This is a genomic window from Cobetia sp. 14N.309.X.WAT.E.A4, from assembly GCF_030397495.1.
Classification (GTDB): Bacteria; Pseudomonadota; Gammaproteobacteria; order Pseudomonadales; family Halomonadaceae; genus Cobetia; species Cobetia marina.
On sequence record NZ_JAPNXT010000001.1, the window covers coordinates 1 to 57671 of the forward strand.

General features: G+C 63.4%; 47 protein-coding genes and 2 tRNA genes. 24 read left to right on the forward strand and 25 right to left on the reverse strand.

Going from position 1 to position 57671, the window contains the following annotated elements; translation table 11 throughout:
- Window positions 1-408: 408 nt before the first annotated feature.
- Complete coding sequence (locus OW493_RS00005) at window positions 409-2508, reverse strand: carboxy terminal-processing peptidase (RefSeq protein WP_077371465.1); 2100 nt, start codon at window positions 2506-2508, stop codon at window positions 409-411.
- 294 nt (window positions 2509-2802) lie between these two features.
- Here OW493_RS00005 and OW493_RS00010 point away from each other — a divergent pair, with 294 nt between their 5' ends.
- Window positions 2803-4131, forward strand: a complete 1329-nt coding sequence (locus OW493_RS00010; RefSeq protein ID WP_077371469.1) for a M18 family aminopeptidase — start codon at window positions 2803-2805, stop codon at window positions 4129-4131.
- A gap of 247 nt (window positions 4132-4378) precedes the next feature.
- Here the strand turns inward: OW493_RS00010 and OW493_RS00015 are convergent.
- Together OW493_RS00015 and OW493_RS00020 are read right to left on the reverse strand one after the other, a co-directional pair.
- Window positions 4379-4455: transfer RNA gene (locus OW493_RS00015), tRNA-Met, on the reverse strand.
- An 81-nt stretch (window positions 4456-4536) separates the two neighbouring features.
- Window positions 4537-5871, reverse strand: coding sequence for a D-amino acid dehydrogenase (locus OW493_RS00020; RefSeq protein WP_289862619.1), 1335 nt, complete (start codon window positions 5869-5871; stop codon window positions 4537-4539).
- A 153-nt stretch (window positions 5872-6024) separates the two neighbouring features.
- Here OW493_RS00020 and OW493_RS00025 point away from each other — a divergent pair, with 153 nt between their 5' ends.
- Window positions 6025-6984, forward strand: coding sequence for a LysR substrate-binding domain-containing protein (locus OW493_RS00025; protein ID WP_289862622.1), 960 nt, complete (start codon window positions 6025-6027; stop codon window positions 6982-6984).
- A gap of 104 nt (window positions 6985-7088) precedes the next feature.
- On the opposite strand, the gene ychF is transcribed toward OW493_RS00025, so the two are convergent.
- The 8 genes from ychF to OW493_RS00065 all read right to left on the reverse strand — a co-directional run bounded on the left by ychF (window position 7089) and on the right by OW493_RS00065 (window position 14641).
- Complete coding sequence (ychF, locus tag OW493_RS00030) at window positions 7089-8180, reverse strand: redox-regulated ATPase YchF (RefSeq protein ID WP_077371478.1); 1092 nt, start codon at window positions 8178-8180, stop codon at window positions 7089-7091.
- 298 nt (window positions 8181-8478) lie between these two features.
- Complete coding sequence (gene pth, locus OW493_RS00035) at window positions 8479-9063, reverse strand: aminoacyl-tRNA hydrolase (protein ID WP_084209246.1); 585 nt, start codon at window positions 9061-9063, stop codon at window positions 8479-8481.
- A gap of 31 nt (window positions 9064-9094) precedes the next feature.
- The gene (locus OW493_RS00040; RefSeq protein WP_077371484.1) at window positions 9095-9727 is read right to left on the reverse strand and encodes a 50S ribosomal protein L25/general stress protein Ctc; all 633 of its coding nucleotides are present in this window, start codon (window positions 9725-9727) and stop codon (window positions 9095-9097) included.
- Window positions 9728-9906: 179 nt separating this feature from the next.
- Window positions 9907-10848, reverse strand: a complete 942-nt coding sequence (locus tag OW493_RS00045; protein ID WP_169477176.1) for a ribose-phosphate pyrophosphokinase — start codon at window positions 10846-10848, stop codon at window positions 9907-9909.
- A 72-nt stretch (window positions 10849-10920) separates the two neighbouring features.
- Window positions 10921-10995: transfer RNA gene (locus OW493_RS00050), tRNA-Gln, on the reverse strand.
- A gap of 29 nt (window positions 10996-11024) precedes the next feature.
- Window positions 11025-11903 carry a 4-(cytidine 5'-diphospho)-2-C-methyl-D-erythritol kinase gene (gene ispE / locus OW493_RS00055; RefSeq protein ID WP_103751362.1) on the reverse strand — a complete coding sequence of 293 codons (879 nt, stop codon included), beginning with the start codon at window positions 11901-11903 and terminating at the stop codon, window positions 11025-11027.
- 68 nt (window positions 11904-11971) lie between these two features.
- Window positions 11972-12646, reverse strand: coding sequence for a lipoprotein insertase outer membrane protein LolB (gene lolB / locus OW493_RS00060; protein WP_077371490.1), 675 nt, complete (start codon window positions 12644-12646; stop codon window positions 11972-11974).
- Window positions 12647-12757: 111 nt separating this feature from the next.
- The gene (locus tag OW493_RS00065) at window positions 12758-14641 is read right to left on the reverse strand and encodes a tetratricopeptide repeat protein (RefSeq protein ID WP_289862641.1); all 1884 of its coding nucleotides are present in this window, start codon (window positions 14639-14641) and stop codon (window positions 12758-12760) included.
- A gap of 529 nt (window positions 14642-15170) precedes the next feature.
- Here OW493_RS00065 and hemA point away from each other — a divergent pair.
- From hemA to OW493_RS00125, 12 genes are all read left to right on the forward strand, one after another.
- Window positions 15171-16442: a glutamyl-tRNA reductase gene (gene hemA, locus OW493_RS00070; RefSeq protein WP_084209244.1), complete on the forward strand. Its 1272-nt coding sequence runs from the start codon at window positions 15171-15173 to the stop codon at window positions 16440-16442.
- Window positions 16439-17524 carry a peptide chain release factor 1 gene (gene prfA, locus OW493_RS00075; RefSeq protein WP_077371499.1) on the forward strand — a complete coding sequence of 362 codons (1086 nt, stop codon included), beginning with the start codon at window positions 16439-16441 and terminating at the stop codon, window positions 17522-17524. Before hemA ends, prfA begins: the two co-directional genes overlap by 4 nt.
- 1 nt (window position 17525) lies before the next feature.
- Window positions 17526-18374, forward strand: coding sequence for a peptide chain release factor N(5)-glutamine methyltransferase (gene prmC, locus OW493_RS00080; protein WP_077371502.1), 849 nt, complete (start codon window positions 17526-17528; stop codon window positions 18372-18374).
- Between the two features lie 260 nt (window positions 18375-18634).
- Window positions 18635-19135 (forward strand): Lrp/AsnC ligand binding domain-containing protein, encoded by a 501-nt coding sequence (locus OW493_RS00085; protein WP_077371505.1) that lies wholly within the window; start codon window positions 18635-18637, stop codon window positions 19133-19135.
- 112 nt (window positions 19136-19247) lie between these two features.
- A complete protein-coding gene (gene moeB / locus OW493_RS00090; RefSeq protein WP_176492871.1) occupies window positions 19248-20000 on the forward strand; it encodes a molybdopterin-synthase adenylyltransferase MoeB in 753 nt (250 codons plus the stop codon).
- Window positions 20001-20296: 296 nt separating this feature from the next.
- A complete protein-coding gene (locus tag OW493_RS00095; protein WP_289862656.1) occupies window positions 20297-21682 on the forward strand; it encodes an FAD-binding oxidoreductase in 1386 nt (461 codons plus the stop codon).
- 99 nt (window positions 21683-21781) lie between these two features.
- Window positions 21782-22951, forward strand: a complete 1170-nt coding sequence (locus OW493_RS00100; protein ID WP_240704187.1) for an ABC transporter ATP-binding protein — start codon at window positions 21782-21784, stop codon at window positions 22949-22951.
- 2 nt (window positions 22952-22953) lie between these two features.
- On the forward strand, window positions 22954-23877 hold the full coding sequence (locus OW493_RS00105; protein WP_077371517.1) for an ABC transporter permease: 924 nt from the start codon (window positions 22954-22956) through the stop codon (window positions 23875-23877).
- Entirely contained in the window at window positions 23874-24674 is an 801-nt protein-coding gene (locus OW493_RS00110; protein WP_176492873.1) for an ABC transporter permease, read from the forward strand. The genes OW493_RS00105 and OW493_RS00110 overlap by 4 nt, the downstream gene beginning before the upstream one ends.
- Window positions 24675-24780: 106 nt before the next feature.
- Window positions 24781-25845 carry a spermidine/putrescine ABC transporter substrate-binding protein gene (locus OW493_RS00115; protein WP_077371523.1) on the forward strand — a complete coding sequence of 355 codons (1065 nt, stop codon included), beginning with the start codon at window positions 24781-24783 and terminating at the stop codon, window positions 25843-25845.
- Between the two features lie 73 nt (window positions 25846-25918).
- Window positions 25919-27316, forward strand: coding sequence for a glutamine synthetase family protein (locus OW493_RS00120; RefSeq protein WP_077371526.1), 1398 nt, complete (start codon window positions 25919-25921; stop codon window positions 27314-27316).
- 193 nt (window positions 27317-27509) lie between these two features.
- Complete coding sequence (locus tag OW493_RS00125) at window positions 27510-28802, forward strand: FAD-binding oxidoreductase (protein ID WP_289862671.1); 1293 nt, start codon at window positions 27510-27512, stop codon at window positions 28800-28802.
- 83 nt (window positions 28803-28885) lie between these two features.
- Here OW493_RS00125 and OW493_RS00130 read toward each other — a convergent pair whose 3' ends face one another.
- Window positions 28886-30262 carry a glutamine synthetase family protein gene (locus tag OW493_RS00130; protein WP_077371532.1) on the reverse strand — a complete coding sequence of 459 codons (1377 nt, stop codon included), beginning with the start codon at window positions 30260-30262 and terminating at the stop codon, window positions 28886-28888.
- A 257-nt stretch (window positions 30263-30519) separates the two neighbouring features.
- Between OW493_RS00130 and OW493_RS00135 the strand changes: the two genes are divergently transcribed.
- Both OW493_RS00135 and OW493_RS00140 read left to right on the forward strand, forming a co-directional pair.
- Window positions 30520-31305 (forward strand): gamma-glutamyl-gamma-aminobutyrate hydrolase family protein, encoded by a 786-nt coding sequence (locus OW493_RS00135; RefSeq protein ID WP_289862675.1) that lies wholly within the window; start codon window positions 30520-30522, stop codon window positions 31303-31305.
- A 122-nt stretch (window positions 31306-31427) separates the two neighbouring features.
- Entirely contained in the window at window positions 31428-32924 is a 1497-nt protein-coding gene (locus tag OW493_RS00140) for an aldehyde dehydrogenase (protein ID WP_289862678.1), read from the forward strand.
- 168 nt (window positions 32925-33092) lie between these two features.
- Here the strand turns inward: OW493_RS00140 and OW493_RS00145 are convergent, their stop codons facing one another.
- From OW493_RS00145 to gatC, 4 genes are all read right to left on the reverse strand, one after another.
- On the reverse strand, window positions 33093-33644 hold the full coding sequence (locus tag OW493_RS00145; RefSeq protein ID WP_084209232.1) for a cupin domain-containing protein: 552 nt from the start codon (window positions 33642-33644) through the stop codon (window positions 33093-33095).
- 126 nt (window positions 33645-33770) lie between these two features.
- Entirely contained in the window at window positions 33771-35225 is a 1455-nt protein-coding gene (gene gatB, locus OW493_RS00150) for an Asp-tRNA(Asn)/Glu-tRNA(Gln) amidotransferase subunit GatB (RefSeq protein WP_289862683.1), read from the reverse strand.
- Complete coding sequence (gene gatA, locus OW493_RS00155) at window positions 35225-36703, reverse strand: Asp-tRNA(Asn)/Glu-tRNA(Gln) amidotransferase subunit GatA (protein ID WP_077371547.1); 1479 nt, start codon at window positions 36701-36703, stop codon at window positions 35225-35227. The genes gatB and gatA overlap by 1 nt, the downstream gene beginning before the upstream one ends.
- A gap of 133 nt (window positions 36704-36836) precedes the next feature.
- Window positions 36837-37124 carry an Asp-tRNA(Asn)/Glu-tRNA(Gln) amidotransferase subunit GatC gene (gene gatC, locus OW493_RS00160; protein ID WP_077371550.1) on the reverse strand — a complete coding sequence of 96 codons (288 nt, stop codon included), beginning with the start codon at window positions 37122-37124 and terminating at the stop codon, window positions 36837-36839.
- A gap of 242 nt (window positions 37125-37366) precedes the next feature.
- On the opposite strand from gatC, the gene OW493_RS00165 reads away from it, so the two are divergent.
- The 7 genes from OW493_RS00165 (at window position 37367) to tldD (ending at window position 48201) form a co-directional block, all read left to right on the forward strand.
- Window positions 37367-38404 (forward strand): rod shape-determining protein, encoded by a 1038-nt coding sequence (locus tag OW493_RS00165; protein WP_043332576.1) that lies wholly within the window; start codon window positions 37367-37369, stop codon window positions 38402-38404.
- Between the two features lie 64 nt (window positions 38405-38468).
- Window positions 38469-39434: a rod shape-determining protein MreC gene (gene mreC, locus OW493_RS00170; RefSeq protein WP_255304420.1), complete on the forward strand. Its 966-nt coding sequence runs from the start codon at window positions 38469-38471 to the stop codon at window positions 39432-39434.
- Window positions 39434-39916: a rod shape-determining protein MreD gene (mreD, locus tag OW493_RS00175; protein WP_077371553.1), complete on the forward strand. Its 483-nt coding sequence runs from the start codon at window positions 39434-39436 to the stop codon at window positions 39914-39916. The genes mreC and mreD overlap by 1 nt, the downstream gene beginning before the upstream one ends.
- 87 nt (window positions 39917-40003) lie before the next feature.
- Window positions 40004-40684 carry a Maf family protein gene (locus tag OW493_RS00180; protein ID WP_176492876.1) on the forward strand — a complete coding sequence of 227 codons (681 nt, stop codon included), beginning with the start codon at window positions 40004-40006 and terminating at the stop codon, window positions 40682-40684.
- Window positions 40685-40823: 139 nt separating this feature from the next.
- The gene (rng, locus tag OW493_RS00185) at window positions 40824-42287 is read left to right on the forward strand and encodes a ribonuclease G (protein ID WP_077371558.1); all 1464 of its coding nucleotides are present in this window, start codon (window positions 40824-40826) and stop codon (window positions 42285-42287) included.
- A 341-nt stretch (window positions 42288-42628) separates the two neighbouring features.
- On the forward strand, window positions 42629-46744 hold the full coding sequence (locus OW493_RS00190) for an AsmA-like C-terminal region-containing protein (protein WP_289862708.1): 4116 nt from the start codon (window positions 42629-42631) through the stop codon (window positions 46742-46744).
- Entirely contained in the window at window positions 46741-48201 is a 1461-nt protein-coding gene (gene tldD / locus OW493_RS00195; RefSeq protein ID WP_176502835.1) for a metalloprotease TldD, read from the forward strand. The genes OW493_RS00190 and tldD overlap by 4 nt, the downstream gene beginning before the upstream one ends.
- A gap of 88 nt (window positions 48202-48289) precedes the next feature.
- Here tldD and yjgA read toward each other — a convergent pair whose 3' ends face one another.
- Window positions 48290-48793 (reverse strand): ribosome biogenesis factor YjgA, encoded by a 504-nt coding sequence (gene yjgA, locus OW493_RS00200; RefSeq protein ID WP_077371567.1) that lies wholly within the window; start codon window positions 48791-48793, stop codon window positions 48290-48292.
- A 76-nt stretch (window positions 48794-48869) separates the two neighbouring features.
- Between yjgA and pmbA the strand changes: the two genes are divergently transcribed.
- Window positions 48870-50240 carry a metalloprotease PmbA gene (pmbA, locus tag OW493_RS00205; RefSeq protein ID WP_289862719.1) on the forward strand — a complete coding sequence of 457 codons (1371 nt, stop codon included), beginning with the start codon at window positions 48870-48872 and terminating at the stop codon, window positions 50238-50240.
- Between the two features lie 107 nt (window positions 50241-50347).
- On the opposite strand, the gene mgtE is transcribed toward pmbA, so the two are convergent.
- The 8 genes from mgtE to lptA all read right to left on the reverse strand — a co-directional run bounded on the left by mgtE (window position 50348) and on the right by lptA (window position 57664).
- The gene (gene mgtE / locus OW493_RS00210) at window positions 50348-51703 is read right to left on the reverse strand and encodes a magnesium transporter (protein ID WP_077371573.1); all 1356 of its coding nucleotides are present in this window, start codon (window positions 51701-51703) and stop codon (window positions 50348-50350) included.
- 164 nt (window positions 51704-51867) lie between these two features.
- On the reverse strand, window positions 51868-52137 hold the full coding sequence (locus tag OW493_RS00215; protein WP_077371575.1) for an HPr family phosphocarrier protein: 270 nt from the start codon (window positions 52135-52137) through the stop codon (window positions 51868-51870).
- Window positions 52124-53038 (reverse strand): RNase adapter RapZ, encoded by a 915-nt coding sequence (gene rapZ / locus OW493_RS00220; RefSeq protein ID WP_289862724.1) that lies wholly within the window; start codon window positions 53036-53038, stop codon window positions 52124-52126. The genes OW493_RS00215 and rapZ overlap by 14 nt, the downstream gene beginning before the upstream one ends.
- Before the next feature lie 96 nt (window positions 53039-53134).
- Window positions 53135-53605, reverse strand: a complete 471-nt coding sequence (locus tag OW493_RS00225; protein ID WP_084209227.1) for a PTS sugar transporter subunit IIA — start codon at window positions 53603-53605, stop codon at window positions 53135-53137.
- Window positions 53606-53614: 9 nt separating this feature from the next.
- Window positions 53615-53923: a ribosome-associated translation inhibitor RaiA gene (raiA, locus tag OW493_RS00230; RefSeq protein WP_043332555.1), complete on the reverse strand. Its 309-nt coding sequence runs from the start codon at window positions 53921-53923 to the stop codon at window positions 53615-53617.
- Window positions 53924-54521: 598 nt separating this feature from the next.
- Complete coding sequence (locus OW493_RS00235) at window positions 54522-55970, reverse strand: RNA polymerase factor sigma-54 (RefSeq protein ID WP_077371583.1); 1449 nt, start codon at window positions 55968-55970, stop codon at window positions 54522-54524.
- 372 nt (window positions 55971-56342) lie between these two features.
- Window positions 56343-57089 carry an LPS export ABC transporter ATP-binding protein gene (gene lptB / locus OW493_RS00240; RefSeq protein WP_289862731.1) on the reverse strand — a complete coding sequence of 249 codons (747 nt, stop codon included), beginning with the start codon at window positions 57087-57089 and terminating at the stop codon, window positions 56343-56345.
- Entirely contained in the window at window positions 57086-57664 is a 579-nt protein-coding gene (gene lptA / locus OW493_RS00245) for a lipopolysaccharide transport periplasmic protein LptA (RefSeq protein ID WP_289862734.1), read from the reverse strand. Before lptA ends, lptB begins: the two co-directional genes overlap by 4 nt.
- Window positions 57665-57671 lie beyond the last annotated feature (7 nt).

Genomic DNA, 57671 nt, shown 5'->3' on the forward strand with positions numbered 1-57671 from the left:
GCAAATGACTGTTAATCATTGGGTCACAGGTTCGAGTCCTGTTCGAGGAGCCAATATCACATCCCGTATCTCCCCCTCTTGTCAGTCGATCGTTCGAGATCCCGCCTGCCTCTCGTCAGAATGACGTGATTCTGCGCTGATGATGTCTCACTCCTGCAGCCTTCGCTGCCGCCTTTCTGTGTCTGCCTGCTTTCCTGTGTCCGCCCGCTTCCTTGCTCGTCTGTCTTTGCTGGCGCCTGTTTCTCCCGAGGGCCGTCTCGCCCGGGGCGTGGCGCATGGCGTGAATGTCGCCCGTGCGTGTCGGTGACGCCTGCACTAGGCATGAAAAAGCCCCTGCACTCGGATCTGACATGAGGGCAGGGGCCTTGCAATCGCGATGTGCCGGCGCGTCAGCGACGACGAGAGAGTTCAGCGATCGCCATTTAGATGGGCGTAATCGAGCAGGATCTCGGCGCTTTCCTGGAGCTGAGCCTGATCGATGGGATCCTCGGCTGGCTCGTCGGTGCTGTCCTGCGTCTCGATCTCCTGCTGCAGGTCACTTTCTGCCGATGCGATGTGATCGCTGGCGGCATCAAGTTCGGCGAAGCTCGACAGTGGCTCCATGCCCAGTGCTCGGCGGCGCTTGTTTTCCAGTGCCAGTTGCTCGGCTTCTTGGGCATCCATCTCGCGCTTGCGCTGCTCACGATTGAGGCTGATGCTGGTCTGCTGGGCGCGCAGTGCCTTTGACAGCGCGACTTCGCTCTGCAGGTAGACGAAGTTGGGCTCCTGTTCGACACGGCTCTCGTGGCGGGCACGCAGGGCTGCCAGGTAGCGAGCCGGTTCCCCATAGCGACGATACTTCACCGGGCGAACCTGGTCCCATGGCAGGGCGTAGTCGAGGCTCGATTCGCCGATTTCCTTCGGGTCGATGATGCTGGGGAAGGCGATGTCCGGCTTGACGCCCTTGTTCTGGGTGGAGTCACCTGAGATGCGATAGAACTTGGCGCGGGTCAGCTTGATTTCACCTTGTGTCAGCGAGGAGATCGTCTGCACGGTGCCCTTGCCGAAGGTCTGGCTGCCAATGACCGGGCCGCGGCCATAATCCTGGATGGCGCCGGCAAAGATCTCGGAGGCCGAGGCCGAAAGGCGGTTGACCAGGACGGCCAGCGGACCATCGTAGTGGGTGCCGGCATCGGTATCGCCATACAGACTGATGCGTCCGCGGGCATCACGTACCTGCACGGTGGGGCCGCGGTCGATGAACAGGCCGATCATCGAATTGGCCTCCTGCAGGGCGCCGCCGCCATTGTTACGCAGATCCAGAATGATGCCTTCCACCTGCTTGGCCTTCAGCTCATCGATGAGGCGCGCCACGTCACGTGTGGTGCTGCGATAGTCATCTTCGCCGGCCTGCCAGGCATCGAAGTCGACATAGAAGGCAGGGACGTGAATCACGCCGATCCTGTGCACGCCATCATTGCGCTTGACGTCGACGACCTTGGCGTTGGCAGCCTGGTCTTCCAGCTTGACGGTGTCGCGGGTGATGTCCACTTCCCGTGTCTTGGTGACATCCAGGGACTGGGCCGGGATGACTTCAAGGCGCACGACGGAGCCCTTGGGGCCACGGATCAGGTCCACGACATCGTCAAGGCGCATGCCGACCACGTTGGTCCATTCGCCATCCCCCTGACCAACGGCCACGATGCGGTCCGCCGGCTTGAGCTCCCCGTCCTTCTCGGCCGGGCCGCCCGGTACCAGGCTTGAGACCTTGACGTACTCGCCTTCGGATTGAAGCAGGGCGCCGATGCCATCGAGTGACAGCTTCATCTGGATATCGAAGGATTCGCCCTGGCGTGGGGAGAAGTATTCGCTGTGCGGATCGATGCTGCCGGTGACGGCGTGCATGATCAGGGTCAGGATGTCTTCGTCGTTGGTCTGCTCGATGCGCTTGAGCTGGTTGGCATAGCGCTCGCTGAGCGTCTTGGCGATGTCCTCGTCGCTCTTGTCGGACAGCGACATCGACAGCCAGGCGTTCTTGAGTCGCTTGCGCCACAGCTCATCAAGCTCCTGCTCGCTGTCGGCCCAGGGGCTTTCCGCACGATCGAGTGCGAGTCGATCATCGCGGGTGAAATCGAAGCTCGGCTTGCCGTCCAGCGTCTTCACCAGCCATTCGAGGCGTGAGGTGAGGCGCTGCTGGTAGCGGGCATGCAGGGCGTAGAGGCGCTCGAGATCACCGTCGAGCATGGCGTCATCGAAGTCGTGGCGAAGATCACTGAACTCGGTGATATCCGAGTCCAGCAGATAGGCTTTCTGGGGGTCGAGTGTCTTGAGATATTGCGTGAATGCCTGGGTAGCCCATTGGTCATCCAGCGTGACATCTTCGTAATGCCCGTAACGCAATGATTCGGCAACTTCGCGAGCAGCCTGTGCATCGGCGTCAGTAGGGGTGACCGCGGCGCTGGCGGGGCCGGCCATGGCGAGACACAAGGCAAGGCATGCCGTGCGCCGGACGTTTGCAAACAGGCTCATCAATGAAGCACTCCCGATTCATGTACACTCTGCTCCCTGAGCGACCTCTCCGCGGAGAGGTCGAGCGGGCATTGTAGCAGCCTCCCGCGTCCGCGACAGTTGCCTGTCGTTGATCGGCGGGGCTTGCGGTATGGCGTGTCAGCGCTGCCTGGCGTGATCGGTCCTGCGGGACCTGCGCGGCTGACGAGAGCTGGCGGGTCGATCACCACCGCAAGGGAGGAGTCGTTTCGCTCTATCCATCATGTTTCTTCTTATACAGTGCCTTGCATTCATCTTCGAGGACTTGACGCTATCATGACTTACGCGATTGCGGATTCCCGCGTTCCAGCACTGCTTGAATTCCTGAATGTCTCTCCGACTCCCTGGCATGCCACGGCGACCATGGCGGCTCGCCTGGAGCGCGAAGGCTATCGCCGACTCGAGGAGACCGAAAGCTGGAAGTTGTCGCCCGGTGAACGGGCTTTCGTGACGCGCAATGATTCCTCGCTGATCGCCTTTCAGCTTCCTCGGGGTAATACGCAGCTCGAGGCAATACGGATGATCGGCGCGCACACGGATTCTCCTTGCCTGCGCCTGAAGCCCAATCCAGCCCAGCTCAGTCAGGGCTGGTTGACCCTGGGGATCGAAACCTACGGTGGCGTGCTGCTGAATACCTGGTTCGATCGCGATCTCGGGCTTGCAGGCCGTGTTCAGGTGCGTCACCAGGATGGCCGTCGCGAGAGTCTGCTGCTGACGGTGATGCGGCCGGTGGCCTGTGTTCCGAGCCTGGCGATTCACCTGGATCGTGACGTCAACAATGGGCGCGCCATCAATGCCCAGACGCAGATGTCCGCCGTGGTCATGCAGCTGGGCGAGGAGGCTGGCACCCCGGCTGAGGCCTTCCATGCGCTGTTGATCGAGCTGCTGGAAGAGCAGCACGGCGTGCGTGTCGCGGAGGTCATCGACTTCGAACTCGGGCTGCATGATCTGCAGCCGGCGGCCCAGGCCGGGCTCAAGGGCGAGCTGGTCGCCAGTGCACGCCTGGATAATCTGCTGTCCTGCTTCGTCGGCCTGGAAGCGTTGCTGGGGGCCGATGGCAGCCAGGGCGCGCTGTTCGTCGCCACGGATCACGAGGAAGTCGGCAGTGCCAGCGCCTGCGGTGCCCAGGGGCCTTTCCTGGCGGATGTGCTCAAGCGCATCAATCACTATGTGGGCTTGGACAACGAAGAAGGTTATCAGTGCCTCGTGCAGCGCTCCTTGATGATCTCCTGTGACAATGCGCATGCCGTCCACCCCAACTTCCCGGACAAGCATGATGCGGGTCATGGCCCGAAACTGAATGCGGGGCCGGTGATCAAGGTCAACGCCAATCAGCGTTATGCCACCAACAGCACCACGGCGGGTCTGTTCCGTGAGCTGTGCCGGGAGCAGGAGGTGCCGGTTCAGACGTTCGTCAGCCGTGCCGACATGGGTTGCGGCAGCACCATCGGGCCGATCACCGCCAGTGAAGTGGGGGTGCCGACCTTGGATGTCGGGCTGCCGCAGTGGGGCATGCACTCGATTCGTGAGACGTCCGGCAGTGCCGATGTGGCGATGCTGATCAAGGTGCTGGTGGCATTCTGCAATCGCGAGCGTCTGGACTGAGCAGAGCTGGACTGACAAGCACGGTGAAACATTGAAAAATTGAAACATTGAAAGAGGCGGCCTGCGGGCTGCCTCTTTCGGTTCCGGTTCCGGTTCCGGTTCCGGTTTCGGTTTCGGTCCCGGTTTCGGTTTCGGTGTCGATTGTCGGCGGGAGTCACGAGCATGAGCGCAGGCGATGCGAGGGAATGTGAATCCGACGCAACAAAAAAGGCCTGACTGCAAGCAGTCAGGCCTTTCGAATCTTGGTTGGTGGCTACACCCTGATTTGAACAGGGGACCCCATCATTATGAGTGATGTGCTCTAACCAGCTGAGCTATGTAGCCGTCCAACGGAGGCGAATATTACGGATTATCCGTGATGTTGTCAACGCATCAGCCTGAAAAAGTGGCAGGGAATTCATCAGGCTAGCAGCCGAGCTGCTCTGCGAGGTGGTCGGGGAGGGTATCGAGGAGCGTGCCGGGACGGGTCTCGTGCGAGATGGCGCGTGCGATGAGGTCGCCACTGGCGCAGGCCAGCGTGAAGCCCAGGCTGCCATGTCCGACGTTCAGCCACAGGTTGTCCGGTCTGCCCGCTTGCTGGGGGCGGCCTAGGATCGGAGGGCCCTTCGGCGTGCTGGGGCGCAGCCCGGCCCACGGAGTGGCTTGCGAGAAATCGCCGGCGTCGGGGAAGGTCTCACTAGCCAGCTGACGCAGGGCGGCAATGCGCTTCTCGTCCAGCGCAGGATGGAAGCTGTCAGATTCGCGGTGGCCGATATCCACCATGGCCGCGACGCGCAGCTGTCGGGACTTGCGTGTATCCAGATCGGCGTAGACCACCTTGCGCGCGGCATCCGTCACGCTGATGCGCGGGGCCGCTGTCTTTGGGGTGTCAGCTGGCAGTGGCAGCGTGAGGCTGTAGCCCTTGAGCGGTTGCAGAGATAGGCGGATGCCCAGCGGGCGGACCAGTTCGGTGGCGTGATTGCCGGCCGCGATGATCAGCGTATCGACGGCGTGGCGTTCGCGGCGGCCATCGGCGCGGGTGAGTTCGAGGTGCGCGATGCGCCCGTCGTGCGCGCTCAGTGGAGCGACGCGGGTGCTGGCGAGGCGTGTATAGCGACCAGAGGCCTGCAGCTTGCGCTCCAGCGCCTGACAGAAGGCATGGCAATCCGCCGTCTCGTCCGAGGCGCTGAAGATTCCGCCCGACAGATGAGGCTGCTGGTGAATAAGTGAGGGCTCCAGTGCGATGCATTGACGTGCATCGAGCACCTGTTGGTCCTGAGGTGCGACGCGTGCGGCGGCGGCCTTGTCGAGCGCTGCGGAGTCGCGATGGATCACCAGCTTGCCGCGTTGCTGCCAGGCGAACTCCTCGAGTGCATCCTGAACTCGCCACTGCGTCATGATCTGTTGGCTGTGCAGTGCCAGGGCGAGCATCTGCGCTGCGCTTGCTCGATGCGTGCGCTGATTGCAGGCGGCCAGAAACTGCGTCATCCAGCGCCATTGCGAGGGGGCAAGCCGCGGGCGCAGCCGCAGCGGTGCCTCATTGCCTGCCAGCAACCACTTGATGGCCTGGAGGGGCACGCCGCTATCGGCCAGTGGCGCCACATAGCGGTAGCTCAACTGGCCGCCATTGGCGTGGCTGGTCTCGCGGGCGACCTCGGCATGGGCATCGATCAGGGTCACGCAGTGTCCCGCTCGGACCAGTGCATGAGCGCTGCTCAGGCCGATCACGCCGCCTCCGATGATGGTCACATGACGTTGCATGGCAGGCTCCTGACGGTATGGGGGAGGCAGATGAGCATGCCTGTCCCGGGGCCGAGCGGCGAATGAAAGATCCTCGCTACGTCATAACCCTCGGTTATGGGGTAGGCTGTCGGCTGGACGTTGAGACAACACGACAGAATGTGGAGATCTTGCATGCGGCTCAGGGATCTGGAGGTCTTTCATGCGGTGTTGCAGGCCGGCAGCGTGACCGGCGCCGCTCGGCTGTTGCATGTTTCCCAGCCGGCCGCGAGCAAGGCGTTGCAGCAGGTGGAGCGGCAGTGGGGGATCGCGCTGTTCACCCGTAGCGCCGGACAGCTGGTGCCCACGGAGGAGGCGCGCAAGCTGGAGGCGGCAAGCCAGGGGATGCTGGGGCAGCTGGATGACGTCAAGCGGCTGGTCGAAGGCTTGCGCTCAGGTGAGGCGCAGTCTCTCAAGGTGGTGGCGACGCCGGCGATCGCCCAGCAGCTGTTGCCGCAGGCGCTGGGGCAATGGCGCCGGCGACATGCTCGAGTCAATTGCGAGCTGGCCACCCAGCACACCCGCGAGATCATCGATGCCCTGCTGCTGCATGAAGTCGATATCGCCTTCACCTTGAGTGCGCCGACGCATCCGGCACTGATGACTCGCGCACTGGCCCGCATGCCCCTGAAGGTATTGGCGCCCGCAGGGTACTGGGCACAGGAATGTCAGCAGGTACCGATGACGGTGGCGGAGCTTGCCGGTCAGCGTCTGATCGCGCTGGGGGCGCATGATCCGCTGGCGCGACGTCTCGATGGCCTGCTGGCGAGCGAGGTGCCGTCACCGCCTGAATCAGGCATCTCGCAAGCACCGTCATCCCCTCGCATCGTGACGCGCGTACAGACCTATCCGCTGGCAGCGGCACTGGTGCAGGCAGGGGAGGGGCTGGCCGTGGTCGATGCCTTGACGGCGCATACCGCCTGTCGGGAGCGTGGCCTGGACACGCGGACATTGCCCCAGGCCGGCGAGCTGATGCTGAGTGCCGTGTGGCGTCGAGAGGCGGGGAGGGGGCGTCTGGCGCAGTCACTGGCGGACCAGTTGGCGACGCTGGCGACGCAATGGCTGCAGGGCTGTGCTCTTGATGATGGGGCATGACCCATGATGCAGAACGCCCCTGACCTCGTGGGAGATCAGGGGCGTTCCCTGCAGCATCAGGCGCTTTCAGGCTGGCTCACCAGGTACTGACTGCGCCCGAGGCCTCAGACATTGAAGCGGTAGTGCACCACGTCGCCATCCTTGAGGATGTAGTCCTTGCCTTCCAGGCGCCACTTGCCGGCATCCTTGGCGCCTTGCTCGCCCTTGTAGGCGATGAAGTCGTCATAGGAGATGACTTCGGCGCGGATGAAGCCCTTCTGGAAGTCGGTGTGGATGACGCCAGCGCCTTCCGGAGCGGTAGCGCCGATCTTGACGGTCCAGGCACGCACTTCCTTCACGCCAGCGGTGAAGTAGGTCTGCAGGCCCAGCAGTTCATAACCGGCGCGGATCACGCGATCCAGGCCCGGCTCTTCCATGCCCAGCTCGTCGAGGAACATCTCGCGCTCCTCTTCCTCCAGCTCGGCGATCTCGGCTTCGATCTTGTTGCACACCGGCACCACGCTGGCACCTTCATTGGCGGCGATGCCACGCACGATGTCGAGGTAGGGGTTGTTCTCGAAGCCTTCCTCGCTGACGTTGGCGATGTACATGGTCGGCTTGAGGGTCAGGAAGCCGAAGCCACGCAGGATCTTGAGGTCGTCATCGCTGAGACCGAAGCTGCGCAGCGGCTGGCCTTCGGCCAGGTGCGGCTGGATACGCTCCAGCACCGCCTTGGTGGCGATGGCTTCCTTGTCGCCGCCCTTGGCGACACGGGCCAGGCGCTGGATGCTGCGCTCGACGCTGTCGAGGTCGGCCAGGGCCAGCTCGATGTTGATGGTCTCGATATCGGCGGCCGGGTCAACGTGATTGGCGACGTGGATGACGTTGTCATCCTCGAAGCAGCGCACCACGTGGGCAATGGCATCGGTCTCGCGGATGTTGGCCAGGAACTTGTTGCCCAGGCCTTCGCCCTTGGAGGCGCCGGCGACCAGACCTGCGATGTCGACGAATTCCATGGTGGTCGGAATCACCTTCTCCGGCTTGACGATCTCGGCCAGCGCATTCAGGCGAGGGTCAGGCATCGGCACGATACCGGTGTTCGGCTCGATGGTGCAGAAGGGGAAGTTCTCGGCGTCAATGCCCGACTTGGTCAGTGCATTGAAGAGAGTGGACTTGCCGACGTTCGGCAGGCCGACGATGCCGCAATTGAAACCCATGGCGCTAGATCCTGGTGTGACGTGTCGAATGGGGCGTGGCACTGATGACCGTCTCGACCGGCAGGCCCGGAGTGCGAGGGCACGGGCCATGCGAGGAGACGAGGGGACAGGCACGGTGTGAAGTCAGGCGGGAAGTGTAAGGCCTCATGCCGCCGAGGTCATCCATTGGGCGCATGTCGCGCGACAAATGATGCCTTTTGCTGCTGATCGCGTGGCGAGACGCGCGCGCACAAGCGAGGTGATGCGCTGAGCGAATCACCGAAATTCGGAGAGGAGTGATGCCGGGTGATGCAGAGGTTCAGTGCTTGAAGGAGTGCAGGCGATTCATGGCCCGTGCCCATTCGCCGCTGAGGGCATCCGGGAGGGTCATGACCACTTCGTCGATGGCGTCATCGATGGCCAGGCGTTCAGCCTTGCCGGGACGCCCGAGCACGAAGTTGGTCACCAGCTTGGCATTGCCGGGGTGGCCGATGCCGATGCGGGCACGATGGAACGACTTGTCGTTGCCCAGTGCGCTGATGATGTCGCGAAGCCCGTTGTGCCCCCCGTGGCCGCCACCCTGCTTGTAGCGGGCGGTGCCGGGGTCGATGTCCAGTTCGTCGTGGGCGACGAGCAGTTCATCCGGGGCGAGCTTGTAGAAGTTGCACAATGCGGCCACGGCCTGACCGCTGCGATTCATGAACGTCGATGGGAACAGCAGATGCAGATCCTGACCGGCGAAGATGATCTTCGCGTACTGGCCATGGAACTTGCGTTCCGGACGCAACGTGGTGTGACCGTGGCGCGCAAGAGCGTCAAGGAGCCAGACGCCGGCGTTGTGACGGGTGTCTTCGTATTCGCTCCCCGGATTACCGAGGCCGATGATCGCTTTCACTCGTGACATGCGTGTCTGGCTCCCTGATCAGAAGGCTGCGTTATTCTGCAGCGGCTTCTTCGCCTTCAGCAGTATCTTCTGCGTCAGCAGAGATGTTCGGACGAGTGACGTTGACCACAGCGGTGTCGTGATCGGCACCGTGAGACAGGGCAACGGACTCGGCGCCTTCCGGCAGAGCGATGTCGGACAGGTGCAGGGTGTGGCCAACTTCCAGCTTGGACACGTCCAGCTCCAGGTATTCCGGCAGGGCTTCCGGCAGGCAGCTGATTTCGACGTCAGTTGCCAGGATGTGCAGGACGCCGTCCTGATCCTTGACGCCGACACAGGCTTCCTGACCAGTGATGTGCAGCGGCACGTTCATGGTCAGTTTGTGGGTCGGGTCGATGCGCAGGAAGTCGATGTGAGTCAGCAGCGGCTTGAACGGGTGACGCTGCAGGTCACGGATGACGACTTTCTCGGCCTTGCCAGCAACATTCAGGGTGATGATGGAGGAGTAGAACGCCTCATCGTCAACCGCCTTGTACAGGCTCGGCTTGTCGACCATGACCGGAGTCGGGGCCTTGTCGGCGCCGTAGACGATTCCCGGCACGAAGTCGTTCGTACGACGCAGGCGGCGGCTCGCACCTTTCCCCAGGTCTTCACGAACTTCAGCATTCAGTTTGAACAGTTTCATTTTGCAGATACCTCAAGGGTCTAATGAGAATCCGGCAGCCCCCGCGACCAGAGCGCTACCGGATCCATGAGGCCGGCCCGGAGATTTCCGGGCCGGCCGCTTGTCGGCAGATGACGGATCATCTGCCGGTGTCAGTGCCTCTTCCCCGAGCAGCGGCGAGCAGGGCCCGCCGACAGGACTCAGTGGAACATGGCGCTGACGGATTCTTCATTGCTGACGCGACGGATCGCCTCGGCGATCAGGCCAGCGACTGTCAGCTGGCGGATCTTGCCGGAACGACGTGCGGTGTCGGACAGCGGGATGGTGTCGGCCACCACCACTTCGTCGAGGACGGAGTTGGTGATGTTGTCGACCGCCGGGCCGGACAGGATCGCGTGGGACGCATAGGCCACGACGCGGTTGGCGCCATGATCCTTGAGTGCCTCGCCCGCCTTGCACAGGGTGCCGGCGGTGTCGATCATGTCATCGACCAGCACGCAGGTGCGGTCCTTGATATCACCGATGATGTTCATCACCTGGGCCTGGTTGGCCTGGGGACGACGCTTGTCGATGATGGCCAGCTCGCAGTTGAGCTGCTTGGCGATGGCACGGGCACGTACCACGCCGCCCACATCCGGGGAGACGACGATCAGGTTGTCATAGTTCTGACGTTCGATGTCGTCGAGCAGGATCGGTGAGCCGTAGACGTTGTCCACCGGCACATCGAAGAAGCCCTGGATCTGGTCGGCATGCAGGTCCATGGTCATGACGCGATTCACGCCAGCCTTGACCATCATGTCCGCGACCACCTTTGCCGAGATCGGCACGCGAGCGGAGCGCACGCGGCGATCCTGACGGGCATAGCCGAAGTACGGCACGACCGCCGTGATGCGCGCCGCTGACGCACGACGCAACGCATCCACCATCAGGATCAGCTCCATCAGGTTGTCGTTGGTCGGTGCGCAGGTGGACTGCATGATGAAGACGTCCTTGCCGCGGACGTTTTCGTTGATTTCTACCGCAATCTCGCCATCGCTGAACTGACCGACGGTTGCGTGGCCCAGGCGGGTATCGAGGGCTTCAGCTACCTTGCGGGCGAGAGCGGGATTGGCATTCCCCGCGAATACCATCAGTTTTGACACGCGCAGCCACCTTTGGAGTCTTGTGGGATCTCGGGAGTGGAGAATTCCGGGTTGACCGGGAACGGCCAGGATTGGCTGGGGTACCAGGATTCGAACCTGGGAATGTCGGTACCAGAAACCGGTGCCTTACCACTTGGCGATACCCCAGCAACGTTCACTTCAACCAGTTGCTGTGCTCAGGCCGAAGCCAGAGCGGCATGAAGAGGGGAGAGATTGCAACCACGTGCCATGAAGGCGTGCCACGTCGGGCGCTCGGAGTCGAGTCGGCCCAGCACCTTGCTGGCCTGTCGTGCGTCATCGAACGCACAGAACACACAGGCGCCGGTGCCCGTCAGTCTGGCGGTGCCGAACTGGTCCAGCCAGTCCAGGGCGTCGGCGACTGCCGGGTACAAAGTGCGCACCACGACTTCGCAGTCGTTGCGGCCCCCCTGCAGTGCGCGCGCCATACTAATCGCGGGACTGGAACGTGTCAATTGCGGGTGGCCAAACACGGCGGGGGTCGCGACCTCGATGCCCGGGTGGATCACCACGAACCACGGGGTGTCTAGCGGGGCAGGTTCCAGTCGCTCACCGATGCCTTCGGCCCAGGCCGAAAAGCCGCGAACGAAGACCGGTACATCGGCCCCCAGAGCCAGTCCGAGCTCGGCCAGGGTGTCCAGGTCGAGCTCAAGTTTCCAGAGGTGGTCCAGCGCCAGCAGCGTGGTGGCCGCATCACTGCTGCCACCGCCCAGGCCACCGCCCATCGGCAGCACCTTCTTCAGCCGGATATCGACACCGGGCAAGTCATTCGAGCTCGCGACCTGGCCGCGTGCGACGGCCGCTTCTCTCAGCAGGCGAGCGGCACGCATGATCAGGTTGGACTCCGCGGGCACGCCTTCGATGGCCGGGGCGAGGTGAATGGCAGCGTCATCACGCAGCGTGAAGTCCAGTCGGTCACCGTGATCCAGAAACTGGAACAGTGTCTGCAGTTCATGATAGCCATCGGCGCGCTGACCGGTGATATGCAGCATGCGGTTGAGCTTGGCCGGTGCCGGCAGAGAAAGTGTCGCGGTCATCGTGTCCGTCATGGATGAGCTGGCCGGAATGCTGGCCGTGGAGAAAGAAGAGAGCGTCGGGGGCACGCTTAGAGTGCCTGCCACTGATTGACGATCAGGGTGGCGGTCAGATCGCCGTAGTAGAGTTTCATCTTGCGCGGCAGCCACAGTCCTTCGGCGCGGGTCCAATCCTGATAGTCCACCTCCCAGCCATCCTGATAAAGGGTATCGGGGAAGCCGAGGGCGTCACTCTTCAGGTCGTGCTCGCCCTTGGCTGCCACTCCGCGGACCCAGTCATCCAGTGCCCCCAGTGGCAAGGACCAGCCCAGCTGCGAGAGCATCAGGCTTTCGGCGTCCGGTGCCTGGAAGTCGCCGTCGGACGAGGAGAGGCGCACGCCCTCGGCATCACGCACCAGGGTCGTGCGGCCAGCACCCAGTGGGCCGGTGATCAGCATGTGGTAGTCATCGCCCTCCTGCTGCCAGTCAAGATTGGCGCTGTGACCTTCCTCCGGCGTGCGAATGCCGACCTTGCCTGCCAGTTGCCAGTGCGTGAGCGAATCGATCCTGTCGCTCTGCTGCTGCCAGTCACCTTCATTGCGGGTCAGGTCACCGGCGTTGTCGCTGGCCATCTGACTGGCACAGCCGCTCAGGCCCAATGTCATGGCCAGCAGGACTGGCCCCACCAGACGGCGCAACATGGCGAGGGAAAGGTGGCGTGTCCGGGGAGAGGAGAATGATGATAGGGGGAAAGAAGAGGAGGTCATGACGCGAAAGCCTTCCGGATGGCGGAATGAGAGTCGATGGGCAACCGATGGCGCCATCGGCGAGTCAGGATAATGGACTCGCCGATGGACAGAAAGTGCCGGGCTGTCCTGTCAGGGCGCATCCACGACCGGTCGCAGAGCCGGGATGCGCTGGAACAGGGCTTCCAGCTCGCTGGCCTCCTCGAAACGCTCACTGAGCTCGATGGCCAGGCTGCGTGCTTCATCCTGCTGCTCGAGTGACCACAGCACCTCGATGAGGTGTGCGCCTATCTCGGCATCCTGTTGCTGGGCCCAGGCCGCTTCCAGCGGGGGCAATGCCTGGGCGGCATCCCCGGTGAGGAAATACCCCCAGCCGAGGCTGTCGAGGATGGCAGGGTCATTCGGCTTCAGTGCATGGGCGCGCTGAACCAGTTCGAGCGCTTCGGCGCGGCGGTCCGCATCCTCTACCAGCAGGGTGTAGCCCAGAGCGTTGTAGGCGCTGGCATTCTCGGGCTCCAGTGCAATGACCTGACGCAGGTCCTGCTCCATCTCCTCGAGACGCCCGTCATCGAGACGACGAATGCCGCGCAGGAACAGCAGGCTGGCCAGTTCGTTCTCCGTCACGGCAGCGCTTTCGCCGTCACCTTCGCTGCGTGCCCTGGTGAGTGTCTTCTGGCGAGCCTTGATGCTGCCGTCGAGCAGCTCGTCGGCGGCGGCGTAGTGTTCCTGGGCATCCAGCAGGTCGATCTCGAAGCTGAGCAATGTCATGGCGTGACGCGGATGACGCAGGCGCTCGACGGCAAGGAACTGGCGTGCCTCCTCGCTGCGATCATGCTCCACCAGCAGCTGCGCGGCGCGCGCGCGACTTGAGACGTAGCGCTCCCCATCCGGTACCTGTCGGTAATAGAGGATGGCGTTGTCGATCTCGCCGCTGGCCTCTGCCGCCAGCCCGAGCAGGGCATAGGCGGCATCCGGGACCGGCGTGTCATCAAGCAACGGCAGCAACAGACGACGAGCATCCTCGGGAGAGTCGGCGTCCAGATAGAGGCTGGCCAGTGCCAGACGCAGGCGCGGTGCGTTGGCATGGCGGCTGACAAGGTCATCAATGCGCAGGCGCGCGGCCTCGATGTCACCACCGGCAAGCTCGGTCTGGGCGGCGCTCAAGATCAAGCGACTGTCATTCGGGGCGATGGCCAGGCCACGCTCGGCCGCCTGACGTGAGGCGCTCAGGCGGCCTGCGTCGCGCTCTATCTCGCTGCGAGCCAGCCACACTTCGGCCAGTTCGGGGAACTCGCCTTCCATCGCCATCAGGCGCCTGCGAGCGTCGGACTCATTTCCAAGCGCCGCTTCATAGAGCGCGGCGGCAATTTGCGGACCCGGTTGCGCGGGATATTGCGCGACATGCTCCAGCAGCCGTGACAGCAGTGATTCCAGATCCGCACCGGCATCGATGGACTGCTCCGCCAAGGTGGTCACGTTGCCGGTGCCGCCGGCGGTCTCTACCGCGAGGCGCTGCTCGAGCGCCGTCATCCAGTCGCCGCGCTCCACGGCCAGGCGGGCGCGGATGATGCCCGGCTCGGTCGCGGAATCATCCAGTTGTTGCCAGCGCTGGGCGGCACGCTCCAGCAGGGCAGGATTGTCGGCGTAGCGAGCGGCCAGCACGGCGCGCCGGGCCAGTTCCGGATCATCGAAGCGGCGGCTGGCGGCCAGATACCCATCGGCGGCGCTGGGGTAGTCGCCACGCTGGCCGGCAAGCTCCGCGCCCAGCAGCTGATTGAGGCTGTTGGCATCCAGGCCACTGGTGATGGGTGGGGCGGTATCCAGCGGGTCCGGCTGAGAGGCGAAGGGAGCCTGCGTAGCCGGCGACTGGCAGCCGGCCAGACCCAGCAGCACACTGGCCAGCAGGCAGCGTGTCCAGCGGCTGTCGGCCAGCCGTGCCGTGCCCGTCAGGCGCTCGGAAGGGCTCGCGTGGGCCACCCCGCGAGGGGAGTGTTCAGCGGCAGTCGATACGTGCATGCAACCTCGCAGTCAGCGGTGGAAGGATCTCGGCCAGTCGGCACGTTCCGGCCGGAGTCGCGCCCACGCCGTCATGAAACCCGTAAAAGGTGGCCTGGCAGCGTGTGCCTGCTGGAAATTCCGGCCCGACCTGCGCTCGGCCTCAGCAGCACACCCTGGGGATATTGATCGCTCCAGCATAACGGCTGAAGGCGGACGGGGATAGCATCGACGGTGCCTGTCATGGAGGCAAGGGCAGCGCCTGTCCGCTCGGCGTTTTCCTGAATCAACATGGCGGACGGGAGGTGATAGCATCAGACTGCCAAGCCCATGGAAATTCCTCATCGCTGGCCGCGCCCTGCAGGCTCGCGTGATGTAGGCGCTGTGATAGAATGAGCACGCTAATTTTACGATTTCAGCCGCTTTGACAAACGAGATCTGCAAGCAGGTGGCCAGGTGCCGGCCCCTTCATTGCGGAGGTTTTCCAAGCGACAGCCGCCTGTCCTCGATGCGAGCCCTGCCGGCCAGACCCTGACGACTGACTGACTCCATGACCCTTCTTGCCCTTGGCATCAATCATCGCACCGCCGCCGTCGATGTCCGCGAGCGCGTTGCCTTCACGCCGACACAGCTCGAGGCTGCGCTGGCCGAGCTGAAGCGTCTGCCGGAAGTTTCCGAGGCGGCGGTGCTCTCGACCTGCAATCGCACGGAACTCTACTGTGTGACCGAGGACGGTGCGCGCTCGGTTCTCGCATGGTTGAGCCGATACCATGGCCTGCCGGCTGAAGAGCTTGAGCGCTGCAGCTATCAACATCTCGGTGAGGAGGCGGTCCGCCACCTGATTCGCGTGGCGGTCGGCCTGGACTCCATGGTGCTGGGCGAGCCGCAGATTCTCGGTCAGCTCAAGGATGCCTATCAGTTCGCCCGCGGTACCGTCGGTCTCGGGGGGGAACTGGAGCAGCTCTTCCAGCATATCTTCCAGGTCGCCAAGCAGGTGCGTACCGAGACGGGAATCGGTGAGAACCCCGTCTCGGTGGCCTATGCCGCGGTCAGCATGGCGAGTCATATCTTCGATGACTTCTCGCGAGCCAATGCACTGCTCATCGGGGCGGGAGACACCATCGAGCTGGTGGCGCGCCACCTCAAGGAAGCGGGCATCGCCAACCTGTGCATCGCCAACCGTACCGTGTCGCGCGCCCAGTCGCTGGCCGATGAGCTGGGCGGGACCGCCATCGGCTTGGAAGGCATTCCGCATGCCCTCGAGAATGCCGATATCGTGATAGCCTCCACCGCCGCTCAGCTGCCGATCCTCGGCAAGGGCATGGTGGAGCGTGCGCTCAAGAAACGCCGTTACAAGCCGGTCTTCATGGTCGATATCGCCGTGCCGCGCGATATCGAGCCGCAGGTCGGGGACCTCGATGATGTCTTCCTTTATACCGTGGATGATCTGCAGGAAGTCATCGAGGAGAACCGTCGTCATCGCCAGCTGGCGGCTGCCCAGGCCGAAGAGCTGATCCGGCAGGGTGTCAGTGCCTGGCAGCACCGCAAGCGTGTGCGCAGTGGCGGAGAAGTCATCAAGCGTTATCGTAGCCACGGCGAGCAACTGCGTGCAGAGTGCGAGGCACAGGCGCTGGCCGAGCTTGATCAGGGCCGTGACCCGCAGGAAGTCGTGGCGCAACTGGCCCGTCAGTTGGCCAACCGCTTCATGCATCACCCGACCCTGGCGCTGCGTCAGGCGTCAGGCGACGATCGACAGGATATTCTTCAGACGGCGCAGGAGCTGCTGCTCGCGCCGGTTGATTCATCACAGGACCCTTCATGAAAGACAGCCTCATCACCAAGCTCGACACCTTCCATGACCGCTTCGAGGAGATCTCCGCCTTGCTGTCGGAGCCTGAAGTGATCGGGGATCAGGCCCGCTTCCGTGACCTGTCGCGGGAGTATGCCGAGCTTGAGCCATTGATCGAGGCATGGCAGCGCCATCGCGCCTTGAAGGAAGATCGCGAGGCCGCCCTCGGCATGTGCGATGACAGCGACGCCGAGATGCGCGAGATGGCACGTGAGGAAGTCCGCGAGAGCGATGCGGCGCTTGACGTGCTGGAGGCAGAGATCACCCAGCTGTTGATCCCGCGGGACCCGGATGATGGGGCCAACGTCTTCCTTGAAGTGCGTGCCGGCACCGGCGGTGACGAGGCGGCGCTGTTCGCGGGGGACCTGTTCAAGATGTATTCCCGCTACGCCGAGCTCAAGGGCTGGAAGGTCGAGACCGTCAGCGCAAGCCACGGTGAGCATGGTGGCTTCAAGGAAGTCATCGCCCGCGTCAAGGGCGAGGGGGTCTACTCGCGCCTCAAGTTCGAATCCGGTGCGCACCGCGTGCAGCGCGTGCCTGCCACGGAATCCCAGGGCCGCATCCATACGTCCGCCTGTACCGTGGCGGTGATGCCTGAGGCCGATGAGGTCGGGGACATCGACATCAATCCGGCCGACCTGCGAGTGGATACCTACCGCAGTTCCGGGGCCGGGGGGCAGCACGTCAACACCACCGATTCGGCGATTCGCATCACCCACCTGCCCACCGGTGTGGTCGTGGAGTGCCAGGACGAGCGCAGTCAGCACAAGAACCGTGCGCGCGCCATGTCGTTGCTGGCAGCGCGACTCAAGCAGGCCGCGGTGGACAGCCAGGCACAGGCGACTTCCGATGCCCGTCGCAAGCTGGTGGGCTCCGGTGATCGCTCCGAGCGCATCCGCACCTACAACTTCCCCCAGGGACGTCTGACCGATCACCGCATCAATCTGACGCTCTACAAGCTCAATGAAGTGATCGCCGGTCAGCTGGACGAGGTGATCGAGCCGCTGGTCGTCGAATATCAGGCAGACCAGCTGACGGCACTGCAGGAGCAATGAGGTGAGAATCGATGTCACGTTGGCAGCCGCGGCTGCCCGTCTGAGTGAGTCGGGCAGCGAGTCTCCGCGTCTGGATGCCGAGCTGCTGCTGGGAGAGGTGATGGGGCGCGATCGCACCTGGTTCTATACCTGGGGGGATCGCGATCTCGAGTCGGAAGCGGGCGCCGAGGGCGTGGCTCGCTTCGAGGCGCTGCTGGCACGCCGAGCCGAAGGACACCCCGTCGCCCACCTGCTTGGCCGCCGTGAGTTCTATGGCCTGATGCTGCGCTGCTCTCCTGCCACCTTGATTCCGCGCCCGGATACCGAAGTGATGGTGGAGTGCGCGCTGGAGCTGGCCGAGGCGCCCGAAGGCACGCTGCTGGATCTCGGCACCGGCACCGGCGCCATCGCGCTGGCCTTCGCTCGTCATCGTCCGCAGTGGCAGGTGCTGGGGGTCGATCTCATCGAGGAGGCCGTGCAGCTTGCGCGTGACAATGCCGAGCATCTCGCGATTCCCAACGTCGAATTCCGGCGCAGTGACTGGTTCTCCGCCGTTCCCGAGACCGGCTTTGCGCTGGTGACCGCCAATCCGCCTTACCTGGCCGATGATGACCCGCACCTGGCACTGGGTGACGTGCGTTTCGAGCCGCGCTCGGCACTGGTGGCGCGCCAGCAGGGGCTGGCAGACTTCCTGCATCTGATCGAGGCCGCGCCTCGCCATCTGGCCGCGGGCGGTCATCTCATGCTCGAGCATGGCCTGGCCCAGGGCAAGGAAGTGCGCGAGGCGCTGCGCGCCGGTGGTTTTCTGGAAGTGGAAACGCTGGAAGACCTCGGTGGGCGAGAGCGCATCACGCTGGGGCGCATTGGCTGACGCCTCTCCGGCGGGCGGGAATGCAGGCCGGCCCGGACTTGCCAGAGGAAACCCCTGCTTTCAGTGGAGCCTGCGTGGAATCCTCGTCGCAGGCCTGCCTGTGCGGGCGTATCTCCTGTCGGGCGGGTATGGTAGTAATAAGCGATGCATGACTGGAAAGGTCGCCTGATTACCCCCGCGTTCTCGGGTTGCCTGACTGCACGAAAGACAGGAGTAAGGATGATCCTGCTGCAAGTCACCCTGCTGGGAAAACTATTATAATGAAAGCGAAATCACGTTCTCTGGACCGCATTGACCTCAAGATCCTGCGCTGCCTGCAAGAAAATGCGCGCATTTCCTATGTCGACCTCGCCTCCGAGGTGGGACTCTCCACCACTCCCTGTCTGGAGCGAGTCAAACGCCTCGAGCGTGCCGGCATCATCCGTGGCTACAAGGCCGTGCTGGACCCCAAGGCGCTCAAGGCCAATCTGCTGGTCTTCGTCGAGATCAGCCTCGAGACCCAGTCACCCTCCGTCTTCGATGAATTCCGCCGTGCCGTCTCCAAGCTGCCGCAGATCCAGGAGTGTCATCTGGTCTCGGGGCAGTTCGATTACATCCTCAAGTGCCGGATTCCGGAAATGTCCGCCTATCGGCAGTTGCTCGGGGATGTGGTGCTGACGCTGCCCGGGGTCAAGGAATCCAAGAGCTATGTGGTGATGGAAGAGGTCAAGGAGCAGTTCTCGCTGCATGTGCCGGACATCGAGGATCTCGACGCCAAGTGACGAGCCCCTGATGCCAGCGGCAGGGCTCAGGGTTTAGAGCTCAGAACTCAGGCCCAGGCCCGGCGGCCGGCCAAAGCACTCACTTCATTCACAGACAGACGGCTCACCTTCCATGCAAGATTCGCAACTGCTGCGCTATTCGCGTCAGATATTGCTCCCTCAGGTCGATATCGCGGGTCAGCAACGATTGCTGGCCGCGCGGGTGCTGGTGATCGGGGCTGGCGGTCTGGGGTGCCCGGCGGCGCTCTATCTGGCGGCAGCCGGTGTCGGCACGCTGGTGCTGGCCGATGATGACCATGTCGAGCTCTCCAATCTGCAACGTCAGATCGCCCACGGAGAGGCGGACATCGACCAGCCCAAGGCGCGCTCGCTCGCCAGCTCGGTGTCGGCGATCAATCCCGACACCGAGGTGATCGCCCTGTCCGAACGCCTTCAGGGCGAGGCGCTGGCCGAGCAGGTCGCCGCCGCGGACGTGGTGCTCGATTGTACTGACCGTTTCAGTTCGCGCTTCCCGATCAACGCCGCCTGCGTGGCGGCAGGCACGCCGCTGGTGTCGGGTGCCGCGATTCGTTTCTCCGGTCAGTTGGCGGTATTTGATCGCCGTGAGGCAGATGCGCCGTGTTACGGCTGCCTGTATTCGCCGGAAGAGCAGGGCGATGAAGAGCTGACCTGTGCCGAGAGCGGGGTCATCGCGCCGTTGGTCGGCATCATCGGGGCCTTCCAGGCGCTGGAAGCGCTCAAGCTGATCAGTGGTGCCGGGCATGTGCATCGAGGGCTCGCCACCTTCGATGGCCTGACCGGTGAGTGGCGACGCATGGGGCTCAAGCGTGACCCCGCCTGTCCGGTATGTCGTCGCTCGACATGACATGAGTGGATCACTCCCCGAGCACCCTTCACGCCAATGCGTGGAGGGTCTGTCACCAAGCCCCGCAGCCTCTCAGGCTGCGGGGCTTTTGCTTTTCTGATCTCAAAAGTCTGACGCTGATGACCTCAGGGGCGTGCGCCATTGTGGGGCGTCAAAAGGGGGGCAAGGCGGTACGTGTTGAAAATTTATACCTCGCGGGGCAATCAATATGCAGTATTTGCCGGTGACGTGTGGTAAATAACGCAAATATTCCCCGGGTCGGTGAATAAACTCAACAGTGGCGGGTAAGGAGGGGCATGGTCGGCTGCAGATCAGGCGCGACAGACGAGCCGCGGCGAGACCGCCAGGAAGCGCAGCGTGGGCGTGATGACATCCGCTCCTACTACCGGGCCAGTCAGCGTGTGACGCTTGCGCCCTGTCCACCGTTGGCCGGGGAACGGCGCGCTGATGTCTGCGTGATCGGCGGCGGTATCACCGGCTGCTCAGCGGCTCTGCATCTCGCTGAGCGTGGCTATTCGGTCATCCTGCTGGAGGCGCGCGGCATCGGCTTCGGGGCTTCGGGACGCAGTGGCGGCCAGATCCTGCCGGGACTTGGCACCGACATCGCCACGGTCGAGAAGGCTCTCGGCCGTCAGCAGGCGCATGCCATCTGGGAGATGAGTCGCGAGTCGGTTCGTCTCACCACCGCACTGATCGAGAAGCACCGGATCCCCTGTGATTATACCCGCGGCTATCTTCATGCTGCCGTCAAGCCGCGACATGTGCGCGAATTGCAGGAATTTCAGGCGCGCATGGCACGCGATCATGACTACCATGCATTGCAGTGGTTGCAGGGGGATGCCCTACGAGCGCGAGTCGTCACCGATGCCTATCCCGGGGCTCTGCATGATGGAGAGGGTGGCCATCTGCATCCGCTGAATTACACCCTCGGGCTTGCGCGTGCTGCTCAGCGGGCAGGGGGCACGATCTGTGAACAGAGTCCTGTGCTCAAGCTCGAGCATGGCCGAAGTGGCAGTGGCATCGTCGCCAATGGCTCCGGTGGGCAGGCAGGGCGTGCGCGTGTGCATACCGCGCAGGGCAGCGTGAGTGCCGAGTTCGTGGTGGTGGCGACCAACGCCTATCTCGATGGCCTGGTCCCGCGGCTGGATGAGCGCATCATGCGCGTCGCCAATTATATCGTGGCCACCGAACCGCTCAGTGAAGCACAGGTCGCGCAGGTGTTGCCGGGCAATGATGCCCTTTCCGATGCCAACTTCGTGCTCGACTACTACCGTCTCTCTGCTGACAGGCGCCTGCTCTACGGGGGGGAGGTGAGCTATACCGGACGAGAGCCGCGCCACCTCAAGACGCGCATGGACGGCAAGATTCGCCGTCTGTTTCCGGCGCTTGACGGGGTGGGGATCGATTACCGCTGGGGCGGTGACGTGGCCATCACCATGAATCGGGCACCGGACTTCGGGCGTCTTGCCCCGAATGTCTATTACGCCCAGGGGTACTCGGGACATGGCATGTCGCTTGCAGGGCTGGCGGGCAAATTGATCGCCGAGACGATTGCCGGCCAGGCGGAACGTTTCGATGTCTTTGCCGCCATGCCCCACCGCGCCTTCCCGGGTGGACACTGGTTGCGAACTCCTCTGCTGGTCCTGGCGACCAGCTTCTACACGCTGCGTGATCGGCTCTAGGCCGAAGCCATGATGAAGGTGCTGCACATTTGACATCGTTGATCATCCCGACAGCCCATGAGCGGGACACGACTGGTGAGTAATCGCAAGGGAGGCGCGATGAGCGCAGTGGACAGCAACGAGGGTATGGCGCCTGAGCGAGACACGAGAGAGTCGTCGGAGGCTGGCCAGCCCCGGTTCCAGTGCCGTGCCGCGTCATCCATTCAGCTCAAGGGGCTGCACAAGCGCTTCGGCAACGAGGTGGCGGCGCTTGATGGTGTGGATCTCGCCATTCAGCCCGGCGAGTTCTTCACGCTATTGGGGCCTTCCGGGTGTGGCAAGACGACGCTTCTGCGCATTCTGGCGGGGCTGGAGGCATTGGATGAGGGGCAGGTGGTGATCGGCGGGCGCGATGTCACCGACGTGCCGCCGCATCAGCGCAGCGTCAATACGGTCTTCCAGTCCTATGCGTTGTTCCCGCATCTGAGCGTGCGCGACAACCTCGCCTTCGGTCTGCGCATGCAGGGCATGCCGAGTGGCGAGCGCGAGGCAAAGGTCGCCGAGATGGCCGAGTTCATCAAGCTGGGGAGTCTGGTCGATCGCCGGGTCGACCAGCTCTCAGGTGGTCAGCGCCAACGTATCGCGCTGGCGCGGGCGCTGGTCTGCGAGCCGGATGTGCTGCTGCTGGATGAACCGCTGTCGGCGCTGGATGCCGGGCTGCGCAGTCAGATCCAGATCGAGCTGCTGCGTCTGCAGAAGCGCCTTGGCATGACCTTCGTGTTCGTCACCCATGATCAGCAGGAAGCGATGGTGATGTCGGACCGCATCGCGGTGCTCGACAGCGGCAGTATCCAGCAGGTGGGGACGCCGCGCGAGATCTATGAATGCCCGGTCAATGCCTTCGTGGCGCGTTTCATGGGGCATGCCAATCTGTTCGAGATCACGGCTCGCGATGACAGCCGCGATGACGCCGTCCGGCTGACCACGCCGCTGGGCATGCTGACGGCGCAGGCACCGGGCAGCGGCGGGTTGCTGCTGCTGCGCCCCGAGACGCTGGATCTGCGGCGGCGTCCCGCCAGCGAATTCGAACGCTACGACGTGCTGGAAAATCATCTGCCGGGCCGAGTACAGGAGCGACTGTACCGCGGTAGCCATGCCGAATATCGCGTGGAGGTGGCGGGTGTCACCTTGCAGGTGGTGGTCAACAATCGGGGCGGCCAGTTGCCGGACGTGGGAGACCACGTCGATGTGGTGGTGGCCGCGCAAGACCTGATCACGCTGGAGGCATGACGATGGCCTATCACGGGAGCTTGCCCACGGCACGCAGTCGCGCGGTGGTGGCCGAGTCACGCCACCTGCTGTTGACGGTCGCCCCCGGCGCGCTGTGGATCATCATCTTCCTGGTGCTGCCCAGTCTCTATCTGATGAGCGTGGCCTTCATGAGCAATGGCCCCTATGGCTTGCCGGAGATGCCCTTGTCGCTGACCTCGTTTACGCAGCTGGCGGGTCAGGGCTTTCTCGGCTGGAGCCCGGGCAATCTCATGACGCTGGGGCGTTCGCTGTGGCAGACCGTGCTTTCCACCGTGCTGGTGGTGTTGGTGGCGTATCCGATCGCCTATCACATCTCGCAGGCAGACCAGCGCTGGCGGCCGATCATGCTGCTGGCGGTAGTCGTGCCGTCCTGGACCAATCAGGTCATCCGCACCTTTGGCTGGATGAACCTGCTGGCGCCGGGCACGCCGTTGGCGGAGCTGGCCGAGGCCATGGGCATGATCGCGCCCAACATGGGGCTCTATCCGTCCAATTTCGCGGTCACGCTGGGGCTGGTCTACAACTTCCTGCCCTTCATGGTGCTGCCGCTGTATGCCGCTTTCGAGAAGCTCAATCTCTCGCTGGTGGAAGCGGCGCAGGATCTCTACGCCTCGCCGCTCAAGGCCTTCTGGCATGCGGTATTCCCCCAGACGTTGCCGGGGCTGCTGGCGGGGGTGGTGCTGGTGGCGATCCCGGCGTTCGGCATGTACGTGATTCCGGAGCTGCTCGGCGGTGGCAAGGGCATGATGCTGGGCAATCTGGTCGCCAATCAGTTCTCCGGCAGTGCCAACTGGCCGCTGGGGGCGGCGGGGGCGATCCTGATGTTGATCGCGACCTTCATCGGACTCTATGCCATGCGTCGCATCGGCAGGCGCCTGGGTGGCGGTGAAGAGGTGGTGATATGACGCGCGGCGGACTTCACAAGGGATTGCGGGGCTTCTGGTGGCTGACGCTCGGTTTTCTGTATCTGCCGCTGATCGTGGTGATGCTGTTCTCCTTCAATGCCTCCAACAGTGCCGCCAGCTTCACCGGCGTGTCACTGCGCTGGTATCGGCGTCTGCTGGGCAATGACGCGATTCTGTCGGCGCTGGGCAATTCGCTGTGGCTGGCGGTGGTCTCGTCACTGCTGGCGCTGATGATCGGCACGCTGATCGGCTATGGAATGTATCGCCATCGTCACCGCAAGCTGGGGTGGCTGATCGTGTTGATCTATCTGCCCATCGTGTTGCCGGACATCGTGTTCGGGATCTCGGAAATGACCTTCTTCGTCAAGATCAATGAGTTGACCGGGCTGCTGTCACCGGGGCTGGGCACCATGATCATCGCGCATGTCACCTTCCAGATTCCCTTCGTGGCGCTGATCGTCTATTCACGCTTCGTCGGTCTGGATCCGACATTGTTCGAGGCGGCCAAGGACCTCTATGCCACGCCGCGCCAGCGCGTGCAGTTCTTCATGTTGCCGACCCTGAAGCCGGCGTTGATCTCGGGCTTCCTGCTGTCCTTTACGCTGTCGCTGGATGACTTCGTGATCAGCTTCTTCACGTCAGGTCCGGAGAGCGCCACCTTGCCGATCTACATATGGAGCGCGATACGCAAGGGCGTGACACCGGAGATCAATGCCATCGCCACCCTGATGATGGCGGTGGTCGCCCTGGCGGCGATCGTGAGTCTTGCGCTGTCACGCCGGCGCAGCGCTTCATGATTTCGCTGGAGGGTCACTCGTCGTACCCCGCCCCTGACCAGGCAGGCATGCCGGTATTGGGGGCGGGCATTCACCACCTCTCTCATCGACTGAACGGAGCATCACAATGACAACTCACACGCTGCGTCTCGCGGTCGCCATCGGCAGTCTGCTGCTGGCAGGCGCCGCCCAGGCTGAAGACAGGAAGCTGTATCTCTTCAACTGGACCCAGTACATGGACCCGGAGATCATCACCGCCTTTGAAGAGGCCTTCGATGTCGAGGTGGTCGAGAATTATTACAACTCCCTGCCGGAAATGCTGGCCAAGCTGAATGCCGGCGGGGTGTCCCAATACGACATCATCGTGCCGTCCAATTACTACGTGCCGCGCCTGATCAACACTGGTCTGGTCCAGAAGATCGACAAGGCGAAAGTGCCCAACCTGGCCAATGTCGATGCGCAGTTCAAGGACCCGAGCTTTGACCCGGGAGCCAACTACACCGTCCCGTATCAGTGGGGAGTCACCGGGCTGGTCTACAACGCCAGCACGTTCAAGGATGCCCCCAAGAGCTGGTCACTGCTGTTTGATCCCGCCGTCAATGCCTCATATCCGTTCAGCCTGATGGGCGATGGCCAGGTCAGCATGGGGGCGGCCTGTGCCTATCTCGGTCATGGCTATGACTGTACCGGCATGGATGCCTGGCGTGAGGCGGCCAGATTGCTGATCGAGACCAAGCATCGCGACAACTTCAGCGGCTTCTCCGATGGCACGCCGGCCCTGCAACAGCTGGCACGCAAGGTCACGCATGGTGCGCTGTCCTACAACGGCGACTATCTGTTCTATCTGGACGAGAATCCGGAGTCCTTCGCCGATATCAAGTACATGATTCCGGATGAAGGTGCCGAGAAGTGGGTCGATTCGATGATGATTCCCGCCAAGGCGCCGCACCCTGAGCTGGCACACGCCTTCATCAACTTCCTTCTGGACGCCAAGGTCGGCGCGCAGTTGTCCAACTACAACTACTACGCCAGCCCCAATGCCGCCGCCAGGCCGTATCTGGATGAGGTGCTGACCCAGCCACCGATCCAGCCCTCCGAGGACGACATGGCGCGTCTGCATTTCTCGCCGAGTCTCTCCGGTGAGCAGTTGCAGATCTTCCAGCAGTTATGGTCGGAAGTGCAGGCCCGTTGAGTCGGCGTCTCGTCGATCGCGGGCATCTCGTCATTGACCGCAGGCGCTGCCTGCGGTGTTCAAGGAAGGTGTTATGAGTGTCAATCACGTGGGTCACGAGCAGCCGGGTCATGAAGATGATGACGCGATCCTGCAGGAATGGTTCGCCGCTCACGGTATCACCGAGGTGGAATGTCTGGTCACGGATCTGACCGGCATTCTCAAGGGCAAGATCATGCCTGCGCGCAAGTACCTCAATGGCGGGCGGCCACGCCTGCCGGATTCGCTGTTCATCCAGACCGTCACGGGAGGCTATCCGGATGATGAAGACAGCCGCTTCTGGAACCCGGCCGAACAGGACATGCAGCTGATTCCGGACGTGAACGCGCTCTATCTGGTGCCGTGGGCGGAAGACCCCACCGCACAGGTCATCCACGATTGCTATTACCTGAATGGTGAGCCGGTCGAGCTGTCGCCACGCTATGTGCTCAAACGGATACTGGCATTGTATGCCGAACAGGGCTGGCAGCCGGTGGTGGCGCCGGAGGCCGAGTTCTATCTGGTCAAGACCAATACCGACTCCGATTATCCGCTGGAACCGCCCATCGGCCGCAGCGGTCGGCAGGAGAGCAGCCGTCAGTCCTTCTCCATCGATGCGGTCAATGAATTCGATCCACTGTTCGAGGAGATGTATGACTACTGCGAGGCGATGGGGCTGGATCTCGACACCCTGATCCATGAAGAGGGAGCGGGGCAGATGGAGGTCAATTTCGAGCATGGGGATGCTCTTTCTCTCGCCGACCAGGTGGTGATGTTCAAGCGCACCCTGCGGGAGACGGCGCTGCGACATGGCATGTACGGGACCTTCATGGCCAAGCCGATGGCCTATCAGCCGGGCAGTTCGATGCATATTCACCAGAGCCTGGTGGATGTCGAGTCAGGCAATAACCTGTTTGCCGATGCGTCGGGTCAGCCGAGCACGCTGTTCCGTCACTTCATCGGGGGCCTGCAGACCTATCTGCCCGCCGCGATGCCGTTCTTCGCCCCCAACGTCAATTCCTATCGGCGTCTGATGCGCAATGACACCAGTGGCTCCGCACCCATCAATGTCGAGTGGGGCCTGGACAACCGCACCGTGGGCCTGCGGGTGCCGGTGTCGGACGCGGCAGGTACGCGGGTCGAGAATCGTCTGGCGGGCGCCGATGCCAATCCCTATCTGGTGATGGCGGCTTCGCTGGCGTGTGGTTATCTGGGAATGATGGAGCGGATCGAGCCGCGCCCTCCGGTGGTCGGCTCGGCCTGGGAGGGCGGCAATACCCTGCCGGACGATATCGGCCCGGCACTCGATGCTCTGCATGCCTGTACGCCGTTGGCCAACATCCTCGGCGAGCGCTTCGTGAAGAGTTATCTGGCCGTCAAGCGTGCCGAGCATGGGGAATACTTCCAGGTCATCAGCTCCTGGGAGCGTGAGCACCTGCTGCTGCGTGTCTAGACCCCCTGCGGTACGCCAACGGATACCGGGAGGCCACGATATCCGCCGTGGCCTCCCGAGGTTCAGGGGAAGAGGCGGGCGGAAGAAGGGTCGTCGTCAGTGAGGGGCATGACGCGTCAGTCCGGCGCTCATGGTGTGTATCTGCAAGATGTCTTGTTCGCAGGTTGATCTGGTCTACCACAAGGATGCTGTCATGAGTGCCACTACCCCCCTGGAGCCTGCCGCCTCCTGGTATGCCGCTTCCGCCAATGCCGCCCCCGAGCGCCCGCCGTTGTCCGGTGAGGTCAGCTGCGATGTCTGCGTGGTCGGCGCTGGCTTCACGGGAATCTCGGCGGCACTGCACCTGGCCGAGCAGGGGCTCAAGGTGATGGTGCTGGAGGCCGCCTGCGTGGGGTATGGGGCCTCGGGTCGCAATGGCGGGCAGATCGTCAACAGTTACAGTCGCGACATGGACGTGATCGAGGCGCGCTTCGGCGCACGGACGGCGAAGGCATTGGGCGACATGGCCTTTGAGGGCAATCGCATCATTCGGGATCGCATCGCTGACTATGCCATCGACTGCGATCTGCGCGACGGCAACCTCTTTGCCGCCTGCAACGCTCGTCAGCTCAAGGGGCTCAAGGAGCACAAGGCCCTCTGGGAGCGCTATGGCAATACCAGTCTCGAATTGCTGGAAGGGGATGCCTACCAGCGCGAAGTGAGCGCCGAAGGGTATACGGGCGCCCTGGTCGACCACTCCGGCGGCCATCTCCACCCGCTCAATCTGGTGCTGGGCGAGGCCGCGGCCTTCGAGTCCCTCGGCGGGGTGATCTTCGAACATAGCCCGTTGGTGAGTCTCGAGCATGGCAGTCCGGTCGTGCTCAGGACGGCCGCTGGCGCCATCCGGGCCGAGCGTGTGGTGATGGCGGGCAATGCCTATCTTCACGGTGTGCTGCCGGAGCTCGAGGGCAAGTCGATGCCCTGCGGCACGCAGATCATCGCCACCGAGCCGTTGGCGGATGACGTGGCGCACGGGCTGCTGCCCAATGGCATGGCGGTGGAGGACTGCAACTATCTGCTGGATTACTACCGCCTGACCCGCGACAACCGTCTTCTCTTCGGGGGCGGTGTCAACTACGGCGGTGAAGACCCCGCCGATATCGAGGCTCTGATTCGGCCCAAGCTGCTCAAGGTCTTCCCGCAGCTGGCCAGCGTCAGGATCGACTATGCCTGGAGCGGAACCTTCCTGATGACGCTCAATCGACTGCCGCAGTTCGGCGTGCTCAATGACAATGTCTATTACGCCCAGGGGTATTCCGGGCATGGCGTGACCTGCAGTCACCTCGCCGGACGACTGATCAGCGAGGTGATGAGGGGGCGTGAGGGTCGCTTCGATGCCTTCGCGAACCTGCCGCATCTGCCGTTCCCCGGGGGACGACTGTTGCGAGTGCCGCTGTCTGCCGTGGGAGCCTGGTACTACCAGACGCGCGACAGGCTCGGCCTCTGATGCACCCGAAGCGGGAGGGCAGGGCCGGCAAGCGCGCTCCGGCCGTAATTCCCACTGCGCAAGCGTGTCCGGGGTGAGGCGCCTCAGATGCTGCGCAGGTACCAGTCGTATTCCAGACGGCTGATGATCTGCATCGCGGCCTCGCGCTCCGCCCGGCGACCGGCAATGAAGACATTCAGGAAGCGCTCGCTGAAAGCGGCCGTGAGGGGGGCGCTTTCCTCCAGCAGCGTCAGGGCCTCGGGCCAGCTGTTGGTCAGGCTGGGCTCGAACTGATCATAGGCATTGCCGGTCACCGGCTCACCCGGGGAGATCCGATGGGTGATGCCATGGATGATGGAGGCCAGCAGCGTCGCCAGCAGCAGGTAGGGATTGACGTCAGCCCCGGCGACCCGATGCTCCAGCCGACGCGCCTCATTGGGGCCGGAGGGAATGCGGATGGCGACCGAGCGGTTGTCGAATCCCCAGGTGGGCGCCATCGGTACGTACAGGCCCTGCTGGAAACGGCGGTAGGAATTCAGGTTGGGGGCAAACAGCGCCATGGAGGCGGGCATGAGTTCCAGCAGGCCGCCGATGGCGTGACGCAGGGTCTCGGTGCCCAGAGGATTCTCGCCGGGGTCTGCGAAGACATTGTGTCCATCGCGGTCCACCAGGCTCAGGTGCGCATGCATGCCATTGCCGGCTTCATCACCGTACGGCTTGGCCATGAAGGTCGCGTCGAAGCCATGACGCAGGGCGACACCCTTGATCAGGCGTTTGAGCAGGACGGCGCTGTCACAGGCCTTCATGACGTCGTCGAGATGAATCAGGTTGATCTCGAACTGACCCGGGGCGCACTCCTTGAGCGCGGTATCCAGCGGCAGCTGTTGGATGCGTGCGGCATCCTGGATCTCTTCCAGAAAGTCGGCATATTCATCCAGCTCTCCGATGGAGTAGAGCTGGCTTTCCGTGGCGCGCTCACCCGTGAGCGGAGAGCAGGGCGGCTGCACCATGCCCAGGTCATCGCGCTCACGATCCACGAGATAGAACTCCAGTTCCAGCGCGACGACGGCGGTCAGCCCCATCCCGGCCAGAATATCGACCTGTTTCTGCAGCTGATTGCGGGGGTCCGCGAAGAAGGGGCCGTCCCTGTCATCGCGCATGTTCATCAACAGCTGGCCTTGCTTGCCGCCGCGCAGCCAGGGGGCTGGCATCAAGGTGCCGGGGATCGGGCGGCAGACCTGATCCCCATCCCCGGTCTCCAGGCCCAAACCGGTCTCTTCGATGGTGTTGCCGGCGATATCGATCGCGAAGACGGAGCCTGGCAGGTTGATGCCCTGCTCGTAGGCCTTTTCCAGATTCTCGCGCGGGATACGCTTGCCGCGCTGGATGCCGCTGATATCACTGATCAGCAGGTCGATGCTCTCGATTTCCGGATGGCGGTCCAGAAACTCTCTGGCCTCATCGACGTGAAGGCTGTTCATGGGGGGTCCTGTGAGCGGGTAGTGGCACATCATATATCGCTACGCCATCCCGTGTTGTCAAATAATTCACAGCGCTTACCCGTTGCACCCTCGAGGCAGTATCATCGGCTGAGGCGCTTCCTTTCGATCTCTATCCCGTGGTTTCCCCTTGCTTGAGATTGCCTTCGTGCCTGATTGGCAAGGATGTCAGTTCAATCGATGTTGAATAAAACATACCAAATGACCGGGGTGCATGAGCGGCCCCTGAAGGAGAACCCATGACGTCTCGCCCTCTGGTGGGTGTGATCGCCTGCCGTCGCACGATTGAAGGCCATCCGGCGCACATGGTGACTGACAAGTACGTCAGTGCCCTGCGCGAATTCGGACTGGAGCCACTGGTGATCCCGGTATGGGAAGACGTCATGGCTGACTCGGCCAGAGCGCTGCTGGCGCGACTGGATGGGTTGCTGCTGACGGGCAGCTATTCCAACGTGCACCCGGCGCGGTATGGCGAGGCCATCGCGCCGGAGAATACCTATGAAGACACGGCACGAGATGCGTCAGCCATGGCTTGGGTACCGCTGGCGCTCGAGTTGCAACTGCCGTTGCTGGGTATCTGTCGCGGCTTTCAGGAGCTGAACGTCGCCTTTGGTGGCAGCCTGCATCAGGCGGTGCAGAACGTGCCCGGCTTGAGGGATCATCGTGAGCCCGAGGGCGATCTCGACGTGCAGTTCGCCCCCTCCCATGGCATCAGCATCCTGCCGGGCGGGCGGCTGGCCGAGTTGTACGCCGCGCCTGAGGCGCGGGTCAATTCCGTGCATCAGCAGGGGATCGCGCGGCTGGGCGAGGGGCTGCGTGTCGAAGCGGTCGCTCCGGATGGTCTGGTGGAGGCGATCTCGATCATCGCAGCGGGAGCCTTCACGCTGGCGGTGCAATGGCATCCCGAATGGAAGCCACGTCAGCACCCGCTGTATCAGGCGATTCTGGAAGGATTTGCCGCGGCCTGTCGGGACAGGTCCGGGCAAGCATCATCCGTTCAGGAGACACCTCGTCAGCCGTCGTGAAGATGACGACGAAGCCGCGTCCCGCGCGCCTGCAGACGCTGCAGGATGAAACGGCGCTGGCTGCCTCTCCTGCGTTCTCGTGTGACCTGCCCCCCCTCTTACCTGACTTCGGAATCCTGATCATGAGCCGTCCCCGGACATTGACCGATTGGCAGGCGCTCGCCGCCCGTCTGACGCCGCAACTGCAAGGCAATGCCTTCATCAACGATGACTTCGTGCCGGCGGTCAGCGGCGAGACCTTCGAGTGCCTCAATCCGGCCACTGGGGAACGATTGGCGAAGGTGGCCAGCTGTGACGGCGCCGATGCCGAGATCGCCGTCCGGCATGCGCGTGCCGCCTTCAAGAGGGGTGTCTGGTCGCGCATGGCGCCTGTCGAGCGCAAGGGCGTGCTGCTCAGGCTGGCGGACCTGATGGAGAGACACCAGGATGAGCTGGCGCTGCTGGATACCCTCGACATGGGCAAGCCGATCACCAGCGCGCTGGATGATGTGGCGGGAGCGATCGGCTCGATCCGCCATCAGGCCGAGTCCATCGACAAGCTGTACGGCGAGGTCGCGCCGACCGGCGAGCAGGTGCTGGGGCTGGTGCTGCGCGAGCCGCTGGGGGTGGTGGCCTCCATCGTGCCGTGGAACTTCCCGCTGATGATGACGGCCTGGAAGATCGCGCCGGCGCTGGCCGCGGGCAACAGTGTCATCCTCAAGCCGTCGGAGAAGTCACCACTGTCAGCGCTGCGTCTGGCGGCACTCGCACGTGAGGCAGGCATCCCGAGTGGCGTCTTCCAGGTGTTGCCGGGCTTCGGGCATACCGTCGGGCGTGCGCTGGCCCTGTCGATGGACGTCGAGTGTCTGGCCTTCACCGGTTCCACCGCCGTCGGCAAGCAGCTGATGCAGTATGCCGGACAGTCGAACCTGAAGCGTGTCTTCCTGGAGTGCGGTGGCAAGAGCCCCAACATCGTGTTCGCCGATTGCGCGGATCTGGATCGCGTGGCGGAGAGTGCCGCTGCCGCCATCTTCTACAACCAGGGCGAGGTCTGCATCGCCGGTTCCCGCCTGCTGGTGGAAAACTCGATCCGCGACGTCTTCGTCGCCAAGGTGGTGGCGGCTGCCAATCGCATGCAGCCGGGCGACCCGCTGGACCCGACAAGCTTCATGGGGGCGATGGTCGACAGCACCCAGCATGAGCGCGTGATGGGCTACATCCGCAAGGGGATCGAGGAGGGGGCGGTGCTGCGTGCCGGCGGCGAAGACGTTGCCGGGCCGGGGCTGTTCATCCGTCCGGTGGTCTTCGATGGCGTCACGCCCGAGATGGTGATCGGCCGTGAGGAAATCTTCGGGCCGGTGCTGTCGGTCTTCGGTTTCGAGACCGAAGAGGAGGCGCTGGCGCTGGCCAATGACAGTGATTTCGGACTGGCGGCGGGGCTCTGGAGCCAGGACATCGGCCGCATCATGCGCATGACCCATCGTCTCGAATCCGGCCAGGTCTTCGTCAACAACTGGGCGGGGGGCGATCAGAGCATGCCCTTCGGCGGCGTGAAACAGTCCGGCAACGGGCGCGACAAGTCCCATCACTCGCTGGCGGAATACACCCAGCTCAAGAGTGTCTGGATCGCGCTGGACTGAGCTAGGCTGAACTGGGCTGGGCTGGGCTGGGCTGAACTGAACTGAACTGAAACCGGGCCGAACCGGGCTGTCACGCGTTGGCGGAAACACCGTGCAGCACGAAAAGAGGCCACGCGATCGCGTGGCCTCTTTTCTGTTGTCATCTGCCGCAAGTGTTTGCCGCAAGGTCTAGAACATGCGTGCCGGCGTCGCACAGCTGACCAGACGGCACTCGACTTCGCCGATGTTGCGAAAGCGATGCGGCACATTGGTATCGAAGTAGTAGGCTTCACCGGCTTTCAATACCCGGGTGTCGCTGCCGATGGTGATCTCGATCTCGCCTTCGATGACCACCCCGGCTTCCTCTCCCTGATGGGTGATCATCTCGCGGCCGGTGTCACTGACAGGCGGGTAGGTCTCGATCATGAACGACAGATTGCGATCCTGACGCTTGGCCCCGACCAGTTTGAAGACCACCTCTCCGCTGCCCACGTTCGTCAGCTCCTCTTCGCCATAGAACACCTTGGCGGTGTTCTCGAGTTCCATGGTGAAGAAATCACCGATGCTCATGGGAATGGCGGCGAGAATCTTGGACAGTGAGCTGACCGAGGGGCTGACCTTGCCCTGTTCGATCAGTGACAGGCTCGAATGGGTCACCCCACAGCGCTTGGCCAGCTCGCGTTGCGAGATGCCCCGCAGCGTACGCAGCGCCCGCAGGCGCGCACCGACATCATCTGCCATCAGAACTTCCTTCGCGAAGCGACGATTGACTGGAAATGCCTTGAGTCCTTGAGCGACAACGGCCAGCCTCGGGATGTCCGTGACTGGCCGTTGCATGCAGCGACAGGATGACTCAGAGGCGCAGGATCAGCTGAGGCTGTCCAGCTTTTCCTTGAGCACCTTGTTGACCTGTTGCGGGTTGGCGGTGCCGCGTGAGGCCTTCATCACCTGACCGACGAAGAAGCCGATCATCTTGCCACGCTTGTCCGGTTCGGCTTCCTGATACTGGGTCACCTGAGCCGGATTGTCGGCGATCACCTGGTCGACCACTGCCTCGATGGCACCGGTGTCCGTGACCTGCTTGAGGCCACGTGACTCGATGACCTCGTCGGCGCTCTCGCCTTCGCCATCCCACAGCGCGGCGAACACCTGCTTGGCGGCCTTGCCGTTGATGGTCTCATCGACGATACGCTTGATCAGGCCCCCCAGCTGGGCTGCCGAGACCGGGCTCACGGTGATGTCGAGATTTTCCTTGTTGAGACGCCCTGACAGTTCGCCCTGCACCCAGTTGGCGGCTTGCTTGGCGTCGCCGCAGACATCCTTCACTTCCTCGAAGAAGTCGGCCATCTCACGGCTGGCGGACAGCACGCTGGCATCATAGGCGGACAGCCCCAGTTCGCCCTCGAAGCGTGCGCGCTTCTCGGCCGGCAGCTCCGGCAGAGTCTGGCGCAGGTGTTCGATGTAGGCGTCGTCGACTTCCACCGGCAGCAGGTCCGGGCACGGGAAGTAGCGGTAGTCGTTGGCTTCTTCCTTGGTGCGCATGCTGCGCGTCTCGTCGGCATCCGGATCATACAGGCGGGTTTCCTGCACGACCTTGCCGCCGTCCTCGATCAGCTCGATCTGACGCTCCACCTCGAAGTGGATGGCGCGCTCGATGAAGCGGAAGGAGTTGACGTTCTTGATCTCCGCGCGGGTGCCGAAGGCTTCCTGCCCCTTGGGGCGCACCGAGACGTTGACGTCGCAACGCAGGGAACCTTCGGCCATGTTGCCGTCGGAGATGCCGAGATACGTCACGATGGCGTGGATCGCCTTGACGTAGGCCACCGCTTCCTTGGCGGAGCGCATGTCCGGCTCGGAGACGATTTCCAGCAGCGGTGTGCCGGCACGGTTCAGGTCGATGCCGGTCATGCCCTGGAAGTCTTCGTGCAGTGACTTGCCGGCGTCTTCCTCGAGATGGGCATGGTGGATGCGGATCGACTTGCGCGTGCCATCCTCGAGCAGGATCTCGAGTTCACCCGGCCCGACGATGGGCTGATCCATCTGGCTGGTCTGGTAGCCTTTGGGCAGATCCGGGTAGAAGTAGTTCTTGCGCTCGAACACCGAACGGCCGGCCACGGCGGCATTGACGGCGAGGCCGAAGCGCACGGCCATGGCCACGGCCTGCTCGTTGAGCACCGGCAGGGTGCCCGGCAGGCCGAGGTCGACGGCGCTGGCCTGGGTGTTGGGCTCGGCACCGTAGGTGGTGGACGAGCCGGAGAAGATCTTTGACTGGGTGGCGAGCTGAGCGTGAACCTCAAGCCCGATTACGACTTCCCATTGCATCAGGCTTGCTCCTGTCCGAATTCCGGGCGCTGGCGGTGCCAGTCGGTGATTTGCTGGAACTGGTGCGCGACGCCCAGCAGGGTCTGCTCACCGAAGTGCGGGCCGAGAATCTGCAGACCCACCGGGCGCTTGCCAGCCAGACCGGCCGGCACGCTGATGCCCGGAATGCCCGCCAGGTTGATGGCGATGGTGTAGAGATCCTGCAGGTACATGGACAGCGGGTCCTTGTGCGCGCCGAGATCGAACGCCGGGGTCGGTGCCGCCGGCCCCATCAGCACATCGACCTGGTCGAAGGCATCGAGGAAGTCCTGACGGATCAGGCGACGCACCTTCTGGGCCTTGATGTAGTAGGCATCGAAGAAGCCTTCGGACAGGGTGTGCGTGCCGATCAGGATACGGCGCTTCACCTCGTCGCCGAAGCCTTCCTCGCGAGTGCGCTTGTAGAGGTCTTCCAGGTCCTGCGGGTCCGCGCAGCGGTGGCCGAAACGCACGCCGTCGTAACGCGACAGGTTGGAGGAGGCCTCGGCCGGTGCGATCACGTAGTAGGTCGGGATGGCCAGGTGGGTATGCGGCAGGGAGATTTCCTGCACGCTGGCACCGGCATCCTCGAAGACCTTGATCGCGGCACGCACGGAGGCTTCGACCTCCGCTGACAGGCCGTCGCCGAAATATTCCTTCGGCAGGCCGATCTTCAGGCCCTTGAGGTCATAGTCCAGGCCTTCGACGTAGTCCGGCACGCCACGTACCACGCTGGTGGAGTCACGCGGGTCGGCGCCGGCGATCACGTTCATCAGGCGCGCGCAGTCCTCGGCGGAGCGTGCCATCGGGCCACCCTGATCGAGACTGGAGGCGTAGGCGATCATGCCGTAGCGGGAGACGCGGCCGTAGGTCGGCTTGAGGCCGGTGATGCCACAGAAGGCAGCCGGCTGGCGGATGGAGCCACCGGTATCGGTGCCCAGTGCCGCCGGGGCGAGGCCTGCGGCGACGGCAGCGGCGCTGCCGCCGGAGCTGCCACCCGGGACGGCGGACAGGTCCCACGGGTTCTTGACCGGACCGTAGTAACTGTTCTCGTTCGAGGAGCCCATCGCGAACTCATCGAGGTTGGTCTTGCCCAGCATCACCACGCCTTCCGCCTTGAGCTTCTCGATCACGGTGGCGTCGTAGGGGGAGATGAAGTTGTCGAGCATCTTCGAGCCGCAGCTGGTGCGCACACCCTCGGTGCAGAAGATGTCCTTGATGGCCATCGGCACGCCGGTCAGCGGCGCGGCATTGCCGGCGGCACGCCTGGCGTCCGCGGCATCGGCCTCGCGCAGCGCCTCTTCACGGCACAGGGTGATGTAGCTGTTGAGCTCGCCGTCAAGGCGTTCGATACGGGCCAGGAAGGCTTCCGTCAGCTCGCGACTGGTGTACTCGCCGGCCTCGAGGCCTTGCGCCAGCTCACTGAGCGTCTTGTCATGTAGTGCAATGGACGATGACATGTTCGATTCCATCTGTGCACACGATGCAAAGGGCATCGCACGCGGAAATTCCGGGGGCGGACGGGGCGTGCCGCGTGGCGTGGTATCAGGTCTGGCGGTCTCTCACCTCACGTGAGGGATCGGCCAGGCGTGATCACTCGACGACGCGCGGTACCAGATACAGCCCCTGTTCTGTGGCCGGAGCCACCTGCTGAAAACGCTCGCGCTGATTTGACTCGGTGACTTCGTCGGCACGCAGGCGTTGCGTGGCTTCCAGCGGGTGCGCCAGGGGAGCGACGCCGTCGGTGTCGACCTGTTGCAGCTGGTCGACCATGGCGAGAATCCGATCAAGATCCGCGACATAGGCTTCGGCATCCTGCGAGGCAAGACCCAGGCGTGCGAGGTGAGCGGCACGCAGCACATCTGAATGTTCAAGGGCCATGGAAGTTTCCCTGTCTTGGCTTCGTGAGGCTTGAGGTAACGGCGAGTGCAGTCTGCTCGGTGACCTGGCGTTGGCCAGCGGTGAGGCAACTGCTCGCCCGTTGCGCTGTCACAGTGTGATTCGGCGTGAAATGTACCACATCTGCGGCGCGCTGGCAGGCGTGTCAGCTTGCCGCCATGGGGTGGCAATGGTACCGTTCGCGTCTGCACAGGGTTCCGGTCTGGACTAGGTGATCAACTTCCATGTTTAAACGTTTACGTGGGCTGTTCTCGAGCGATCTGTCGATCGATCTGGGTACCGCCAACACGCTCATTTATGTGCGCGGTCGCGGTATCGTGCTCGACGAGCCCTCCGTCGTTGCCATTCGCCAATCCGGGAATGCCCGCAGCGTCGCGGCTGTCGGTGCCGATGCCAAGCGCATGCTGGGGCGTACCCCCGGCAATATCACGGCCATCCGCCCGATGAAGGACGGCGTCATCGCCGACTTCACCGTCACCGAACAGATGCTCCAGCATTTCATCCGCAAGGTGCATCAGAGCACCTTCCTGACGCCCAGTCCTCGCGTTCTGGTGTGCGTGCCGTGCATGTCGACCCAGGTCGAACGCCGCGCCATCAAGGAATCGGCCGAAGGGGCCGGTGCGCGTGAGGTCTACCTGATCGAGGAGCCCATGGCGGCCGCGATCGGTGCTGGTCTTCCCGTCGAGGAAGCCATGGGCTCCATGGTGGTCGACATCGGTGGTGGTACTACCGAGATCGCCATCATCTCGCTCAACGGCGTGGTCTACTCCGAGTCGGTACGCATCGGCGGCGACCGCTTCGACGAAGCCATCACCTCCTACGTGCGTCGCCATTACGGCAGCCTGATCGGTGAAGCGACGGCCGAGCGCATCAAGGAAGAGATCGGTTGTGCCTACCCGGGCGGCGAGCTGCGCGAGATCGACGTGCGCGGTCGCAATCTGGCCGAAGGCATTCCACGCTCCTTCACGCTCAACTCCCACGAGATTCTCGATGCGCTGCAGGAGCCGCTGGCGGCCATCGTCTCGGTGGTCAAGAGCGCGCTCGAGCAGTCTCCACCGGAGCTGGCATCCGACATCGCCGAGCGCGGTCTGGTGCTGACCGGCGGTGGTGCGCTGCTGCGTGACATCGACAAGTTGATCGCGGAAGAGACGGGCCTGCCGGTGATCATCGCCGAAGACCCGCTGACCTGCGTGGCGCGTGGCGGTGGCAAGGCGCTGGAAATGATCGATCAGCACACCTTCGAGCTGCTGTCGAGCGATTGACCTCGTCCGGGGCCGGGCATGCTGTGTGCTGTACGGCTGGTCCCGGCCTGTCGGAGGAAGTGCTATCAAACCCCTGTTCACGCGTGGCCCCGTGCCCGGCTATCGCATGCTGTTGTGTGCGGTGCTGTCCTTCGCGCTGATGTTTGCCGAAGATCGCTTCAGCTGGATGGTCGACGTGCGTGCCAGCATGGCGACACTGGTTTCCCCTGTGCAATGGGTGGTCAGTCTGCCTACAGAGGGCCTCAGCTGGGGCGCACTGGTGTTTGCCGACCAGCAGAAGCTCGCCGATGAAAACCGGGCACTGCGTGAGCAGCTGCTCAATCTGTCCAGCCGTGTGCAACGCATGGCGAGCCTGTCTGCCGAGAATTCCCGTCTGCGCGAATTGCTCAATGCCGGTCAGCGCAGCGATATCCCCTACATCACGTCCCAGTTGCTGACGCTTGATGCTGATCCGTTCTCCCATCGCATGGTGGTGGATCGCGGTGAGCAGGACGGCGTGCGCATCGGTCTGCCGGTACTGGATGCCTACGGGCTGGTCGGTCAGGTCATCTCCACGTCGGCCTACAACAGTCGCGTGCTGATGATCAGTGATGCCAGTCATGCCGTGCCGGTGGAGGTCAATCGCAATGGCCTGCGCTTCATTGCCCAGGGCAGCGGCAAGATCGATCAGGTGGATGTGCTGCACGTGCCGGACACCGCGGATATCCGTGTCGGGGACCTGCTGGTGACCTCAGGGCTCGCGCTGCGCTTTCCGCGCGGCCTGCCGGTGGCACGTGTCACCGAGGTCTATCATGACCCCGGCAAGCCCTTCGCTCGCGTCAGTGCCGAACCCATTGCCCAGCTTGAGCGTTCGCGCAACTTCCTGATCCAGATGCCACCCGCCGTCGACGTGGAGAGCCTCTACGTGGATGACAGTCTTGACGAGCTGCCCAAGGACAACCTCGCCGCGCCCGCTTCGGACGCGGGTGACGAGGACGCGGCGGATGCCGAGGCGCAGCAGAGCGCCAATGCGCCAGGGGAGAACAACTGATGGCCTTTCGCCCCCAGACCACCTTGCTGTGCTGGTTCTCGTTGCTGCTGGCCCTGTGTCTTCAGGTCATGCCCTTGCCGGATGTGTGGTTGATCTGGCGTCCGCAGTGGCTCGGTCTGATGCTGGTCTACTGGTGCATCGTCTCGCCGCAGAGTGTCGGTGTCTTCCATGGCTTCCTGTTCGGCCTGGCGCTGGATGTCCTGCAGGGAGCACCCTTGGGGCACAATGCGCTGGTGCTCTCGCTGACCGCCTTCATGGGCGTGTTGCTCTACCAGCGCATCCGCGCCTACTCATTGCTGCAACAGGCCTTGCTGGTGATCGTGGTGCTGGGCATCGCGCAGCTGGTGGACCAGTGGTTGCGCAGCATCTTCGGTGCCGGGCCAGTGAGTCTGTCCTTCCTGCTGTCGGCGGTGATCGGTGGTGCACTGTGGCCCTGGCTCTACACCCTGCTGCAGATGCTGCGTCGTCGACTGACGGCGTGAGCTTGTGGCATATCGTATGCTTGAGAGCCGCCCCTTCGGGCGGCTTTCTGCTGTCTCATGATCAAGAAACCCGCTCAGGAGGGAGACATGTCAGCGTCGTCGTCCATTGTCGCAACCCCCGCAGCGCCCGAGATTCCCGGACGTTCTCCACGTCTCGTCCTGGCGTCCGGCTCGCCGCGTCGGCGTGAGCTGCTGGCCAGTATCGGTGTCAAGTGTGAGGTGGCCCCGGTCGACATCGATGAAACACCTCGTCCCGATGAGTCGCCGGAGCACTACGTCATGCGCATGGCGCGTGAGAAGGCACAGGCCGGATTCAGGCGTTTGGACAAGGGGGAGGCTGAGGCGGTGGTGCTCGGAGCCGATACCGCCCTGGCGCTGGATGGCCGGATTCTGGGCAAGCCTCGCGATGAAGCGGATGCCCGCGAGATGCTGATGGCGCTTTCCGGTCGTCGTCATCAGGTCCTGAGCGCGGTGACGCTCTGCCATCGTCAGCAGGCGTCCGCCTCGAACGAGCCGTCACCATCCCTGTGCTGCGAGAGCGAGCTGGTCGAGAGCCGCGTGACATTTCGCGCCATCCATCGTGAGGAGGCCGCGCGGTACTGGGCCACGGGAGAACCCGCGGACAAGGCCGGCGGCTACGCGATCCAGGGGCTGGGCGCCATCTTCGTCAGCCATCTTGAAGGCAGTTACAGCGCGGTGGTCGGGCTGCCATTGCACGAGACGTCCCGCTTGCTCATGGCCAGGGGCATTGCCTGCTGGCAGTCGTGACGGTGGGCGGGCGGGCAGGGGGCCGCCGAGGGGATTGTGGAAAATCAGCCGCCGGCGACATCGTTAGTCGATAGACCACAGCCGGGGGCTGCCTTGCTATGTCATAATCGCAAGCAACGACTTTACAAGGACTTGCGCTATGAGTGGCGAGGTATTGATCAACCTGACACCGATGGAGACCCGCGTTGCGGTCGTCGAGAACGGTGTTCTGCAGGAAGCGTTCATCGAACGCAGCGGTCGGCGCGGTATCGTCGGCAATATCTATCGCGGCAAGGTGGTGCGCGTGTTGCCCGGCATGCAGGCGGCATTCGTGGACATCGGTCTCGAACGTGCCGCTTTCATCCATGCGCAGGAGGTGATGCCCGCGCATACCCCGCATGATGAGCAGCTGTCGATCCGCGAGCTGCTCAGCGAAGGTCAGCCGCTGGTGGTGCAGGTCACCAAGGACCCCATCGGCACCAAGGGCGCGCGTCTGACCACACATCTGTCGGTACCATCCCGCTATCTGGTCTACATGCCCGACTCTCCCCACACCGGGGTGTCGCAGCGTATCGAGAGCGATGTCGAGCGTGAGCGGCTCAAGGAGATGACCGAGCGCTGCCTGACCGAGCTTGACCCGGACGCTCCGGGGGGCTTCATCCTGCGCACGGCCGCCGAGGGCATCAGCGAGGCGGAGCTCAAGCAGGACATGCATTTCCTGCTGCGGCTGTGGCGCAAGGTCAGCGAGCGGCGTCTGACTGCCGCCGTGCCCAGCGTGATCTATGACGATCTGCCACTGTTCATGCGTACCCTGCGTGACGTGATGCGAGACGAGATCGAGCGTGTGCGCATCGATTCCCGCGAGAACTATCTGCGCTTGAAGGAGTTCTCCAGCGAATTCATGCCGGACATGGAAGGGCGCATCGAATATTACCCCGGCGAGCGGCCGATCTTCGATCTGTTCAGCGTCGAGGATGAGCTTCACAAGGCGATGGGGCGCAAGGTCCAGCTCAAGAGCGGCGGCTATCTGGTGATCGACCAGACCGAGGCGATGACCACCATCGACGTCAATACCGGTGGCTTCGTCGGGCATCGCAATCTTGAAGAGACCATCTTCAAGACCAATCTCGAGGCGGCCACGGCGATAGCCCGCCAGCTGCGTCTGCGCAATCTGGGTGGCATCATCATCATCGACTTCATCGACATGGAAGAGGCCGAGCATCAGCGTCAGGTGCTCAGAGTGCTCGAGAAGTCGCTGGAGCGGGACCACGCCAAGAACAAGATGACCGGCGTGACCGAACTGGGGCTGGTGCAACTGACCCGCAAGCGCACCCGCGAGAGTCTGGAGCAGGTGCTGTGCGAAGCCTGTCCGACCTGCCAGGGGCGCGGCACCCTCAAGACGCCGGAGACAGTCTGCTACGAGATCTTCCGTGAGATCATGCGCGAAGAGCGTGCCTACAGTCCGGATACCTACATGGTGCTGGCCTCCCAGAATGTGGTGGACCGTCTGCTGGATGAAGAGTCGGCCTCGGTGGCGGACCTCGAGAGTTTCATCGGTAAGACCATCCGTTTCCAGGTCGAGGCGCATTATACTCAGGAGCAATATGACATCGTTCTCATGTAAGGTGCCCGCCATCTGTGTTCCCGCCGGTGGAGTCTCGCCATCGGTGCATTGATACACTCGTTCCCCCTGCTGGCACAGCAGGGCGATGCATGGCCCTCGAGGTCGGGTGCCTCCCTCCTGCGTAGGCGTGAGGTAGCGTGTCATCATGTTTGCTCGGAGATCCGCGTGTGACCTCTTCCTCGGATGAGCCGCAAGTGCCGCCCGCTGAGTCAGACAGGCTGACAGCGGGGGATGGACCGACGGAGTCGGCCGCCACGGCCGGTGATGCTCCGTCATCTCATCAAGCCTCGTCTCCCATCCCTTCGCCTTCACGGCGGCGGCGCTGGGGGCGAAGGCTCTTGATGGCGCTGGCGGTGCTGCTGGCGGTGCTGGCGATCGTGATCGGTGGCCTGCGCTGGTGGCTGACGACGCTGGAATCTCGCCGTGACGCGATCAGCGACTTCATCGCCACCCAGACCCACTCCAATGTCGGGATGTCATCGCTTGACGGGCGAATGGACTATCTCGACCCGGCCATCAAGCTCTCCGGTCTGAACCTCTTTCGGCCCGACGAGATGGAGGCGGCCCCGCTGTTGAGCGTGGAGCGTCTCGAGTCGCGGCTTGATGTGCTGTCCTCCCTGCGCCATCTGGCGCCCGTGTTTGACCGTGCGACCGCCACTGGCGTCATCGTTCACCTCTATCAGCATGACGATGGCAGCTGGGGCTGGCCGGGGCCGCCGCGCCCGCCTGAAGCCCTCGAGCCCAAGGGGCAGATGAGCCTGGAACAGCTCGAGCAGGGCCTGGCACTGCTGGCGCGCCAGCGCGTGAGGCTCGAGGATGTACGTCTCGTGCTGCATGGACGCAACGATACGCTCAATCTGAACGCGGCCGAGTTGTTGCTGGCCGGTGATGGTGAACGTGCTCATCTGGAGGGGCAGCTGCGCGTAGGGGAGTCGCCCCAGGCCGGCGTGAGTGCCGTGCTGGAAGTACTGCCCGGCGACGCGGGGCTCGCCGATTATTCCGCGCAGCTGCAGGTGGAGCTGGATGCCGGTGCACTGGCCAGTGTCGGGCGCCTGATCGGTGAGCGCGACAGCCTGATGCTGCGTGACGCTGATGGCAACGCCACGCTGTGGGCGCGCTGGCGAGAGGCACGGCTGGAAGACGCTCGCCTGCGTCTCGATCTCAATCGTCTGACGCTGGATCACGATGGCGCCATGCTGGCCCTCAAGGACATCCATGCGCGGGGGCAGTGGCTGCGGGATCTGTCGGGCGGGGATCGCTGGCAGGCGTGGCTCAATCAGCTCTCGGTGGGAGCCTCGCAGCTCGATGACGCCGTCGTGAGTGACGGTGAGGCACAGGTGGCCCAGCGCTCGGATTCTCCATCGGATTCAGATTCCGCTTCACAGGAGCCGCCTGCTCGATCGCAGGCCGCGCTTGCCAGCCTCCCTGAGCGTATCTCCCTGTCGGGGGATCTTGCCGATGGCAGTGTCTCGCTTGTGACCGGCCGCTTCGATCTGGCGCGTGTGGCCCGCTGGCGCAACGTGCTGGAGCTGGGCGAGCTGGGCGAGATACTTGAGTCACTCGATCCGCGTGGCACCGCCACCGGACTGTCCCTGTCACTGGCCAATATCGGCCTTGAAGCCCCGCTGAGCATGACGCTGGCGCTTGGCCTGACGGATACCGAGGTGGAGCCCTGGGAGGGCGCTCCGGGGCTCGGGCCGCTGGCGGCGTGGGTCACGGCGCAGAGTCGTGATGAAGGGGGCATGCAGGGCAGTGTCACCTTCCAGGGAGCCCCCGGCATGCGATTCCATTTCCCGGAAGTCTTCGGTGACAGCTGGTCACTGGAGTCCGCGCAGGGGGTGGTGGACTGGCAGGTGGATGACGCCGGCAGCCAGATCAGCGGGCGTGATCTGGATATCTCGCGTCATGGCGCCAGTGTGACGGGTCGCTTCGGGTTGCAGATCCCCACGGATGATGCGGACCGCTTCCAGCTGGATCTGGACATGCAGGATGTGGATGCTCGCAGCATCCCGCTGGCGGACTGGTTGCCGCTCAAGGTACTGGACCCCTCCCTGCGCGAATGGCTGACACGTGATGTGGCAGGTGTCGTGCCAGAGGGTTCTCTGCATCTGGAGCAGGTCTGGGATGAGGACAATGGCGAGAATGGCTACGGCCCCGGGGACGCGATGGATCTCGAGCTTGCCATCGAGAACGGGCGGCTCGGCTATGTCGAGGGCTGGCCCGCGCTTGACGGCGTGAAGGGCAATCTCGAGCTGCATGACAATGATCTCACGGCCAGTGTCGAGTCGGCGTACTCACGGCCGGTCGCGCTGGGTAGCGCGCAGCGTCTGTCGGTGGATCAGGCCAAGGTCGACATGCACGATGACACCCTGGATATCCAGGGGGATGTCACGGGCAGTGTCGAGGCGCTGTTCGATCTGCTCTCGCATGCACCGCTCGAGGACACCGCGGAGCTTTTGGCCGAGTGGCAGGGCAAGGGCTCCGTGGCGGCGGCCATGAAGATTCGCGTACCGCTTGAAGATGCCGAGCAGGCGCGGGTGGAGGTGACGGGCAAGGTCGGGGAGAGACAGGCGGCAAGCCTGGCCTTCCCCGGGCCGGGCATCGAGATCGTCGGCATTCGCGGCCCGCTGGCATTCGTGCATGACCCCACGCGTCCTGAAGGACAGCGCGAGCAATTGACCGGCGACCTGTCAGGGCAGCTGTTCGGTGGCGCGGTCAAGGCGGCACTCAATATCGGTCAGGCGGATTCGGCCAGCAAGGGGGCGGTGACCTTCAGTGGCCAGGCGCCGCTGGCACCGGTGCTGAGCTGGCTGGGGGCTCCCGAGACGCTGCTCGGTGATGCGGCGCAGGATAGCCGTGCCGCACTGAATCAGGGAGATAGCCCGCGTGCGCTGGGCGGCACGTTCGATTATCAGGCGCGTCTGATGCTGCCCGAGGAGGGAGCCAGCCTGCAGCTGTCGAGTGATCTCAAGGGCGCGGCCATCAATCTGCCGGCCCCCTTCGGCAAGGCGCGTGATGAAACCGCGGCATTGTCGGTGGAGGTCGGGCTCGCCGAGGGCGGTGGCGATGTCGTGCTCGCCAATCGTGCCCGCGCTCGCTGGCAAGGCGGCAATACGCGTGATGATGGCAGCAAGGTGCCGATGACCGGCCAGCTGTGGCTGGAACGTTGGCCGAGCGACCCGCAATGGCCGTCCCGTACGGGGTGGGATATCGCCTGGCGGACGCCGACGCTGGCACCTGAGCTCTGGTCATCATGGGGCGGGGCGCTATCCGGCGCGAGTGGCGATGATGGAGCCAGTGGCAGCGGTGGCGATGCACTCAGCGAGCTGTCGCGGCTGCGCGTTGCCACCGATTGTCTGATGATCCAGGATCGGTGTACCGGCCCGATGACGCTTGAGGCAGCGCCTCGTCAGAGCTCTCAACAGCAAGCGCTGGGGCTGGCGGCCACTCTGGAGGGCAGGCTCGCCAGTGGGGAGCTCGTCTGGCAGTCCGGGGCCGCGCGGCCGTTGATTCTGGATCTCGATCATCTTGATCTCGACGCGCTTTGGCCGCCACAGACCCGGGAAACCCCCGAGCCTGCGCCAAGCAACTTCACCGAGGCCGTGGCTACCGGGGTCGAGCCGACTCCCTACCCAGCGGCGCTGGCCGAGCTGCCGGCAGGCAGCCTGCGCCTGGCACGTCTCATCTGGCGCGAGCAGCAGCTGGGGCCCATCAGTGCAGAGTGGCAGTCGGATCAACAGCGGCTGGTGGTGTCCCCCCTTGCCATTACCGTGGGCGACATGACGGCCCAGGGCAACATCACCTGGGAAGATGCCGGTGCCAACAGTCTGACGCGCGCTCGTCTTTCCGCGGATGGCAGCGATCTGGGCGGGCTGCTGGAGCGGTTGTCCCAGCCACGCGGCATCGAGGCCGAGCGCGCACGCGCCGAGGCCAAGCTGGCCTGGCCGGGGGCGCCGCAGGACTTTGCGCTGTCGCGCTCCAACGGGCGGCTCGAGGTCAAGCTGGACGACGGACGTTTCCTGAATCTCGGCTCGGCGTCCGCGCGGCTATTGGGATTGGTCAACGTCGACAATCTGCTGCGTCGTCTGTCGCTGGATTTCTCGGATGTGACCGACAAGGGCACGGCCTTCGACAAGGTGCGGGGCGCCGCGACTCTCTTTGCGGGGCGTCTGGAAAGCGATGGCCCCTTGCGTATCGAGGCGCCGTCCACCACCGTGACGCTCAACGGGCAGGTTGACCTGCTTCGCGGTACCCTTGATCAACACATGGCCATCACGGTGCCGGTCAGTCAGAACCTGCCGTTGGCCGCCGTGCTGGCAGGCGCCCCCGCCGTGGGCGGTGCGCTGTTCGTGGCCGACAAGATCTTCGGTCGCTTCATCGACAAGGTGACGCAAATTCACTATCGGGTATCAGGCCCCTGGGGCGACCCGAACATTACTCTGGAAAGTGCCGAATGACGCAAAATGCGAGTTCCGGTCGCGTGCTCGACGATGCCGCGGCCCTGTTGCTGACCCCGGGCGGACTCAGCCTGGATGATCTGGATGCCGGCCTGGCACATGCCATGGGTCCGGGTACCGACTATGCCGACCTCTACTTCCAGCGTATCTGGCAAGAGAGCTGGGTGCTGGAAGATGGTGTCGTCAAGGACGCCAGCTACAACATCGATGGTGGCGTCGGCGTGCGCTCACTGGCGGGAGAGAAGACAGGCTTCGCCTATTCCAATCAGATCGATGCCGCCGCGCTTGCCGACACCGGTCGTACTGCCGCCGGCATCTCACGCAGTGGCAGCAATGGCACGGTCGCCCGTTCGATCATCACCGAGGCACCGTCCTTCTATTCCGGCATCGACCCGCTCAATGGCCTGAGTGCCGAGGACAAGGTCGCGTTGCTCAAGGAAGCGGACCGCATCGCCCGCGGCCTTGACCCGTCCATCAGTCAGGTCTCGGCCTCGCTGTCGGCGCTTTACGAGGTGGTGATGGTGCGTGCCAGTGATGGCACCCTGGCCGCGGACCTGCGTCCGCTGGTGCGCTTCAACATCAGCGTGATCGCGGTGCGCAATGGCCGTCGTGAGCGTGGCAGTGCCGGTGGCGGCGGACGCTTCCCGCTGACCCGTCTGCGTGACGACAACGTCGCCGAGCGCTACGCGCGGGAAGCCGTGCGTCAGGCACTGGTCAATCTCGAGGCCGTCGATGCGCCCGCCGGGCAGATGCCGGTGGTGCTGGGCAATGGCTGGCCGGGCGTGCTGCTGCACGAAGCGGTCGGTCATGGTCTGGAAGGGGATTTCAACCGCAAGGGCAGCTCCGCCTTCGCGGGGCGCATGGGCGAACAGGTCGCGGCGCGCGGCGTCACCGTGGTCGACGATGCGACGCTGGCGGACCGCCGTGGCTCGCTGTCGGTGGACGATGAAGGCACGCCGGGTCAGTACACGCCGCTGATCGAGGATGGCATCCTCACCGGTTACATGCAGGACAAGCTGAATGCCCGCCTGATGGGCATGGCGCCGACGGGCAATGCGCGTCGCGAGTCCTTTGCGCACCTGCCGATGCCCCGCATGACCAACACCTACATGCTGGGTGGCGATCGTGACCCGCAGGAGATCATCAAGAGCGTCAAGCGCGGCCTCTATGCGGTCAGCTTCGGCGGTGGCCAGGTGGACATCACCTCCGGGCGCTTCGTGTTCTCCGCAAGCGAAGCCTATCTGATCGAGGACGGCAAGGTGACCACACCGGTCAAGGGCGCGACCCTGATCGGCAACGGCCCGGAAGCCATGGGTCGCGTCTCGATGATCGGCAATGATCTCGAGCTGGATACCGGGGTCGGGGTCTGTGGCAAGGACGGTCAGTCGGTGCCGGTCGGGGTCGGCCAGCCGACGCTGAAGCTCGATGAGCTGACGGTCGGTGGCACCCAGTCATGAACCGGTGCGCTTGATCAGCAGAGAAGCGATATGACGACGCCGCCGTGGCAGGGCCGCGGCGGCGTCGATGAAGCGTGAGGTGTCAGAATTACAGATCGAGCTCGGCACGCAGCAGCCTGAAGAGCTTCTTGGCGCTGTTGGGCTGCTTGCCGGCATCACGCTCGGCGCGTGAATTGCGGATCAGCTGACGCAGTGCCTGGCGGTCCACCTCCGGGTAGTCCTCGACGAAGATCACGAAGGCTTCGTCGTCCTCGATCAGGCGATCGCGCCAGCGCTCCAGGCGCTGGAAGGAGGCATCCCGACGGATGCTCTGCTGCTCCATGCTCTGGAAGACGGCGTTGATGGCCTCGAGATCTTCCTTGCGCATCAGCTTGCCGACGTACTGCATATGACGGCGCAGGCCTTCATGACTGCGAATGCGTCCGCACTCATCGATGGCGGCCAGCATGTCATCGGAGAGCGGGAACTTGGCGCGCTGACCGGCCGGCATGTCGATGATCTTCTTGCCGAGGGCCTGAAGCTCGATCATTTCACGCTTCATCTGGGATTTGCTGGGACGCTCGACGAGCTCCTCAGGTCTTTCTTTACGCATGCCAATTCCAACGAGTCGGGGAAATTTGCGGCAGTATAGCACTGCCAGCGCCCCGTCTCCTCAGAAGGAGAACAACATGAGCCAGGCCTTTGATGCCGTTGCTCAGCAACAACTGCTGGAGCGCCGCGTCAGCGAAGCGCTCGAGCTGGCCCGCAGTCTGGGAGCCGATGCCTGTGAGGTGGGCGCCAGCGTCGATCAGGGCGTCAGCATCTCGGTGCGTGACGGAGAAGTCGAAACCGTCGAACTGTCGCGTGACCAGGGGATCGGCGTGACCGTGTATCTGGGCAATCGCAAGGGCAGCGCGACCTCTTCCGACGCCGGTAGCGACTCGATTCGTGCCGCGGTCGAGAAAGCGGTCTCCATCGCTCATTACACCGGCGAGGACAGCTTTGCCGGATTGGCGCCGGCCGAACTGATGGCCACCGATTTCCCGGATCTTCAGGCGCATCACCCCTGGGCGATCAGCGTCGATGACGCGACGGATCTGGCGCTGGCGTGTGAGCGTGCCGGACTGGAAGTGGAAGGTATCGCGCAATCCGAAGGTGCCAGCTTCTCCAGTGGGGAAGGTGTGCAGGTCTACGGCAACAGCCACGGCTTCCTGGCCAGTCAGTGCGGCAGCCGACACTCGATGTCCTGCATGTTGATCGCCAGGGATGAACAGGGCATGCAGCGTGACTATGACTACACCAGCGTGCGCAACCCGGCCGACCTGCGCTCCCCGGAGGATGTGGGGCGTGAGGCTGCGCGCCGCACGCTGGCACGCCTCAACGCGCGCAAGGTGGCGACGGGGCGCATGCCGGTCATGTTCGACCCGCAGATGTCGGCAGGCCTGGTAGGGCACTATCTGTCCGCCATCGCGGGTGGCTCGCTGTATCGTGAGTCCAGCTTCCTGTGCGACAGCCTGGGTCAGCCGCTGTTCCCTGACTGGTTCACCCTCGGCGAGAAGCCGCGTGAGGTGGGTGGCATGTCGAGTGCCGCCTTCGACAACGACGGTGTCGCCACGCGTGACAATGTCTACTTTGCCGACGGCAAGGTGCAGAGTTACATGCTGAGCGCCTACAGTGCTCGTCGCCTGGGCATGCAGACCACCGGCAACGCGGGCGGCGCGCGCAACGTGCGCATCACCGCGCCACTGACCTCCCGTGACGAGATGCTCAAGCAGATGGGCACCGGCGTGCTGGTGACCGAGCTGATGGGTCAGGGCGTCAACGGCGTGACCGGTGACTACTCACGTGGCGCTTCGGGCTTCTGGGTCGAGAATGGCGAGATCCAGCACGCGGTCGAGGAGTTCACGATCGCCGGCAATCTGCGTGACATGGCCGCCAATCTGCTGGCGGTCGGTGATGATGTCGATACCCGGGGCAGCATCCACTCTGGCAGCTGGCTGATCGGTGGCATGACCGTCGCGGGCATGTCCGAAGGTGAAGACGATGAGCTGGAAGGCTGATCGCTGACACTTCTGTCTCTGCGCGAGAGTTCAGAAAACAACACGGCCGCTCCCTTGGGAGCGGCCGTGTTGTTTTCTGGAGCAGTCACTGGAATCCATCGGGCGTATTACAGATAGAGCCAGGTCGCCAGGCCCAGGAAGGCCATGAAGCCGATCACGTCGGTCACGGTGGTCAGGATCACGCTGCCGGAGAGGGCCGGGTCGATATTGAGCTTCTTGAGCAGTATCGGCAGCAATGTCCCGGTCACGGCCGCGATCAACAGATTGATCATGATGGCGGCACCGATGATGGCCCCCAACTGGACATCACCGAACCAGACGATGGCGATCCCGGCGACCACCACCGCCCACAGCAGACCATTGAGTCCCGCGACGATGATTTCGCGCTTGAGAAGCCAGCGCACGTTGCCACTCTTGACGTGTCCCAGTGCGATGCCGCGAATCAGTACCGTCAGTGCCTGTGAGCCGGCAATGCCGCCCATGCTGGCGACGATGGGCATCAGTACCGCCAGCGCGGTGATCTTCTGGATGGTGCCCTCGAACATCCCGATCACGGCGGACGCCATGAAGGCGGTCAGCAGGTTGATGCCAAGCCAGATGGCGCGACGCCAGGAGGTGCGCATCACCGGGGAGAAGGTATCTTCATCCTCGTCCATCCCCGCCATCGACATGACCTGGTGCTCGGCATCGCCGCGGATGACGTCGACCACGTCATCGATGGTGATGCGCCCGAGCAGATTGCCATCACCGCCGACGACAGGCGCCGAGATCAGGTCATGCTTCTCGAACAGCGAGGCGACCTCGCTCTCCGGCATCAATGCCGGAATCACCACGCTGTCGGTATCCATCACCTCGCGCACTGTGACACCGGGGTCAGAGACCAGCAGGCGGTTGATGGGCAGGGCGCCGATGAATTCATCGCGGCGCGAGACGACCAGCAGGGTGTCGGTGGAATCGGGAAGTCGCTCGTGACGGCGGATGTAACGCAACACGACATCCAGGGTGATGTCCGGACGGATGGTGATGGTGTCCGTGTTCATCAAGCCGCCGGCAGTGTCCTCGGGATAGGACAGCACCGTCTCGACCCGCTGGCGTTCCTGCGCCTCCATGGAGTCGAGGACTTCGAGAATCACGGCATTCGGAAGCCGCTGGAGGATGTCAGCGACATCATCCGGTTCCAGATTCTCGGTGGCGGCCAGGACGTCCTCGGCATCCATGTCCTTGAGGAAGTCGCTCTGGATATCCTCGCCAAGGTATTGGAGCACATCGCCCTGAAGTTCGGCGTCGACCAGCTCCCAGAGCAGGTTGCGCTCCTTGGGGGGGGAGGATTCCAGCAAGTGGGCCACGTCCACCGGTGCCAGGCCGCGATTCAGCATGCGCCTTGCCTGATCCAGCTCGCCACTTTCCAGTGCCTGTGACAGGCGATCAAGTCTAGGCTTGAGTTTGCGTGACGTCTTGCTCATCTGTCGGCTTCCCCTGTCGACATGAAGGACAGCGTTGATTCTACCATTGGCGCAGGGGGGCGCGTCGACAAAAGAAAACACTGTTTCTTATCGATAGGGCAATCAGCGCGGAAAAAGTGGCAGAAAGCCGGCGGGCGGGGGATGTCAGATGGCGTGCGGAGGCGTCATTCTTCCTCTTCGAAGCGCGCCTCGAACAGGGACTCGATCGCAGACAGGGCCTCATCTGCCTGTTCGCCCTCGACATCGATGATCAGCGCCGTGCCACACGGGGCTGCCAGCATCAGCAGCGCCATGACGTTGGCCGCGTTGGCGCGTCGCTCACCGTGACTGACCATGACCGTGGCCTCGAAGGGCGCACAGCAGTTGACCAGCTTGGTGGCAGCGCGAGCATGCAGCCCGCGCTTGTTGGTCAGAACCAGTTCACGACTGGGCATCGTGTGACTCCTGACGGGTATCGCTGATCGCCAGGGCCGTATGGATCCCCAGCTCCCGGTGGCGTAGACGCACTTCCGGAAGCTGCTTGGCGAAATGTTCGGCCAGCTGCTCGCAGAGATAGACGCTGCGATGCTGGCCACCGGTACAGCCCACCGAAACGGTCAGGTAGCTGCGATTGCTGGCCTGATAGGCGGGCAGCCAGCGTTCCAGCCAGCCGGTGATGTCATCCTGCATCGCCTTGACGTCCGGGTAGCGCTGCAGGAATTCCGCCACGCTGTCATCACGACCGGTATCGCTGCGCAGATTGATGTCCCAGTAGGGGTTGGGCAGGCAGCGGGCATCGAACACCATGTCGGCATCGGTCGGCACGCCATGCTTGAAGCCGAAGGACTCGAAGGTGAGTGTCAGATGACGAGAGCTGTGCTGTGCGACCTGTTCGGTGATGCGCGAGCGCAGGTCATGCACGCTGAGGTTGGTCGAGTCGATGACAAGATCCGCCTTCTGACGAATCGGGGCCAGTGTCTGCTGCTCGATCTCGATGGCCTCGGCCAGCGTGCGGTCATTGTCGCGGGTCAGCGGATGACGGCGGCGGGTCGCGGAATAGCGTTCGAGCAGGACACGGGAGTCCGTGGTCAGGTAGACGACCTGCACATCCATGCCGCTCTGACGAACGCTGTCGAGCAGTTCAGGGAAGCGACTCAGGGCATCGGGGAGGTTGCGCGCGTCAATGGAGACCGCGATGCGCCGGCGGGTGGGGCTGTCCTTTTCCAGCTGCTCGACCAATGGTGCCAGCAGCATGCCGGGCAGATTGTCGATGGCATAGTAGCCAATGTCTTCCAGCGCCTGGAGGGCAATCGATTTGCCGGAACCGGAGCGACCACTGATGATCACGATCTTCATGGAGTGCTCTCCCAGGGCGAGGTCAGCATGAGGTGAAAGCGGAGGGTGCCTGAGGCCAGTCAGCGACAAGCCCGGAGCGAGTCCGGGCTTGCAGGTTCAGCGCGCCGGCAATTCGGCGATGGCCGAGGTCAGGGCATCGAACAATGCTCGCTGACTGTCTGCCTGGCGCAATGCTGCCCGGTTGGTGGGCGAGTTGAGCAGTTCCGCCACCTGGCCGAGCAGAGTGAGATGGGTGTCATCTGCCTCCTCGGGGACCAGCAGCACGAACAGCAGATCGATGGGTTCGCCATCGATGGCGTCAAAGTCGATGGGGTCACCGAGCTTCATGAACGCCGCGATGGGGGTCTTGCAGTGTGGACTGCGTGCATGTGGCACGGCCACGCCGTGGCCGATGCCCGTCGAACCCAGTCTCTCGCGCCCGATCAGGCGCGAGAAGACTTCCTGGCTGTCCAGGCTGGGAATGTTCTGAGCAATGAAGGTGCTGAAGAATTCCAGCACCCGCTTCTTGCTCCCCCCGGGGACGCCGTAGAGCGTGCGCTCGGGGGGAAGGATCTGATCAAGTGTCATGGCAGAAGGTCAACGGGTCCCGGTGCCCTGAGAGCGAGCCTGGGACTTTTCCTTGTGTTTGACCAGCTGGCGGTCCAGCTTGTCGGCGAGCGCGTCGATGGCAGCGTACATGTTGGGGTCTTCTGCCAGGGCATGGAGGTCGGCGCCAGCGGCGTGCAGGGTGCAGGCAGCCTGTTGGCGTTCCTTCTCGATCGACAGTGTCACCTGAACATTGGTGATGTTGTCGTAATGCCGTTCGAGGCGAGCGAGCTTCTCGTTGACATAATCGCGGAGAGGATCGGTGAGTTCCACATGATGCCCGGTGATATTCACTTGCATGGACACGCTCCTTTATCCAGCGGGTTGCCTTTGAATTGTAACCCTTTTTGACTGCGAGCAAACCCTGATTGAACGCGCGGCCACTTTCTGACTCCGGCCATGGTCTCGTGGCGATCATCTGCTGGCGAGAGCGGCGGTGCCGGTGTACCGAGCGTCTACCCCGACAATGCCCAAGCTTTGAACAAAGATCAACGCTGCGCTGCATCGTGGGGCAAGGCTTGTCTTCAACCCAGCGAGGGATATCAGCAGGTTCTTCATGAGCATCGCCTCGCATCACGGACGGAATGGGGCTCGAGAAACCGGCCGTTTGTGGCCAATGTCAGCATTTACGTCGACGTTCGTGTGGCAGGAGTCGGTGGCGACCCCTGGCTATCTGTCCGTGGGATGTGAGGGAAAAAGAAAGCACTCTGGAGAAAAGTGGCTGGAAAAATAGGCAATTGGGGCGTGAAGTCACTCACGCAGTCGCAAGGACAGGCATTGCCAACCGGTATTCAGACGACCGATTGGCAGATGATGCCAGGATGGCAGGTGCAAGGGGGCGAGCTTCAGCGCTCCGACGTGTGGAGTCCGCTGGCCTGCGGGTATCCGTTGTCGAGACTCACGCTAAGCGCTTGCGCTCGCTGGAGGAGGGGATGCCCATGGCCTCGCGATACTTGGCGACCGTCCGGCGCGCTACCTCGATGCCATCACTGGCCAGCAGATCCACCAGGCGTGAGTCGGACAATGGCTTGCGCGCCGGTTCTTCCGAGATCAGCTTGCGAATGCGCGCACGGATCGCGGTGCTGGAGTGCGCGTCACCGTTGCCGCTGCCACCCACCTGACTCGAGAAGAAGAACTTGAGTTCGAACACGCCTCTCGGGGTGTGGATATATTTCTGGGTGGTCACCCGCGAGATGGTGGATTCGTGCATCTCGACCACTTCCGCGATGTTGGCGAGGATCAGCGGCTTCATGCCTTCTTCCCCCTGCTCGAGGAAGTCGATCTGGCGCGCCATGATCTCGCGGCCCACCTTGAGCAGGGTGTCATTGCGTGAGGACAGGCTCTTCATCAGCCAGCGGGCTTCCTGAAGATTGTCCTTGAGGAAGGTATTGTCCGCGGACTTGTCGGCCCGCTTGATGAGGGCGGCATATTCCGGCTGGATACGCAGCTTGGGCAGCGCTTCCGGGTTGAGCTCGACCTGCCAGCCGTGACGCGTATGACGGACCAGCAGGTCCGGGATGACGTAATCACTGGCAGGCTCGCCCCAGGCGGACGCCGGGCGCGGGTCGAGCGCCCGTACCAGACGAATGACGTGATCCAGCTCATCATCATCCAGGCTCAGGCGACGCTTGAGCAGCTTGCGATCGTCATTGCCCAGTGCCTCGAGGAATTGCCGCACCAGACGGCGGGCCTGGGCCAGCAATGGCAGATCGTCCGGCAGCAGGGCCAGCTGCAGCAGCAGGCATTCCCGCAGGTCTCGAGCGAACACACCGGTGGGATCGAACTGCTGAAGGCGCAGCAGGACCTGCTCGAGTTCCGACGCCTTGAGGCCGGGCAGTCCCTGACCTCGCAGGCCATCGACCAGTTCGTCCAGGCTCATGCTCAGGTAGCCGGCCCCATCCACCGCATCGATCAGACTCTCCGCCATCTGGCGTTCACGCGCATCGAGGTCCGTCATCGCCAGCTGCCAGCGCAGGTGGTCCTGCAGGCTTTCGACACTGGTGTTGCGATCGAAGTCCGGCCCGTCCTCGCTCGAGCTTCCGCTGCCGGAACTGGTCAGGCTGCCTGCGTGATCCTGGTAGAGGTCCGACCAGTCACTGTCGAGAGGGTATTCTTCAGGAATCTCGCTGTTGGTCTCGGAGGTGGAGATCTCGCTCTTGTCCTGTGTCTCCGCGACATCCAGCGACTCGTATTCCTCGTCAAGCTCCAGCATGGGGTTTGACTCAAGCGCCTGCTGTATCTCCTGACGCAGGTCCAGCGTCGACAACTGCAGCAGCTGGATCGCTTGCTGAAGTTGCGGGGTCATGGTCAGGGAAGTGCCGAGTCGAAGCTGCAAGGTGGGTTTCATGGGGTCTGTCATTCACGGCAAAGGAACGTGCATCTACGCTATACCGTGGGTCGGGGCACTGACAAGGGGCAGTCGAGAATATTCAAGCAACTTGCATGCCATGTTGCCACCAAGGTGGTATGGACGTCATGCATTCGAGTGAGGTGTGGCAGAGCAGGAGGGTTCACGGGGAGATCACGCAAGCGCCTGTCGAGGCGCTTGCGTGAGGGGGCGGGGAACGAGGCCCCGACAGTGAAGCAGGAAGTGGCGGGTGCTGGAGGGTGCTGGTGAGAGCAGAAGAGGTCGGACGGCTCTCGTCAGGCTGACGGCTCTCACCAGGCTGACGGCTCTCACCAGGCTGACGGCTCTCACCAGGCTGACGCCACTCTCGGGCTAGAGCTTGAACTCATGGCCCAGGTAGACATCACGCACCTGCTGGTTGGCGAGGATGGTGTCGGCGTCGCCATGCGCGATGATCTGGCCATCGCCCACGATGTAGGCGGTATCGCAGATGTCGAGTGTCTCGCGCACGTTGTGATCGGTGATCAGCACCCCGATGCCGCGGTCACGCAGCTGGCGCACGATGCTCTTGATCTCGCCCACCGAGATGGGGTCCACGCCGGCAAACGGCTCATCAAGCAGCACGAAGTCCGGCTCGGTGGCCAGTGCGCGAGCGATCTCCACGCGGCGGCGCTCCCCGCCGGAAAGGCTCATGCCGGCACTGTCACGAATATGCGTGATGCTGAACTCGTTGAGCAGCTCCTCCAGGCGTGCCTTGCGTCCGTTGCGATCCAGATCCTTGCGCGTCTCGAGGATCGCCATGATGTTGTCGGACACCGAGAGCTTGCGGAAGATCGAGGCTTCCTGGGGCAGATAGCCGATGCCGGCGCGAGCCCGCTGATGCATGGCGGCGCCGGACAGGTCGTGGTCATCGATGGTCACGCTACCGGCATCCGAGCGCACGAGGCCGACGATCATGTAGAACGAGGTCGTCTTGCCGGCCCCGTTGGGGCCCAGCAGGCCTACGATGTCACCCTGGCGGATTTCCAGCGAGATGTCCTTGACGACCTTGCGACCCTTGTAGGCCTTGGCCAGATGACGAGCGCTGAGGGTACGTGGGCTGGCAGCAGTCATTCTCATTGACCCTTGCTGGCATTGGCGCCACGTGGCGTCAGGGTCATGTGGACGCGTGACCCCTCGGAGGATGAGGCATCGGTGCCATTGCTGGCATTGACCTGGCGCTTGTCCAGGAAGTATTCCACGTAGCCACCTTCGAAGGTGTCATCGCCTTTCTCCAGACGGGCATCGCCGACCAGTTCCACCCGGCGCTCCAGCGCGTGGTAGCGAATGGTATTCGCCCAGCCCTTGACCAGTCGCTCGTCGGTATCGGGTTTCTGCTCCATGTAGGCGCGCTGGCCGGTGGCCTTGACCAGGGAAATCTCGCCGCTGTCGGCGCGACTGATGTCCACGCGCGCGGCATCCAGCTTCATGCTGCCCTGGCGCATTTCCACGCGACCGGTATAGGTGGCCGTGCCGGCCTTGTCATCCAGTGACAGTGAGTCGGCGGCAATGTTGATCGGCTGGTTGGCATCGCTGTCCAGCGCCAGTGCGGTCGGGGAAAGCGTCGTCATGCCAAGTGCCAGGCCAAGGGCCATGACACCGGGTCTGAGTGTCTGGCGCCAGACCGTCAAGGGCGTGAGAGTCGTTGAAGTCATGGAGTGC

Coding starts and splice junctions, on each gene's coding strand:
- OW493_RS00005 (WP_077371465.1), bottom strand. CDS start 2,508: ATGAGCCTGTTTGCAAACGTCCGGCGCACGGCATGCCTTGCCTTGTGT.
- OW493_RS00010 (WP_077371469.1), top strand. CDS start 2,803: ATGACTTACGCGATTGCGGATTCCCGCGTTCCAGCACTGCTTGAATTC.
- OW493_RS00020 (WP_289862619.1), bottom strand. CDS start 5,871: ATGCAACGTCATGTGACCATCATCGGAGGCGGCGTGATCGGCCTGAGC.
- OW493_RS00025 (WP_289862622.1), top strand. CDS start 6,025: ATGCGGCTCAGGGATCTGGAGGTCTTTCATGCGGTGTTGCAGGCCGGC.
- ychF (WP_077371478.1), bottom strand. CDS start 8,180: ATGGGTTTCAATTGCGGCATCGTCGGCCTGCCGAACGTCGGCAAGTCC.
- pth (WP_084209246.1), bottom strand. CDS start 9,063: ATGTCACGAGTGAAAGCGATCATCGGCCTCGGTAATCCGGGGAGCGAA.
- OW493_RS00040 (WP_077371484.1), bottom strand. CDS start 9,727: ATGAAACTGTTCAAACTGAATGCTGAAGTTCGTGAAGACCTGGGGAAA.
- ispE (WP_103751362.1), bottom strand. CDS start 11,903: ATGACCGCGACACTTTCTCTGCCGGCACCGGCCAAGCTCAACCGCATG.
- lolB (WP_077371490.1), bottom strand. CDS start 12,646: ATGACCTCCTCTTCTTTCCCCCTATCATCATTCTCCTCTCCCCGGACA.
- OW493_RS00065 (WP_289862641.1), bottom strand. CDS start 14,641: ATGCACGTATCGACTGCCGCTGAACACTCCCCTCGCGGGGTGGCCCAC.
- hemA (WP_084209244.1), top strand. CDS start 15,171: ATGACCCTTCTTGCCCTTGGCATCAATCATCGCACCGCCGCCGTCGAT.
- prfA (WP_077371499.1), top strand. CDS start 16,439: ATGAAAGACAGCCTCATCACCAAGCTCGACACCTTCCATGACCGCTTC.
- OW493_RS00085 (WP_077371505.1), top strand. CDS start 18,635: ATGAAAGCGAAATCACGTTCTCTGGACCGCATTGACCTCAAGATCCTG.
- moeB (WP_176492871.1), top strand. CDS start 19,248: ATGCAAGATTCGCAACTGCTGCGCTATTCGCGTCAGATATTGCTCCCT.
- OW493_RS00095 (WP_289862656.1), top strand. CDS start 20,297: ATGGTCGGCTGCAGATCAGGCGCGACAGACGAGCCGCGGCGAGACCGC.
- OW493_RS00100 (WP_240704187.1), top strand. CDS start 21,782: ATGAGCGCAGTGGACAGCAACGAGGGTATGGCGCCTGAGCGAGACACG.
- OW493_RS00105 (WP_077371517.1), top strand. CDS start 22,954: ATGGCCTATCACGGGAGCTTGCCCACGGCACGCAGTCGCGCGGTGGTG.
- OW493_RS00110 (WP_176492873.1), top strand. CDS start 23,874: ATGACGCGCGGCGGACTTCACAAGGGATTGCGGGGCTTCTGGTGGCTG.
- OW493_RS00115 (WP_077371523.1), top strand. CDS start 24,781: ATGACAACTCACACGCTGCGTCTCGCGGTCGCCATCGGCAGTCTGCTG.
- OW493_RS00120 (WP_077371526.1), top strand. CDS start 25,919: ATGAGTGTCAATCACGTGGGTCACGAGCAGCCGGGTCATGAAGATGAT.
- OW493_RS00125 (WP_289862671.1), top strand. CDS start 27,510: ATGAGTGCCACTACCCCCCTGGAGCCTGCCGCCTCCTGGTATGCCGCT.
- OW493_RS00130 (WP_077371532.1), bottom strand. CDS start 30,262: ATGAACAGCCTTCACGTCGATGAGGCCAGAGAGTTTCTGGACCGCCAT.
- OW493_RS00135 (WP_289862675.1), top strand. CDS start 30,520: ATGACGTCTCGCCCTCTGGTGGGTGTGATCGCCTGCCGTCGCACGATT.
- OW493_RS00140 (WP_289862678.1), top strand. CDS start 31,428: ATGAGCCGTCCCCGGACATTGACCGATTGGCAGGCGCTCGCCGCCCGT.
- OW493_RS00145 (WP_084209232.1), bottom strand. CDS start 33,644: ATGGCAGATGATGTCGGTGCGCGCCTGCGGGCGCTGCGTACGCTGCGG.
- gatB (WP_289862683.1), bottom strand. CDS start 35,225: ATGCAATGGGAAGTCGTAATCGGGCTTGAGGTTCACGCTCAGCTCGCC.
- gatA (WP_077371547.1), bottom strand. CDS start 36,703: ATGTCATCGTCCATTGCACTACATGACAAGACGCTCAGTGAGCTGGCG.
- gatC (WP_077371550.1), bottom strand. CDS start 37,124: ATGGCCCTTGAACATTCAGATGTGCTGCGTGCCGCTCACCTCGCACGC.
- OW493_RS00165 (WP_043332576.1), top strand. CDS start 37,367: ATGTTTAAACGTTTACGTGGGCTGTTCTCGAGCGATCTGTCGATCGAT.
- mreD (WP_077371553.1), top strand. CDS start 39,434: ATGGCCTTTCGCCCCCAGACCACCTTGCTGTGCTGGTTCTCGTTGCTG.
- OW493_RS00180 (WP_176492876.1), top strand. CDS start 40,004: ATGTCAGCGTCGTCGTCCATTGTCGCAACCCCCGCAGCGCCCGAGATT.
- rng (WP_077371558.1), top strand. CDS start 40,824: ATGAGTGGCGAGGTATTGATCAACCTGACACCGATGGAGACCCGCGTT.
- OW493_RS00190 (WP_289862708.1), top strand. CDS start 42,629: ATGGCGCTGGCGGTGCTGCTGGCGGTGCTGGCGATCGTGATCGGTGGC.
- tldD (WP_176502835.1), top strand. CDS start 46,741: ATGACGCAAAATGCGAGTTCCGGTCGCGTGCTCGACGATGCCGCGGCC.
- yjgA (WP_077371567.1), bottom strand. CDS start 48,793: ATGCGTAAAGAAAGACCTGAGGAGCTCGTCGAGCGTCCCAGCAAATCC.
- pmbA (WP_289862719.1), top strand. CDS start 48,870: ATGAGCCAGGCCTTTGATGCCGTTGCTCAGCAACAACTGCTGGAGCGC.
- mgtE (WP_077371573.1), bottom strand. CDS start 51,703: ATGAGCAAGACGTCACGCAAACTCAAGCCTAGACTTGATCGCCTGTCA.
- OW493_RS00215 (WP_077371575.1), bottom strand. CDS start 52,137: ATGCCCAGTCGTGAACTGGTTCTGACCAACAAGCGCGGGCTGCATGCT.
- rapZ (WP_289862724.1), bottom strand. CDS start 53,038: ATGAAGATCGTGATCATCAGTGGTCGCTCCGGTTCCGGCAAATCGATT.
- OW493_RS00225 (WP_084209227.1), bottom strand. CDS start 53,605: ATGACACTTGATCAGATCCTTCCCCCCGAGCGCACGCTCTACGGCGTC.
- raiA (WP_043332555.1), bottom strand. CDS start 53,923: ATGCAAGTGAATATCACCGGGCATCATGTGGAACTCACCGATCCTCTC.
- OW493_RS00235 (WP_077371583.1), bottom strand. CDS start 55,970: ATGAAACCCACCTTGCAGCTTCGACTCGGCACTTCCCTGACCATGACC.
- lptB (WP_289862731.1), bottom strand. CDS start 57,089: ATGAGAATGACTGCTGCCAGCCCACGTACCCTCAGCGCTCGTCATCTG.
- lptA (WP_289862734.1), bottom strand. CDS start 57,664: ATGACTTCAACGACTCTCACGCCCTTGACGGTCTGGCGCCAGACACTC.